This window comes from Ruegeria sp. HKCCA5763 (assembly GCF_013034545.1).
Lineage (GTDB): Bacteria > Pseudomonadota > Alphaproteobacteria > Rhodobacterales > Rhodobacteraceae > Ruegeria.
This window is the reverse complement of record NZ_WQGF01000011.1, coordinates 57,672-115,342: the sequence shown is the minus strand read 5'-3', so window position 1 is coordinate 115,342 and position 57,671 is coordinate 57,672. Positions and strand designations below refer to the sequence as shown.

Here is a 57,671-nt window from a genome sequence, read left to right as displayed (position 1 = left end):
ACAGACAGGTAATCCTCCGAACCCTGACTACCGCCTTCCTTGCCCATACCGCTTTCCTTGAGTCCTCCGAACGGAGCTTCGACGGTCGTGATCAGGCCGGAGTTGATCCCGATCAACCCATACTGAAGCCCATCATTTAGCCGAAAAGTGCGCCCGAGCGATTTGGTGTAGGCGTAAGCTGCAAGGCCGAACTCGGTGGCGTTAGCGGCTTCAAAAGCTTCTTGTTCGGTCTCGAACTTGAAGACAACGGAAAGCGGGCCAAAGATCTCTTCGGTTGCGCATTTCATGTCGGCGTTTGCAGCGGTGATCACTGTTGGTTCAAAAAAGGTGCCGCCTATCTCGTGCCTTTTGCCACCAGAGACGATTTTGCCACCCTTGGAAGTCGCATCCGCGATCATATCTTCCACTTTCTCGACGCCTGCCATGTCGATCATCGGCCCTTGTGCGACACCATCATGCGCGCCATCCCCGACAACCAATTCCTCGGACGCCTGCTTTAGCCGCGCGACAAAGGCGTCGTGAATACAAGCCTGTACGTAGAAGCGGTTCGTGCACACGCAGGTCTGGCCCATGTTGCGATACTTCGCGATCATTGCCCCTTCGATAGCCGCATCAATATCTGCATCGTTAAACACGATGAACGGTGCATTGCCCCCTAGCTCCATCGACACTTTCTTGAACGTGTCTGCAGATTGGCGGATCAACACTTTGCCAACGTCTGTTGACCCGGTAAAGGTGACCTTGCGCACATCAGGGCTGGCCATCATGGCTCCGGCGATTTCTCGGGCGGAGCCGGTCAGGATGCTGACGACACCGTCAGGAAAACCGACATCCTGGCACAGCTTGACCCAGGCAAGACCAGAATAGGGCGTAGCCGTCGCTGGTTTTGCAACTATCGTGCATCCTGCGGCAAGCGCGGGTGAGGGCTTTCGCGCCAACATGGAGGACGGAAAATTCCACGGTGTGATTGCCCCCACAACTCCCACAGGATGGCGTGTCACCATGAGTTTGCGATCGGCGGTCGGAGACGGCACAATCTCGCCTTTGGCGCGCCGCACCTCTTCAGCAAACCAGCGCACATAGGCCGCGCCGATGGCAATTTCGCCACGCGCCTCGGCAAGCGGCTTGCCTTGCTCTGCTGTCAGCAGCTGCGCCAGGATTTCCTGGTTGTCCATCAATGCGTCGTGCAACTTATGCAGCAGACCAACACGGAAAGACAGATTGCTGGTTGACCAGCCGTCGAACGCTTCCGTCGCTGCCGCAATCGCGCGATTGGTCTCGCTTATACCGCAACTAGGCACATGTTCGATGACTGTACCAGTTGCCGGGTTCGTCACCGAAATGGTCTCACCGCTTTCCGATCCGCTCCAAGCGCCGCCGATCAAGTTGGCCTGTTGCAACATGTCACCATAGTCACTCACGGAATTTCCCTCTAAACAAGCGATGAGAAGCGCACCGGACACAGCCGAAAAGCCACGATAGTGACTCTGATTAACAGTAAGACAATCTGTAAATAAGCGAAAAAATATTTATATTAAATTTAGTAAAGCTTTCAAAATACCATTTGGTCGTTATAGAGACAGTCATTAGCTCGTGCGGCCCCAAGGCCCCAAGCGGCCCGACATTGGCTGAAAAATCGACCCAATGGGTGAAAGGATTGGACATGACGATCCGGCAACTCCGAACCCTAGTTGCTATTGCAGACACCAAAACATTTGGTGAAGCCGCGAATGTCATTCACGTGACCCATGCCGCGATCAGTCAGCAAATGCAGGCACTTGAGGCCCAGCTGGACATTGAACTGTTTGATCGGAGCACGCGCACGCCAAAGCTTACCCCAGCGGCGCATCTGATCGTTGCAAAGGCCCGAACGCTAGTCGATGCTTATGACAATCTGGTACCGTCCGCCTTAGAAGACGGCGGCCTCAAAGGCATTATCACTCTTGGAACTCTGCGTACGACACTGACAGGGCTAACGCCAAAGGCGATGGCAGCCTTGAAATCCAAGTGGCCCGAAATTGGGCTTCACATTCGCCCTGGGCTGACAGGCGCCTTGCTAACAGAGATTGAACGTGGAGGCCTGGACGCTGCAATTGTTGTCAAACCAAACTTGATGCCTGCCGGTCTCACCTTTCGAGAACTGGCGCAAGAGCCAATGCAACTGATCGCATCCATCGACGAAACAGAAGTGGACCCGGTGGTTCTTTTGAAATCCAAGCCATTTATTCGATTCGATAGGAACGCTGTTGCAGGGACTCTAATAGACAATTGGCTTCTCTCGAAACGTATTCAGGTGGCTGAGACAATGGAATTGGATAGCCCAGAAGCGATTGTATCGATGGTACACGCCCGCCTTGGTGTATCCATCGTCCCTGATCTTGCGGTCAAGCCGTTTGATGCCGTCCCAGTAATGCGCATTGGCCTCGGCCCGGATGCGCCAATAAGAACGCTCGGCCTAGTTTACAGAGACAACCAAGTCAAAAAACGGGTTCTCGACGAGTTATTCGAGGCGCTCATGCATGCCATTGAGATATCGCAAAAGTGACAATCGCGAAATAAGGAAAGTATCTTGTTTCAAGAGCCGTCTCACTTTGACCTGATGAAAGAATATCACGGTAGTGAATCCGAGAAGGTATTTGCTTCAGTCCATTAGCGACGTGACAAATTTTCTGATTTCTGCCTTCGCATACCTGTTGCGAAGGGAAATAGGAGCTGCAACATAAATGATTGCGGCGACCATTATGGCACCCAAGCACCACTCCGGCAGAATGAAGACCAGAACGCAGCAGAGCAGGATCAGTCCTACGTCAACCCACCAAGATCCTTTATTGGGCAACGGAGAAAAAATGGTTTCCGCCGACAGTACTTCAGTTTCGTGTTCTGACCTTGCAAGTGTTGTGATAGCTCGGTACCCGTAAGCGTCAAAGCAAACCTTGTTGCGACTCCTGGGAATCAATTGCCAACCGTGCTGCACCGCAGTCCGCGAAATGTATTCCTCCAAAGCCCACTGTGAAGAAATTTGTTCGCCCATTCTGAATTGTTGGCAAAGGACGTTCTCTGGCTCGTGTGTTACGACTTCTGACATCAACCCTCCGCGTCCTGAAGTGCTTAGCATCCTAGCGTACAAATCAATTAAGCTCGAAGCCGCATGACCGAACGTAGTTACCAAAGTCAGCACGTTCGGGCTCGCTATACTGCCGAACTTTGTCTTCAGACCAGGAATACCTTTCGCTGTCCGCAAATTTCTTTGGAAATCTCTGTTTTTCATAGGGCTGCGACGTCGCGCGCTCTTCATCGTATTGCACAATTGTCTCCTTCAAATTGACCTCCCTATAATGGTCGACGTGACATGTGACCTGTAGTGGCAGCCGCTTAGAGATCTTCGGCGTTTGCGCGGGAAAACCAAATGCGAGGCCCGCAAATGGAAAAACATGGTCCGGCAGATCAAGCAGGTCAGAGACCGCCGCAGCCTTGTTTCGCACAGCGCTGATCGGGCAGCAGCCGAGTCCAAGCACTTCCGCCGCTGTCACGAAAGCGCCCAGCGTAATCGCTGCATCCCCCGTTGCATTGAAAAACGCGTCAAGATGGTCGTTTGCGAAGGGGACACCATGCCATTCGTGCAACAACCTTTGGCGACGGTTGTTGCCGCAAATGACGGCAATCATCGGCGCATCCGCGACCCAAGACTGACCCGACACAAGTGTTGCAAGACGTCTTTGGATATCTTCGGATTCCAGCAAGATGATATCACACTGCTGCAGATCGCTCTTTGTGGGCGCGGATAGGGCGATCGCGGAGATGGTGCGGACCCAATCGGATGGGATTGGCTTGTCCGTGAATGCACGACAAGAACCACGGGCCGCCATGGAATACAAAAGGTCCGATTGTGCGGTGCTTTCAACTTGTGAAGGTGCATCGCTGAAACGCGCCGCGAGGGCGCGTTGCAAGTCCGATTGGGGTGCCTTCGACATGCTGGTCCTTCTCTTTAGCTGCTTGTTTCTTAAAGTACACATAGAAGCTGAACGGTTTTTTGCTTGCTTAGCAACTGCAAGATGTTCCACCGGCACACGCGCCGCGTAGTTTCTTTTCCGTCATGAACGGCAATTGCCTGTTCGCACATAAACCCGCAAGCATTGCCGAAAATGTATCACCGCGCTAAGATACGCCGAAACCTGCGGCTCTCAAGCTTTGCCGCGAAAGCCGCGACAGGCAGATAAAGTAAATCGAAGCAGCAATGCATGACATTTCCCTGATCGCGTTTGCCAGCGCCGTCCTGCTGCTGGCAGGCGCAGTGAAAGGTTTCATTGGGCTGGGAATGCCGACCGTCGCGCTGGTTCTGTTAACGTTTAAGCTCGACGCAAGATCCGCCGTCACATTGATCCTGATCCCAATGTTGCTGAGCAACGTCTGGCAATTCTGGCGTGGACCTGACATGGTTGGATGCGCGAAACGGCATTGGCGCTACGCGGCCATTTTGATCCTATGCGTCGCTGGAACCGTCTGGTTCAGTCAATCCACTCCAGATCGGTTTTTGCGCGCTGTGCTAGGTGCGTTTGTACTGGCGTTTTGCTTTTTCAGCTGGCGTGACATGGTGCCTCCGATCCCGTCAAGCACAGTGCGCTTGTTCGAAATAATCAGCGCTTTGGTTGCCGGGCTGGTTGGTGGGTTGACTGCCGCATGGGCGCCACCATTGGCTATGTACCTGACCGGTCTCCGACTGGAGCGTGACGCATTTGTTCAGGCACTCGGGTTCTTAATCACGGCTGGTAGTGTGTCCGTTTTGGCGATGTTCATAGCTGTCGGGCACAGTTCGCAAGCGGATCTGGCAGTCTCGGTCTTCTTGCTGGTTCCGACCCTGATTGGGTTTTCCGCAGGTGAGCGGTTGCGGCATAGGGCAAATTCCGAAGCCTTCAAAGGCTTTTTCTTAGGCGCATTTTCGCTGCTGGGGGCGAATTTGTTGTTGGGCACTCTCTGGGGGTAGTGCGCAGCGGAATCATCGCACGCAGCACTGCGTCTGGATCTGTTGCAAACTTTTGACTGTTGACGCTCATAAGTTCTTCGAGTGATTGGATATCGAAATATTGAAGTTGAAAGTTTGTTATTATGATCTCTTTCAAAGGCGGGCAGTATCCGAAAGATGTGATCCTCTTCGCAGTGTTTTTCTATGTCCGATACGGTTTGTCATATCGCGATCTGGAAGAGATCATGCATGAGCGAGGCGCTGCAGTAGATCACACGACGCTGAACCGCTGAGTGACGCGGTATGCAGGCGCAATTGCTGAAGCGGCGCGTCGTCGAAGGGGGCCGTGCGACCGCTCCTGGAGAATGGACGAAACTTACATCAAGGTGAAAGGAAACTGGGTCTATCTCTATCGAGCTGTCGACAAGCACGGCAAGACGCTTGATTTCATGCTTTCGCAACGTCGAAACAAACCCGCGGCCACCAAGTTCTTTGCCCGAATGCTGGAGGTCAACGGCCTTCCGAGAAAGATTGTCATCAACAAAAGTGGAGCTAACACCGCTGGCCTCAAGGCCACCAACAAGATGCTGAAAGGTTTTGGTTGCCAGGTCCCAATTGAAATGGTCAGGCGAAAATACTTGAACAACATCGTGGAACAGGACCATCGTTTCATCAAAAGACGAACCCGCCTGATGTTCGGCTTCAAGTCTTTTGCTTCGGCATCAGCGACCCTGGCTGGCATCGAGGTCGCGCACATGATCCGTAAAGGCCATTTCACACCGGGACTCTGCCCGTTTCGTCAATTCTCCGAGTTGGCAATCTGACCCGGAAGCGATCGCAGATCTATTTGGCCGACCTAAAACTTTGCAACGAAACCGTGTCAACTCTTCGGTCAGTAAGAAACTTTGCAACAGATCCCCCTAGATAACACAATTTCTTGCTTAAGCTTATTTTAATGATCATTTTTTAAACTTATTGCACGTTACACGACACCTCACGTAAGCGCACCTTTTCTCACTCTTGGAGCATTAAGAGCCAAGTCGTAGCTGAGCGCTGGCAGAGAACGAGGCAAGGACGGTGTTGAGTACCCTGCCCTAGACCAAGGTTCAACTTGACCAAAACGTAACTCAAACAAAAAACTCCGCTCTGCGGCTGCCAATATTTGCCAAAACCTTTTGTCTAGCACATGACAAACCTTGCTGCGTGGCTGGACCCCCCAAAAGAGTTGCACAAGTTGGATGGTCTCTAACTGAAATCAATATCGTAAACCGCCAGACTCCACGCCCCGAGCTAAAGGCAAGAAGCATAGGAAAATCAGTGGAGCATCACATGAGTGTTTCAAAAAAATTGCTGCGAGCGGTGGTAACGTTATCCTTATAAGGGCTGCATTCCAGAGGATTGGTTTAATCGCCAGCTTCAAACTTTGGCTTAGTTCCACGTTTGTGCGCTGCTTTGCGAAAAATAGCTTCTGCCTCAGCATAGGCCCTCAATGCCCGCTCTATCATACTCAAAACGAACTAGCTTGGCCCGATCCTGGATGCCGATACTGGCCCCGGCTTAATACGTCTCCAACAAAAAAGGCGCGAACTGCAGTCCGCGCCTTTGATAGATTACTGCCCTAATTCTTACCCGTGGGTAAGGTCATCTTCTTCAGGCAAAGCTTCAATAAAAGCGGCGATCGCCTCTTCCAGTTTGTTGCGATCCACCCGCGTGAAGTCCAAGTTGTATTTCAACTCAATACGCCCGCTGGAAGCAGAGCATTTCGCAACCCCTGCCCGGCCGGTTACTTGAAACGTAGTTTTCGCACGCCGAGGCTTACTGGAGCTTTCACCCTTAGGCTTCTTGTCTTCGCTGGCCTCTGACGCCCCTAAAAAAGACCTGAGAATCGCGACCTCGCGAACGCCGTCACGATCCGGTTCGCTCATCAACGTCTCGCTCACCTGCCGCACAAGATTTGGCGTTGCATCGAACTTGCGTTTAAGTTCCACGCCGACATTTCGCGGAATGTCATTTGGATGCATCAGCACTTTGTCCAACATCCTCAACAAACTGGCAAACGACCTGATATAGCTGCGCTTGGTGTAGCTTGCCGACTTGAACAACGTGGAAACGGCCTTGTCCACGTCCGGGCAATCATTTGACGGGTTTTCTGCATACGCTCGTGCGAGTGCGCCCATTTCCGCAAATGAGATATCCTTACGGATCAAGTTTTCATCCACCATGCGACGGTAGCTGTTGTCGAGGTCACTAGCCTCTGAAATGCCCGCCGGAATTCGGGCGTACACGTCCTTACCCGTTTCATCGAGCAATGCTCGATAAGCAGATAGGCGACGCATCCCTTGGATGAGTTCGAACCGCCCATCCGAACGACGTTCAAGTCGGATTGGATTGGACAGCCCAATGTCCCGAATAGAATCCTTGAGCTCGTCCAACTCTGGATCCGGTCCAGGCTTGCGATCTCGTGTCAGCTTTTCGGTCAAGACATTGGCCAGAGGTACATGTTCAGTGACCAAACCTTCGTTCCGAAGGCGGACCAACTCATGTGCCAGGCGATCGTTTTCTGCTCGAATGGTTTCTTCTGTCGATTGCTGATCCCGCAATGCATCGGCATTTTCAGAAATCGCCGCTGCCATCGGACCTCGGCGCTTCTCAAGAACTTTGTCCGGCACTTTCCCGACAGGAATGTCGTCCATTGCCGGTATGTCGATATCGAACATTCTGCGCTTGCGGCTCATGCCTCATCCTCCAGCTTGTCCCAGGCCGACAACATGACGCCCCGGAATTCTTCATATACGTTGTCAAATGTCGAACGCGCTCGACGCCAGGTTTCCCGTGTCATCTCGCGATAATCCATTTCATAAACCGAGCTAAGAAAGCGGCCCGACTGCTCAACTGCGCGAGTCATTTCCACCGGGTGCTCGGCGACGTGCTCACCAAAGACCTTTTTGAAAGCCTCGAACATCGCATGGTGAAGAGCGTTACCCGGCTCATATCGTGTGAGTAGGAACCGCAACTCACAAAATGTTTTCGGCAAGCCGATCTTACCCGTGGGTAAGGTTTTGTCGAAGCCGTAAGCCAGATCCTCCAGCGCCTCGGCAAGCTGACCTATGAAAGACGTGGTGGAATCGTACTCCCAGTATCCCGGGCCCGATGGAATATAAAGCATGTCAGCAGCAAAGACGGCATTCATGGATTGATAACCAATGGCCGGAGGACAATCGAAGATGATCAGGTCATAGGCATCATCGGGGATTTGATCCAGATATCGCGACACAGCCGCAAAGAATGACCACTCAGGGTTAAGATGCCGATACTGCGCCGAAGCAAATTCAACGAAGGCAGCATTGGCACAGGACGGGATCGCGTCGATCGTGGACCAGGAAGTCTTTCTGATGAAGTCCGAGATTCTGAGGTCACCAAGACCCATATCTGTAATTGACGGCGGCAGTTCACGGCGGGGTAGGGCAGTCCCTGATTGCGCGGCAACGGGGCGATTGTTCATACGTTCCGTTTCACGGATTAGATCCCGGGCCATGATGCCCCAGACAGTATAATCCTCGGCCACATCCGTAAGACCCATCGAATGGCTCAGCGTCGCCTGTGGGTCAAAGTCCACCACAAGCACACGATACCCATCCAGTGCAGAGGCGTGCGCAAGATGTAACGCCACGGTCGATTTTCCAGCTCCGCCCTTGAAGTTGGCAACAGCAGCGCGAATGGCGCGCTTGCCTTCGGGGCGCGGGGGCATCAGGGACTTCCGGTTCACCTTGAGACGTCGTCGCAACTCGTTCACCTCTTCCAGGCTGAACCACCTCTGGCGCCCATCCGGCTCGACCTCGCCACTGGGCAGGGACGGATCCGCCGCCAATTTGCCGCGAAAGGTCGACTGGTTGACTCGGAAGATCAGCTCGGAAACCTCCCAGCTTGAAAACCGGCGGAGTGTCTTCTCCATTTCGGGGCTAAAAGTCTGCTGGCGAATCCAGCCCTGCAGCTTGAGGGATTGGTTGCGCAATGCGCTCAGGTCTTCGTGCGTGTACATGCCTCTGATCTCTATATTTGGAACGTAAATTTCTGTTCGTTTCCTATTTACGACCGATTTGCACTTTACGCAAAAGAAAATATCATGAAACTGCAACCTTACCCACGGGTAAGAAAACAAGGCGTCTAAGCGCAAAAGCGATTCGGGAGATTCGGCCGCGCCGCTCAGCGAGTCATGTACCAGGAACCTCGTTATTTAGGGGGACAGGGAACTGTCAAATCCTATATATAGGGGGACATTAGAACTCTTTAAGGGGACGTACTGCATGTCCCCCTTCACCAGTGATTCACCAAATTCTTTTCTTTTTTGAAGGATGACCGACCTAAAGGTTGCCTCGACTTCAGACTCTTCTTGACAGAATCGAAGGTTTGGACGCTAATTAGGCCAAGATGGCGAAAAGCGTTGGAAAACAGCGCGGACATGGCGGGATAAACCCGTCTGAGGCAGAAGAAGCGGTGAGAACGGGTATGCAACTGGCTAAACCGGTCGGGCGTAATGCGGCGGCCTTAAAATACGATATACTCTCTGCGCTGACCATTCACGCCTTGTCAGGAGACAAACATCGACAGCGTAGTGTTCTGCGTATCATCGCCTTGATTACGACCAGATATAACTGGCGCAGCAATGAATTGTCGATTGGACGCGAAGAAATTTCGCGCCTTTGGGCAGTGAACGAAAGGACAGTAAAGCGCGAAATGTCCAAATTTCGCGCATTAGGGTGGGTATCCGTCAAAAGGCCTGCGGCGCGTGGCAGAGTCGCCGTATACGAGATTGACCTCAAACAGATCATGATCGACACGCAAGAGGTGTGGCCGATCATAGGTTCGGACTTCCATGCGCGTATGATGCATGAACCGGAGCCGGAAACAAATATTGTGCCGTTCACGATGAAACCCGCGCCCACCGAAGATGGCGAGAGCGATGTCTGGTCACAGGTCCAGTCGAATCTTCATGAACGAGATCCAGAACTGTGGGCAAGCTGGTTTCAACATTTATCCGAAGCTGAGCGGGCAGGGGGGACTGTGACCCTCGTTGCTCCTTCGCGGTTTATGGCTGATTACATTTCTCAAAAGTGGAACCAACGTTTGCTCGCAGCCTATAGCCGGGTCGATCCCAGCATTAGAGTTGTGCGGGTGGAGTCGGCGGAGTGAGGGGCATCCGCCCATACTGGCGCAAGCCATCTGACCAACAGGAGAGCTCGTCCATGTTTCTGAAAAACTGCTGGTATGTCGCCGCTTGGAGCAAGGATATCGGGCGCGAACTGAAGGCCGAGACCTTTCTAGGCGAAAACATTGTGTTCTACCGCCAGCAGGACGGCACCCCCGTCGCGCTTGAGGATGCCTGCCCGCATCGCAAGCTGCCGCTGTCTAATGGCAACCTGATTGGCGATGTTGTGGAATGCGGCTATCACGGTCTGAAATTCGACTGCTCGGGTAAATGCACCGATAGCCCGACCCAGCGCGGTATGACCCCGCGTAGAGCGGTTGTAAAATCCTACCCGGTGGTGGATCGCTATCGCTTTCTGTGGATCTGGATGGGCGACCCGGATCTGGCCGATCCTGACAAGATTTTCCCGATTGATAACTTCGATGACCCAAGCTGGGGCAAAACCGATGGCGGGGTGATGGATATTGACTGTCACTACCTGTGGGTCTGCGACAACCTGTTGGACCCAAGCCATGTAGCCTGGGTTCATGTGTCGTCCTTTGCAGGTGCAGGCACGGATGAAGAGCCGTTGGATGTGAATAGAACAGATCGAGGCGTAATCGTTTCGCGCTGGATCGAGAACAAGCCGCCGTCGCCTTATTACGCGAAACTGGTGGCCTTTGACGGTGATTGTGACCGACTGCAGCACTATGAGATGTGTATGCCTGCGATCGGGCTGAACAAATCCATCTACACGCCCGTCGGGACCGGAGGCTATGATAAGCAACCGGTTGCTGAGACATTCATCAACATCTCTTACAACTTCATGACCCCGATTGATGAGGATCGAACCCGGTATTTTTGGTTCCAGCACCGCAATTCCGATCCCGACAATGCCGAGGTGTCCAAATTCATGAATGATGGCGCGCGGATGGCGTTTCTTGAGGACAAAGAAGTGTTGGAAAAGGTTCATCTGGGCATGAAATACGCCAAGACGCCCCATATTGATCTGGGACTGGACGCGGGGGCCAAACTGTTCCGGAAAGCTTTGAACCGCGCGATTGAGGCTGAGGCTGGACCGATCGACATGGTTGAGCGGTTGTAAGGCTTGCTGGTCGGTTCTGAAACCCACTAGGCATCGAGAGGAAAGTGAAACCGGGGATGCACCGCATCCCGCCGCTCGAATCCGCAAGCCAGGTAGGCGGCTTGGGCTTTTGAATTGTCGGGGTGGGTGCCGACCATCATGTAGGAGCAGGACAGCGCGCGCGCCTTGTATATTGCGCCTTCGATCAGCCGCCGCCCGACGCCCATGCCGCGATGGGGCCGTTCGACAAAGGGGTGGTGCATGTCGATACCACGACGACCCAGCTGCAATTGGCTGAGCGGGCTCAGGACGGTGTAAGCTTCGCGACAGTAGCACAGCCATTACTTTCTCGAAGTAGGAAGAGTTGGAAGCTTGTCTTCTAACAAACTTCGATCATACGAAAGTGGCTGACTGCACACTTAGCAGACAGGTTCTGAAGTCAATATCAGCGTCGGCAGGTAGATCGAGTTCCAAAACTGTCAGCGCCCAAAGCCGCCCATCGCGGCAAGCCCCAACCGCAGTTTATCGCTCAGAAAAGGTGAAATCCAACCCAATTAGCGGAAGCAGAGACAGTTCAATCTTTGGCGTAGATGATTGTTCAGTCTGACAGCAATTGAACAACTTGGCCCGTTTCAGGTCTGCGTCTCGATTGTTCTGGCATTTCGATCACAAGAGAACGACCTGTATGGCAGGATTGACTATGCACGGGCGTCAAAGCACCAGAAGCTAAAGCTTCTTCGATCAGACACATATGTCCGATCAACATGCCTGCGCCGGCCTTGGCCTCTTCGACGGCAAGGCTGTAGAGCGAAAACTGAGGTCCACTTTGATCATCGCGCAGTTTATACCCAGTATTTTGGGCCCAAGTGGACCAATCGTCTTTCCAAGCCTGATCATGCAGTAGTGGAATGTCTTCAAATCCGTTTCCGCCTCGGGCGCGATCCAGAAGCGTAGGCGCGCAAACCGGAGCGATAATGTCCTTGCAAACAGCGATCTGCCTTGGCGATCCATCCGGCACGGCGAAGAAGATCGACAAATCGAACAGCTCACGCCCAAGAGTGGGCGGAGTTTCCATGGCTGTTACAGAAAAAGTGATGTCTGGCAATTGAGCTCTGATCTGACGCAGACGCTTGGGCAGCCAAAGTTGGGCAACACTGGGCAGGGATGCGATGTGAAAATCGGCCTTGGGCGTTAAGTTGCGCAACGCTCGGGCCGCATCGGCCACTTGGTCAAAGGCCGAGGTGAAATCCGCGACAAGTGACTGCCCTTCAGGGGTGAGCTCAACGCCCTGGGCATTGCGGCGAAACAGCGGGGACCCTGCCCAACCTTCCAGTGTTTTTATGTGTTGAGATATCGCGCCCGGTGAGACGCTCAACTCTTCGGCTGCCGCGGCAAAGCTTACGTGGCGCGCAGCAGCCTCAAAGGCGCGCATGGCGTTCAGAGGTGGTCCATTCGGGCGATTAGGAACAACGCTCATTTCAGAAGCCTTAGTTTTTCTACGCCAAGAAATATCAATTCTGCTTTGCGATGTCACGCGGCAGTCGTCACATTGAGAAAAACAGGAGATCGTCAGATGACACTTGCGCAAAGAGATTGGGTGCCCGCCGTAAGCGAAACCTTGGTTCAGGACATCGCAACAAAGGCCGCTGCGACACCGTCGGGTGATCTATTGGCCCGGATTGAGCATTTGGCAGAGGAAAACCGTCGCATCCACGAGAAAGAGTGCTTCAACCTAAACCCGGCAACCAATGTGATGAACCCCAAAGCCGAACTGCTTTTGTCTTCAGGCATTGGGTCGCGACCTTCCTTGGGTTACCCCGGCGACAAATATGAAATGGGGCTGGAAGCAATCGAAGAGATCGAAGTTATCGCCGCAGAACTGTGCGCCGAGGTTTTTGATGCCCAGTTTGCCGAAGTTCGCGTGCCTTCAGGCGCCATTGCCAACCTCTATGGGTTTATGGCGACTTGCAAACCAGGCGACACAATAATCGCTCCTCCCGCCTCAATTGGCGGGCACGTTACCCATCATGTAGCTGGTTGCGCCGGACTTTTTGGTCTGCGAACAATCGAAGCACCTGTGAACGCTAATGGCTACACCGTCGATCTGGATGGGTTGCGCGAACTGGCGAAGTCTGAGAGGCCCAAGCTGATCACGATTGGCGGCAGCCTTAATCTGTTTGAACATCCTGTGGCCGAGGTCCGCGCCATTGCGGACGAAGTAGGAGCATGGGTTATGTTCGACGCCGCCCATCAGTGTGGCATCATTGCCGGACGCGCGTGGTCCAACCCGTTGAAAGAAGGTGCGCATTTCATGACTATGAGCACCTATAAGAGCCTTGGTGGTCCGGCTGGGGGTCTGATCGTTTCAAATGAAGCCGAAATTGCGAAAGCGCTGGACGCGATAGCCTTTCCCGGCATGACTGCCAATTTCGATGCAGCCAAGACTGCTGCTCTCGCCGTCACGATGTTGGATTGGAAGGAATTTGGTTCGGCCTATGCGCGCGAGATGATCGCCATGTCACAAGCGTTGTCCCAAGCGTTGCACGAGCAGGGTGTTCCGATCTTCACTTGCCGGGATGGTTTTACAAATTCCCACCAATTCGCGGTTCTTGCGAAGGCTTTCGGCGGAGGTCAAACAGCATCCAAAAAGCTGCGGGCAAGCGGGTTCCTCGCATGTGGCATCGGCTTGCCGGTCGAACCCGTAGAGGCGGACATGAACGGCCTGAGGATCGGCACCCCAGAGTTGGTGCGGTGGGGTATGAGGTCCGACGACGCTGAGCGTTTGGCCGATCTGATCATGCGCGGCCTGAGTGGTGAAACTGTTCTAGCAGAGGTTTCCGACTGGCGCAGAGAGTTCGACCAGCTGCATTTCGTGAATTGAGATCAAAGCGGCCGTTTGAGTTGACCTCTCGAATTCCGGTCGCTTTGACAACATCCTTGGAGACGGCAAAGGGACGATTTGCCGCCGATCGTACTTGTTGGGTCGAGCGGGCTGTACAATCTCTGTCATCACCGTTAAGGGCGTGATCTTTCTTCTGCAAGGTGATCTATGCACAACCCCTTCGACCTGCCCAAGACGCTTTCGCAGGCGTTGACCCAAAAGGGTTACAGCGAACTAACACCCGTTCAAGTCGCGGTGACACAGCCTGAACTGGGCCAGCTTGATTTGTTGGTGTCAGCGCAAACCGGATCGGGAAAAACGGTGGGTTTTGGCTTGGCGATTGCGCCAGATTTGTTGGACGGCGATGGCCGATTTGATCGCCCCGCGTCCCCTTTGGCTTTGGTCATTGCGCCCACACGTGAATTGGCCATGCAGGTGCAACGGGAATTTGACTGGCTGTTTTCTGAGGCCGGGATCGTTACCGCATCCGCCGTTGGTGGCATGGATGCGCGTGCTGAACGCAGAGCGATCGAGCGCGGCGCGCATGTCATTGTCGCCACGCCCGGTCGACTTAGGGACCATGTCTCTCGGGGTGTGATCGATCTGAGCGATCTCAGGGCTGTCGTCCTGGATGAAGCGGACGAAATGCTGGACATGGGGTTCTCGGAAGATCTGGAGTTCATTCTGGACCACACGCCTGAAAACCGTCGCACATTGCTATTCTCGGCAACGGTGCCGCGCGGTATCGCCAAGCTTGCCCAGACCTATCAAAAAGATAACGCTCGCCGCATTGAGGTCGGCAACAAAGACGCCCAGCACGCGGACATTTCCTATCTTGCGCTGTCTGTGGCCCCGTCTGATATCGAAAAGGCAATCATCAACCTTTTGCGTTTTCATGATGCGCAAACGGCGATCATCTTTGCCAATACCCGGTCTATGGTGGCCCGCCTTACGGCGAAGTTTTCCAACAGAGGGTTTTCCGTGGTTTCGCTTTCGGGTGAACTGAGCCAAACGGAACGCACCCATGCCTTGCAGGCGCTTCGTGATGGCCGCGCGCGTGTTTGTATCGCAACAGATGTGGCTGCGCGTGGCATTGACCTTCCCCGGCTTGAGCTTGTGATCCACGCAGATCTACCATCCAATGCGGAATCTTTGTTGCACCGGTCCGGGCGGACGGGCCGTGCCGGACGAAAGGGTACATCCGTACTGATTGTGCCGGGGCGTCAAAGGTCAAAGGCACAGCGCCTATTGAAATCCGCCAAACTGGAGGCCGAATGGGGTACGCCACCCTCCGCCGAGGAGGTGCTTGCGCGCGATGAAGAAAGGCTGATGTCCGATCCGGGATGGGGTCAATCTCCAAGCGCCGAAGAACAGGCCTTTGCCCAACGCCTTTTGCAAGAACACTCTGCCGAGAAAATTGCTGCGGCGTTTCTGCGTCTCTACCGCGAGCGCAATTCCGCGCCCGAGATTTTGGGTGATGTGCCCGAACCGGGTGCCCGCAAAAAACGGGACGCTTCGGATTTCGGGCCCAGCACTTGGTTTTCGCTGTCTTTGGGCCGCAAACAACGCGCCGAGCCGCGATGGCTGCTGCCCATGCTGTGTCGTAATGCGGGGATTTCCAAAGATGCAATTGGGGCCATTCGTGTTCAATATCAGGAGACATTCGTTGAAATCCTGACCGATGCCGTGCCTGCGATGAAGAACGAGCTTGGCCCAGAGCTTGACCTTGAGCAGGGCGCGCGTTTGACCGAATTGCCCGGCGTCCCGGATTTCGACGCCTCACCAAAAGGCCCCCCTGCGGCACCAAAGACGCCGCGTGCAGATCGCAAAAAGGACGTATCGCGTCGCGACTCTAAGCCCGCTGTGGATCCAAACGCCGCTGAATCCGAACAGAGCGCGAAAAAGCCCTCAAAGCGCCAGGATAACGTTGACAAACCACAGTCTGGCAAGCCGAAGCGGAACCATGGCAAGAGCCAGGGCAATCCTGAGAAGAAAACAACCGTCAAAAGCAACGGTATCGAGACCAAGCGGCGCAAGAACGCGGCTGATCCGTCAAAACCCATGGGTTCTCGGAAAGAACGCGCCAAGGGCCGGCAGGATGGCGACAAACCCAAACGCTTTAAGGTGCGCGCAGGAAAAGGCCCGGATGCGCGGCCGATGCGCAAAGGGTCACGGAAAAAGTGAACCCCATTGTTGCTTTCTGGTGGCATTGCAAAAGGTGCATCAGCCGAGCCATATGATGGATGCGATAAGCCGGGTTGGGATCCAACTGATCTTAAAACCCAACCCGGCGCGTCTTTGTGATCTATTCGCCTATTCGTACGGTTTCGCCGCTTTCTATCGCTTTTTGTGCCGCGTGTCCCATCCGTACGGCCCAAAGACCGTCCTTCAGGCTGACGTCCGGTTTGGCCTTTTCACCGCGCAGCACGGCCAGAAACCCTTCGTGCTGATAAAAGGTTGACCCATTGTGGTCTCCGGCCGCCAATATTCTGGCGTCTACGGGTACATCTATTGTCGTGGGCCCCTTGGGGCTGCGGGGGCTTACAATAACTTTGGGCACTGGTGGTTCCCCCAGATGATCCGGCCAGAAGCGCCCTGGGCCGGGAACCAGCGCCTCGACCTTGGCCTTGGCTCCAACAGCCGAAATTTCTTCCTGATACCGGGAGCCTTCTGCAAACATGCACAGCTCTAACATGGCCCGTGCGCCCGAGGCGAAATCGACAATGACGTACCCGTGGTCCAGAATATCGGGTGTTTCGCCTTCGTAGCTTTCGTCCAGATGGTTGACGGCTTGTCCGCCGCTTGCGGTCACACGCACCGGGTCGGATTGCAGGATCAAGCGCATGAGGTCGAAGAAATGGCAGCATTTTTCGACAAATGTGCCCCCGGTATTGCGATTGAACCGGTTCCAGTGGCCGACCTTTTCCAGAAATGGGAAACGATGCTCGCGGATAGACAGCATCTTCACGCCACCTGTTGCTTCCGCCTTGTCGATCAATGCAGCAATAGGGGGCATGTATCGGTATTCCATCGCAACCCAGATGGGGCAGGGATAGCTACGCTCAACCTCTTCTAACCGGGCCGCATCCTGTGGGTCGGTGAACAACGGCTTTTCCACCAACAACGGCAGGGGTCGCGTTTCGGCCACTTCGCAGATCTGGTCTACATGCAAGTGATTGGGGCTTGCGATGACAAGGCAATCCAACTCCGCGACTGCCAGAAGCTCTTTGACCGAGCTCACCATCGCGGCATCCGGTGCGATGGCTTTGGCAGCCTTTGCCATCACCGGATCCGGCTCAAAAATCGCCGCCACGCGCGTCCGTTCCAACAGGCCGATATTGTGCAAGTGCTCTTGCCCCATCATGCCGCATCCAATCAGCCCGTAGTTGATGGTTCGGGTCATGCGTGTTTCCTTTTACTTCAAACGTTGGACGTAGTTGGCCCGATCTGGGTCGAACCATGTTTTTGAGAATTCAACGGGTTCAGCGGTCTCTGACCAGCTGAAACGCTCGATATACCCCACTGTTTGGCCTGCTGGTTTGGTGAAGCTTTCGGGCGTCCAATCGGGAAGCGATTGGACCGAGACCCTGTCTTCGGCCCGAATGATCCAAAATCCCAATTGGCGTTGATAGTAGCGGTAAAGAGAGTCGGACAAGAGGGTCCGGTCGATCAAACCTGCTGATTCGTCCAGCCAGATTTCTTCGACGGCTATGATTGTGTCATTCAAGTAGCGCATCCGACGCACGCGTGATCCGCGGGTTGACTGTCCGAACGGGGGCAGATCGGAAGGTTTTTCCAAGTGATCCACCGACAGGATATCCGCGCGCGGCAAGCCGCCACCTTTAGGCAATTCAAGCCGGAACATCGCATAGACGCTGTTCTGTGTTCCTGTTTCCCGAATGTAATTGCCCGAGCCTTGGATGCGCTCGAGCATCCCCTTTTTTTCTAACTCGGCGAGCGATTTTCGCAGCGTCCCGACCGAGACATTTAGTTCTGCGGCCAGCTCGCGCTCGGGTGGCAGGCGCTCGCCGTCTATCAGCCGACCCGCCGCGATGTCGCGGATCAGAAGCTCCGCAATCTGGATGTAAACCGGAAGGGCATTTGGGTTTCGATTAGCAGAGGGCACAGTCAGTCGCTTCACTTAGTCGCGGAAAAAATTGATACACTATTGATCTACATCAAAGCGATTGCTACGCAAGAGAAAAAGCAAACGCTGCGCGGAGACCGACTCAGATGACTATCGTCCCCATCACTTCCCCTGATCTGGATGCGGCAGAGGTCTCGTGGTTTGCTGCGCTCTGCTCGGACGACTACCAGTTCCTTGGAGTGCCCGATGGCGATCTGCGGTCCAGTTGGGCGCATTGTTCCGGCATCGTAAAAGAGGCCGAAGCGCAAGGGTTCCGCAATATCCTGTGCCCATCCTCTTATCAGGTTGGCCAGGACACGCTGAGCTTTGTCGCGGGCTGCGCCCCGATCACTGAAAAGATTAATATGTTGGCTGCCGTGCGGTGTGGTGAGATGCAGCCCATCATGCTGGCCCGCACCATCGCTACGCTGGATCACATGCTGAAGGGGCGGTTGACGGTCAACATCATCTCATCGGACTTCCCCGGTGAGAAAGCCGATAGTGCGTTCCGTTATCAGCGATCGCGCGAAGTGGTTGAGATTTTGAAACAGGCCTGGACACAGGATGAGATCAATCACGCCGGCGAAGTGTATAACTTCTCGGGTCTGACAACGGATCCTGCGAAACCCTATCAGACTGGCGGGCCACTGTTGTATTTTGGTGGATATTCACCTTCGGCTTTGGATTTGTGTGGTGAACATTGCGACGTCTACCTGATGTGGCCCGAAACCAAGGATCAACTTGCCGAACGGATGAAGGCCGTTCACGCTGTGGCCGAGAACTACAACCGCACGCTGGACTACGGCCTGCGTGTCCACATGATCGTCCGCGATACCGAGGCTGAGGCACAGGAATATGCGGATTACATCGTCTCGAAGCTGGATGACGAATACGGTCGCGCCATTCGTGAACGGGCGTTGGACGCGACGTCGCTGGGTGTGGCGCATCAGGCCAAGAACCGCGATCTGGCAGATGAGTATGGCTATGTCGAACCCGGTCTCTGGACTGGTGTTGGCCGGGCGCGGTCTGGCTGCGGTGCTGCTCTGGTCGGATCGACCGATCAGGTTATGTCGAAGATCGAGGAATATCAGAAGATGGGCATCCGCGCTTTCATATTCTCGGGCTACCCGCACATGGATGAGGCCAAGCACTTTGGTGCTCGGGTGTTGCCCAACTTGAAGACCTGCTCGCTGCCCGAAGCTTACGGGCGCGTGCCAGCAACGACCCCAGCGACCCCACTGGGCAACGGAGAACGCCGCTGATGCAACGTGTGAAATTATCTGACTCGCTTGAGATGAGCCGTCTTGTCTATGGCATGTGGCGGCTGGGCGATGACAGCGACACGTCCACAGGGCATGTGGTAGCCAAGATTCAGGCTTGCTTGGATCAGGGCATCACCACCTTTGATCAGGCCGACATTTATGGTGGTTACGCAGCCGAAGCTGTTCTGGGCAATGCCTTGCGCGCCAACCCGAGCTTGCGCCAGAAGATGGAGATCGTCACCAAATGTGACATCATCGCCCCGGTGGGCCGTTACGCGGATGCGAAGGTGAAATACTACGACACGTCGCGCGCCCATATTCTGAAGTCGGTCGATACCTCGCTGACAGAAATGGCCATTGACCATATCGACCTGCTGTTGATTCACCGCCCTGACCCGCTGATGGACCACAATGAAACTGGTGCCGCTCTGGACGAGGTTGTCGCCAGCGGTAAGGTGGGCGCTGTGGGTGTATCGAACTTCCGCCCGTGGGACTGGTCGCTGCTGCAATCGGCGATGAAGACCAAACTGGTCACCAACCAGATCGAGATCTCGCTGGGCGAGATCAGCCCTTTCACCAATGGCGATCTGGCGTTTCACCAGCAACACGGCCATCCGCTGATGGCGTGGTCGCCGCTTGGTGGCGGCCTGTTGATGGCCGGAAACCCTCCGGTCGGCGTTGTGGCCGATGAAATCGCAGCCGAGTTCGGTGTGGATCGCGCCGCCGTCGCTGTGGCTTTCCTGCTGGCACATCCGGCCAACATCCTGCCGGTTCTGGGAACCAACAATCTGGATCGGATCAAACGCGCCTCGGACGCGTTGAAAGTCAAACTGGATCGCGAAACCTGGTATCGCCTCTATGAGGCGGCACTGGGGCATGAGGTACCATGATGAACGCAATCTCAAAGGACATGAACCACACCTTCGTTCCACATAAGGACGACACCCGTACCCTGCGCGACGCCTTTGGTCGCTTTGCCACTGGGGTGACCATCGTCACCTGCGACAGCGCGGATGGTCCGGTCTGTATTACGGCCAATAGTTTCTCATCCCTGTCATTAGACCCGCCGCTGATCATGTGGGCGGGTGACCGCAATTCGCGGCGCTTCCCCTATTTCCAAGAGGCCCGTCATTTCAGCGTTCACGTACTGTCATCCGAACAGGCCGAGCTGTGCTTTGGCTGCTCCAAGGATGCCTTCGCCCTGCGCGACATCGCGCATGAGCGCTGCGAGAACGGAACGCCGTTGTTGTCGGATTGCCTGGCGCGGTTTGAATGCGAACAACATGCATATCACGATGCGGGCGATCACGTTATTGTTGTGGGAAAAGTTCTTAGGGCCAGCATGGCGGACGGAGACGCGCTGACCTTTTATGCCGGGAAACTCGGCCAATTCGCGCAGCACTAAGCGCGATCTGACGGCCGTGGGACATACCCGCGGCTGAACAAGGGAGGATCCGCATGGGCGGACTGGCATCGGTGCTTGTGCCGATTGCATTCGTGAACGAAACCGTGCTGCGTCTGGGCCGCGCGGTTGGTGTCGTTGCGATTGCACTCATGGTCATTGCAATCCTGATTCAGGTGTTCTTCCGATATGTTCTGGGCAATGCGCTGCCCTGGCCGGATGAGGCCGCGCGGTTCTGCATGTTGTGGATGACCGGTCTGATGGCCCCCACGGCGTTTCGGCGCGGGGGTTTTGTGGCCATTGATATGCTAGAGCGCTTTTTACCGCGTTTTATTGGCCAAACGCTGAACCTCTTCCTGTTGGTAATCTCGCTCGCCGTGCTTTTGGTCGCCGTCAATATCGGCTGGTCCGAAGTGACTGGCTTTGGCGGTAGGTTCGCCACCGCAGCGCTATACCTGCCCACATCTTTCGGGTTCGACGAATGGTACCGCATCCCGCGTAGCTGGATGATGGCCTCGCTGTTGGTGGGGATCATCTTGCTGATCTCGGTGAATATCGAGTTGATCCTGCGATCTTTCATCACTCTGCTGGGCGGAGGTCACCTGTTGCCCGAAATTCCTGATGCGGCAGTGGGGGCCGAATAAATGCTGATCTGGTTCCTGCCCACCTTTCTGATTTTTCTGCTGATCGGTCTGCCGGTCTTTTTCGCCCTTCTGGCCGCGCCCGGTATCCTGCTGTGGCTGAATGGCCAAACCAACGACATCACGCTGCTCTACCGCAACGTCTATAACGGCATGGACAGTTTCCCGCTGATGGCGATCCCCTTCTTCATGCTGGCCGGAGAGCTGATGAACCGAGGCGGCATCACCATCCGTCTTGTCGAGTTTTCACAGGCGCTTATGGGACATCTGCGTGGCGGTCTGGCACATGTGAACGTGCTGAGTTCGATCCTGTTTGCGGGCTTGTCCGGCTCGGCAGTCGCAGACACCTCCGCCCTAGGGTCCATGCTGATCCCGGCGATGGAGAAACAGGGTTATACCCGTAAATTCGCTGCGGCGATCACAGCGGCAAGTTCGGTGATCGGACCGATTATTCCGCCCTCGGGCATCATGATCATCTATGCCTACGTCATGGGCGAAAGCGTGGCTGCCCTGTTCCTCGCGGGTATCGTCCCCGGTGTGATGGTTGGTGTCGGCCTTATGCTGATGATCAAACTGATGGCTGACAAATATGACTTCCCGGTCGCCAGCCGGAAATACACCTGGCCCGAGCGTCGTCAGGCCAGCCTTAAAGCCTTCTTCCCGCTGATGACCCCGGTCATCATTCTGGGCGGTATTCTCGGCGGTATTTTCACCCCGACCGAGGCTGCAGCCGTCGCCGTAGGCTATGCTTTCATCATCGGCTTCTTCGTTCTGCGCACTTTGACATGGAAAGAGGTGCCCGAGGTTCTCAGCAACGCAGGCATGACCTCGGCCGTCGTGCTGCTGCTGGTTGGTGCGGCGATGGCGTTCAAAACTGTGGTCAGCCTCAGCCATGCGCCCGAGCAATTGGCTTCACTGATACTCAGCCTTTCGGAAAACCCGCTGATCCTACTATTTCTGATCAATCTGCTGCTTTTCATCGTCGGTATGTTCTTGGACGCCGGTCCCGCGATCATCATTCTCGGGCCCATCCTTGGCCCGATCTTCACCAGCCTCGGTGTTGACCCAATTCACTTCGCCATCATCATGAGCGTCAACCTGACCGTTGGTCTGGCCACCCCACCGATGGGCTTGGTCCTGTTCGTGGCCGCCGCCGTGTCACGCGAACGGGTTGAGACCATCGCCAAAGCGATCCTGCCATTCCTGGCGGTCGAAATCATAGTGATCTTCCTGATCACCTACATCCCCGCACTATCCATGACCATCCCGCGCATAACGGGGTTTGCCAACTAACTGAGTTCCACAGGGAGGAAACGCATGCTCAGAAACTTTATCAAAACCGCAGCGGTGGCCACATCGTTGGTGGCCGCGTCTGCCGTGGCCGCCACAGCCGCAGACTACACGCTGCGCGCCACTGCCAATTCGAACGAAAATGACGAGGACTACGACGGCCTGATCGTCTTCAAGAACTATGTCGAGGCCGCCTCGAACGGTGCGATCGAGGTCGAGCTGTTTATCGGCACGCAGCTATGTTCGAACGGGGCCGAGTGCTTGCAAGGTGTGGCAGACGGAACCATAGACATCTACATCTCCACCTCCGGCGGTGCGTCGGGCATTTTCCCATACGTGCAGGTTCTGGATTTGCCATATCTGATGGCCGATGACCGCATTGCAGAACATGTTCTGTCCGGTGACTTCACCCGTACCATGCGCAACATGGCGCTTGAGGACTCGGGCGGCGCGATCCGTTTGATGACCATTGGCAACACCGGTGGCTGGCGCAACTTCGCCAACACGCAGCGCCGCATTGCCGAGCCTGCGGATATGGAAGGGTTGAAAATCCGCACCGTGGTTGCTGACCTGCCGCAGGAATTGGTCAAAGCGCTGGGCGCCTCGCCCACCCCAATCCCGTGGCCCGAACTGTTCACCAGCTTCCAGACCGGCGTTGTTGAAGGGTCCAAGAACGGCATCACCGACATCATGGGCATGAAATTCCCGGATGCGGGTCTGCAGTACGTCACGCTGGACGGGCATGCATACATGGGTGCGCTGTGGTGGATGAACAACGCCAAGTTTCAGGAGATGCCCGAGGACATGCGCCGCGTCGTCGTTGACGGCTTCTATGCGCTTCAACAGGCTACCTTTGCCTCACCCAAGCGCAAGTCGATCCAAGCCTATGAGGATTTTGTCGCCGGTGGCGGCGATCTCTATGTGCTGACACCTGACCAGAAGGCTGCGTTCAAAGAGGCCGCAACGCCGGTCTATGACTGGTTCCAGTCCAATGTTGCCCGTGGGGATGAGATCTTTGTTGCGTTGACAGATGCGGTGGCGGCGGCTGAGGCCGATGTGAACGCGTCGCGCGATGCGGATCTGAACTAAGCTTCCGGGTCGGGCCCCTTAAGGCCCGGCCCTTACCGAAACGGGTACATCCACCCTTTGTAGTCGTTCACCAGAACATGCGCCCTTTCGATCTGCTCCGGCGACATTTTCTTGATTACTTCCTCAAGGCTGATCGCTGCGTCGGGATCGCCGCCAATCGCGCTGAGCGTGTACCACATGTAAGCCCTGACCAGATCAGGCGCGGGCATCCCAAGACCCAGCTCATAATACCAGCCAACCCCCGACTGGGCCCCCGGATGCCCCTTCATCGAGGCGCGCAGATACCATTCGAACGCGCGCTCATAGTCCCGTTCGACGCCCAGGCCCAGCCCGTACATCACGCCGATCAATTCCTCGGCCTCGGCATTGCCCGAGCGGGCGGCGGGCAGCAGTTCTTTGCGCGCGGCCTCAAACTCGCCGGCCTCCATCAAATCGCGCGCCTGTTCCAGTTCGGCGAGCGCCGGGCTGGCAAGCAGACAAAGGGCAAGTACAAACTGGCGCATGGGGTTGCTTTCCTCTTGGCCGGGAGCGCGGCGGCACAGGATGTGCCGCGCCCTCTGACAGATGATGATTTCCTGCCTTTTGATATGGAACAGGCCGCCATCGGTCATCAACTGTTTTACGACCCGATCCTGTCGGGCAATCAGAATATATCCTGCGCGCATTGCCATCATCCGGACTTCGGGACTTCAGATGGGCTGTCGCTTGGCATCGGGGAAGGCGGTGAAGGTCTGGGACCGGACCGTACTCCGGGCACCGGCGCAGACAGAATCCGAAAGCGTATCCCGCGTAACTCACTGGGGCTATGGAATCTCGGGGCGAAAGGTATCCACACGGTGTTTCACGATGGCCGCCTGAGCATCTCGGATGTTTATGAAAACGGGTTCAACTCACCCGCGCAGGAATGGTTGCCTGAAGGGTTGAACTCTTTGCTAGCCGCACAAGCGCTTTTTCCATTGACCGCACAGTTCGAAATGGCGGGAAATGTAGCCGAAAACCAAGTGACCGGGGCCGTCCACGATCGGATCGACAAAGGTTGGCCGATCCTTGCCAAACGCGTAAGAACCGATCCGTTTTACGGACCGGCGATGGTCGCGGCGTTCGGAGAAATCGAAACAACCGAGGACATTACAATCACGCAGGTCGCCAATGCCTTGGCAGCGTTCATGGCCATCGAATGGCGCAGCACGGACAGCCCATTCGACCAGTATCTGGCAGGGGACATGAATGCGTTATCAACCGTTCAAAAAGACGGGATGGATCTGTTCTATGGTAAGGCAAACTGTTCCGTGTGCCACGCGGGCCCGTTGATGTCCGATCAGGAATTCCACGCTTTGGCCATTCCGCCTTTTGGTCCGGGCCGAACCCGTCAATGGGATCCGTATGCGCGCGACGTTGGTCTTATGGGTGAAAGCAACCGGTTGGAAGATGCCTACAGGTTTCGCACCCCCATGTTGCGCAACGTTGCTTTGACGGCCCCTTACGGTCACAACGGGGCTTTCCCCGACCTTGAAAGCGTCATCCGCCATCATCTGAACCCTCAGGCAAGCTTTGATGCCTGGACGCCCGATATGGCCGGGTTGCCTCAGGTTCCGTGGTTGCACGACGCTGACTTTCTGGTTTGGGATGATCGACTGGAAATGGAACGCCAACGCAGCAAAACTGACATTGATCCGATTGAACTCTCGGAAGTGGAAATCCAGAATCTGATCGCTTTTATGGACGCTTTGACAGGTTCCAGTGTGGATGCACCGATTTTTGGCGTGCCCAGTGGATTTGTTCCTTAGCTGTCCTTGTTTTCAGCAGGGGTCGACAAAGCCACGCCTTCAACCGTGACCCGGTGCATCAGGCGTCGAAAACCGTGATAGTCGTTGATTGCCTTGTGCCATGTGGCTCTGTTGTCCCACATCGTTATGTCGCCCGCGCGCCAGCGCACGCGGCATTGGAACTCGGGTTGTTTGCAGTGTTCGTACAGCATCGCAAGAATTGCATCAGACTCGTCTTTGCTGAGCCCTTCGATATGCGTTGTGAAGACAGGGTTCACAAAAAGACCACGACGCCCGCTGAGTGGATGTGTGATGACAATGGGATGGTGCGCATCTTGTGTTGCGGCGTCTGCGTTGCCTAATCGACCGCTCTTGGCGGCTTCGCTGTCTTGTATGGCGGCACCAAAGACGTGACGTGAAGAATGCACAGCAGTCAGCCCGTCTAGAAACTGAAGCATTGGGGCCGAGAGTGCCTCATACGCGGCTGCCATAGACACAAACAGCGTGTCTCCTCCATAGGGCGGCATCTCAATCGCATGCAGGATTGATCCCATGGCTGGCGCTTCGTCATAGGAATGATCGGTGTGCCACCCTTCACCCACCGCTTCTTTCTGGCCCTTTTCTTTTAAGACCGTCGCAATCTCGGGATAGCCATTAACCGGTTTGAAGAAACGGTTGACGTTGATCGCGCCAAAGCTGCGAGCAAAGTTCAGATGGTCTTCAGGGGTGGCTGTTTGACCCCTTAGGACGATAACGGAATACTTGGCAAAGGCTTGGTGAATATCAGGAAATTGCCCGCTGTCTCGAATATCGGCGCCGTAGATTTCAGCGCCTAAGCCGCCGGTGAGTGGTGTGATGTCCATCGGGGTGCTCCTGCTTTTTCAAGATCAGGATAAAGGACGATTGGGCTTTGGAGAAACGGAATTAGCTAGTACTACGCCGTCGCGCATTCTGGACGGCAGCCCCCTGACCATAGCCCTAATCCAATGCGGATCTGGACGAATAGTAAAACGCAATGGCCTGAGTTCTGTTTTTCACGGCCAGCTTGTCATAGATATTGGACAGGTGAAATTTGACCGTGTTTGTCGAAATCTGCAGTTCTTTTGAAAGGTCCCGATTGGACATGCCTTGGGCCAAGGCTTCAAGAATGGCGCGTTCTTTGCGGGACAAGCTTTGGATAGGGTCCTGTTGCATTTTTCGAACGTCGATGAATGGAAAGACCATTTTGCCAGCCGCCACATCGGCGCAGGTTTCAAGCAAGCCTTCAACCTCGCCGGATCGCGCCGCAAAACCAGCGGCCCCGGCTTGCATGGCCAGCCGCGGCGTTTCGCTGGTCACATCCCCATACACCACAAACCGGGGTGCATTGGCCTGTTCTCGAAGAACCTCGATCAGCTTTGCCGCTCCGAGCACCGGGAGGTTCCAGTCGACCACCCCGACCTGAACCGGAACTCGCATGACGGTTCCCAGGAACCCTTCGGCGGTGGCTGACGTCGCCACCAACGAGAATCGCGGGTCGCGTTCAAAGATTTCAGACATGGCAGACAGAACCAGCGGATTGCCGTCTGCCAGCATGACATCAATAGGGGTACCTGGCGCGCCAATCATCTGTTTTTACCCAACTTTCGCAATTTACTACCCAAACGGGTAGGTGAAAACTCAGTATACCTTGGTATTTTTACCAATTCGGGTGGGAAATTCCCCATCCTTTTGGCCATCCTAAAGCAGTAGTAAGTTACGTTGCGTCATTGCGCAAGGCGGCGTTTTCTGTCCGGCAACGAAACACGACGGGTCCAAGAGCCCGACCAACGCCGAGGATGACAGACAATGACGTTTCAGATTTTCCCTCCTCTTGAGATCCCCGAGACTTTGGCCGCTGGCCCGGGACCGGGCAACACCGACGCCCGTGTCCTGCGCGCCTTCAGCAGCGCAGGCGTAGCGGATCACATGCAAGGTGACGTTCTGCGGGGCATGATCGAGTGCAAACACATGCTGCGGAAAATCTGGGGCACGTCCAACACGTATACTTTTGCGGTCGCAGGCACCGGTTGGAGCGCTCTGGACGCTATGTTCTCTGCCGTCATGCCTGGCGACAAGGTCGTGGCGTTTGCCAACGGGACATTCTCGGGTATCGACGCTCTGACCCTTCGGATCAAGGCAGCTACACCTCAAGAACACGCATCCAACCCGCTTGACCCACAAGCCGCCAGTGTCACCGTGATCGAGGTTCCGCACGGTCAGCCGGTGACAGGTGAACTGGTTGACGCTGCTTTGTCTGAGCACCAGCCCAAATGGGCTTTCATGGCGCATTGGGAAACCGGATCCGGGCGTGTCAATGATCTGCGCGGCTTTTCGGACGCCTGTGAACGCAATGGTGTCATGGGTCTGATCGACGCGGTGTCGTCGTTGGGTGCCGATGACTTTTCGATTGATGATTACCCCGGTGTCGCCGGGTGGGCGTCTTGCCCGCAAAAAGGTTTGTGCTGCCTGCCGCTGACTTATGCGCCAGTCAGCTTTACGGATGCTTATGTCGAAAGTTTGAAGGCGTCTGGCGCTTATTCTTATGTTCACAATCCGATCTTTGAAGCGCGCCATTGGGGCATTGTCGATGGGCAAGACGTAGAAAAAGGCACATACCACCGGACGCATTCGGGATACGCCGTTGCGGCGTTCCACGAAGCCCTGCGACTGACCCTGCAAGAAAGCCTGGCAAAGCGGGCCATGGCCTACCGCACCCATGAGAAGGTTCTGCGCGATGCGGTGATCGAAATGGGCTGCGAAGTGACATCGGACATGCCCAGCCTTGTTGTTCTGAACCTGCCACCGGAACTGGCGGGGCGAGAGATGGAGCTGGTCCAGAACTGCCGTGCACGGGGATTTGGCATCTGGCCGACTCTCAGCGCTCCGGTACAGGTGCGGATCGGAATCCTCAATCAGCTGAACCGGGACGCGGTCAGCCGGATCATACGCCTGTTTGCCGAAGCCCTTCGCGAGCTGGGCGGGGAGGTCGATCAGGATGCGATCGAGGCTTTACTTGAAAGCCGTTACGGCACTTCAATCGCGGCTTAACCACACTGCATGAACGGGAGGATTGCAGATGGATATTCATGAATACCAAGCGAAAGAACTTCTTTCCAATTTCGGGGTGGACGTCCCTGCTGGCGCGCTTGCCTACAGCCCGGAACAGGCGGCCTATCGGGCGCGCGAGCTGGGCGGTGACAAATGGATCGTCAAAGCGCAGGTCCACGCCGGTGGGCGCGGCAAGGCCGGAGGGGTCAAGCTGTGCAATACAGAGAACGAGATTTATCAGGCCTGCGATGACCTGTTTGGTCGTAAGCTGGTCACACATCAGACTGGTCCCGAAGGCAAAGGCATCTATCGTGTCTATGTCGAAGCGGCCGTGCCTATTGACCGCGAGATTTATCTGGGATTTGTTCTGGACCGATCCAGCCAGCGGGTGATGATTGTCGCCTCGTCAGAGGGTGGGATGGAAATCGAGGATATCTCGGCCGACCGTCCGGACAGCATCGTGCGATCCATTGTGGAGCCAGCGGTCGGGCTTCAGGAATTCCAAGCGCGTGAAATTGCGTTCAAGCTTGGTCTTGAACCCAAGCTGATCCAGCAGATGGTGCGCACACTGCAGGGGTGCTACGCCGCGTTCAGCGACTTGGACGCCACCATGGTTGAGATCAATCCGTTGGTCATCACCGGTGACGACCGGGTGCTGGCGCTGGATGCAAAGATGAGCTTTGACGACAACGCTCTGTTCCGCCACCCGCAGATTGCCGAGCTGCGCGACAAAAGCCAGGAAGACCCGCGCGAAAGTCGCGCGGCGGACCGGGGGCTGTCTTACGTGGGTTTGGAGGGAAACATCGGTTGCATCGTCAACGGTGCCGGTCTGGCAATGGCAACTATGGACACGATCAAGCTGGCCGGTGGTGAGCCCGCAAACTTCCTTGATATCGGTGGCGGTGCTTCGCCAGAACGGGTCGCCAAGGCGTTTCGGCTGGTTCTGTCGGACACCAATGTCCAGGCCATCCTCGTCAACATTTTCGCAGGCATCAACCGCTGCGATTGGGTGGCCGAGGGCGTCGTTCAGGCGCTGAAAGAATTGGATATCGACCTTCCGGTCGTTGTCCGGCTCGCTGGTACCAATGTCGAAGAGGGCCAGAAGATCCTTGCCAAGTCCGGGCTGCCGATCATCCGCGCCACAACACTGATGGAAGCAGCAGAACGCGCTGTAGGCGCATGGAAAAACGACCTTACCCAAGGCACCAAGATGAGGGCTGTGTAATGAGCATTCTTCTCGATCGCGACTCGCGTGTCATAGTACAGGGCATCACCGGCCGGATGGCGCGGTTTCACACCAAAGACATGCTGAAATATGGCACGAATGTCGTAGGCGGCGTCGTTCCCGGCAAGGGCGGCGAAACCGTCGAAGGCGTTCCGGTTTTTGACACCGTCAAACAAGCCGTTGAGGCGACCGGCGCGGATGCCAGCCTTGTATTTGTTCCTCCTCCGTTTGCCGCAGATTCGATCATGGAAGCAGCGGATGCCGGTATCCGGTACTGCGTTTGCATCACCGACGGTATCCCAGCGCAAGACATGATCCGGGTGAAACGCTACATGTACCGCTACCCCAAAGACAAACGTATGGTTCTGACCGGTCCGAACTGCGCGGGCACGATTTCGCCCGGTAAAGCTTTGCTGGGGATCATGCCGGGTCACATCTACCTTCCGGGGCATGTGGGGATTATCGGACGCTCGGGCACGCTGGGCTATGAGGCCGCAGCGCAGCTGAAAGAACGCGGAATTGGTGTATCGACCAGCGTCGGGATCGGGGGCGATCCCATCAACGGGTCTTCGTTCAAGGACATCCTTCAACGGTTCGAAGAAGACGAAGACACCCATGTCATCGCCATGATTGGTGAGATTGGCGGCCCGCAGGAAGCCGAGGCGGCAGAGTACATCCGTGACCACATCACCAAACCTGTGATCGCCTACGTTGCAGGTCTGACCGCTCCGAAAGGGCGGACCATGGGCCACGCGGGTGCGATCATCTCGGCCTTTGGCGAAAGCGCTAGCGAGAAGGTTGAAATCCTGTCTGCCGCTGGTGTGACCGTGGCGGAAAACCCTGCCGTAATTGGTGAAACAATTGCGCGTGTGATGGAGGCTGCGTGATGGTCAAACCTTCGGTTCTTGTGACCCGTCGCTGGCCTGCTGCCGTTGAGGCGCAGTTGGCCGAGAACTATAACACCGTGCTGAACACCGGGGACAAACCTTTGTCCCCGTCCGAAATCCGGCAGGCGTTGAAATCCTATGACGCGGTCTTGCCAACGGTAACCGACACGCTCAGCGCCGAGGCGCTGGACGTATCTGGTGCGCAGACAAAAATCCTTGCCAATTATGGAGTGGGCTACAGCCACATCTGTGAGCCGTCCGCCCGCGAGCTGGGTATGACCGTGACGAACACGCCTGATATTCTGTCAGAATGCACCGCAGATATCGCCATGACCCTGCTGCTGATGGTGGCGCGTCGGGCGGGCGAGGGTGAACGCGAGCTGCGTTCCGGCAACTGGACCGGTTGGCGGCCCACGCATCTGGTGGGGACCAAGGTCAGCGGTAAGACGCTTGGCATCATCGGCTACGGGCGCATCGGTCAGGAAATGGCCCGCCGTGCGCATCACGGCTTTGGCATGGACGTGCTGGTCTATAATCGTAGCCCGGTGGACCCGGCTGTATTGGCGCGGTGCAAAGCTACTCAGGTTGGGTCGATTGATGAGTTGTTGCCGCAATGCGATTTCGTCTCACTTCATTGCCCCGGCGGGGCTGCGAACCGCCACCTGATAAATGCGCGCAGGCTGGACCTTATGAAACCCGACGCGTTCCTGATCAATACGGCGCGTGGTGAAGTCATCGACGAACGGGCGCTGGTTCAATCGCTGGCTTTCGACATGATCGGCGGTGCAGCACTGGATGTGTTCGATGGTGAACCCCGTATCTGTGCGGATCTTCTGCAATGCGACAACCTTGTGATGCTGCCGCATCTGGGCAGCGCCACGCGCGAGGCACGCGAGGCGATGGGGTTCCGTGTACTCGATAACCTGCGCGATTTCTTCGAAGGCCGAGAGCCACGCGATCGGGTGATCTGACCTGCCAGCGCGCCTGAGGCTAATTGCCGATGCGGCCCACGGTGGCCGCGTCGCCGCCATCCACCGGAGGATTTACTTTTGAATGCACCGCAACGTGCCGATGGATTTTTCACCCAATCCCTGTCTGACCGCAACCCTGAGCTTTTTGGCTCGATCACATCTGAACTGGGCCGTCAGCGCGACGAGATCGAGCTGATTGCCTCTGAGAACATCGTCTCTGCCGCCGTGATGGAGGCGCAGGGCTCGGTCATGACCAACAAATACGCCGAAGGCTATTCCGGTCGGCGCTATTATGGCGGTAGCCAGTTCGTCTTCATCGCCGATTGGTTCATCGAAATGGTCGACGGTCTGGCCGCGAATGGTGAAGACGGCAACGGCGCTGTCGAAGCCAAGGTCAAAGCCGAAGTCGCAGAGCTTTGCGCACGATTCCCGATCCATGCGAACTAGTAAGAAGAAGGACCAAAACATGAGCTTTCACCCCATTGAACAAGCCCCAGCGCGTCTGAACCGCAGCGAGCTTGCCGTTCCCGGTAGCCAGCCCGAAATGTTTGAAAAGGCGGCAAAATCGGATGTGGATGTCATCTTCCTTGATCTGGAAGATGCTGTCGCGCCTGACGAAAAGGAACAGGCGCGCAAGAATATCATTCAGGCGCTGAATGACATCGATTGGGGCAACAAGACCATGTCGGTGCGCATCAACGGGCTGGACACCCATTACATGTATCGCGACGTGGTGGATGTTGTTGAACAGGCTGGCACGCGGCTGGATCTGATCATGATCCCCAAGGTCGGAACAGCTGCTGACGTCTATGCCGTGGATATGCTGGTCACGCAAATCGAGGACGCCAAGGGCTATGGCAAGCGCATCGGGTTCGAGCACATTATCGAAACTGCGCTGGGCATGCAAAATGTCAGCGAGATCGCCGCTGCCTCGCAGCGCAACGAAAGTCTTCACTTTGGTGTCGCCGATTATGCGGCGTCGACACGTGCGCGGACAACCATCATCGGTGGTGTGAACCCCGATTATTCAGTTCTGACGGATGCGGATCCCGATGGAGGCCGTATGACACATTGGGGCGACATGTGGCACTACGCGCTTGCGCGCATGGTCGTGGCCGCACGCGCCAACGGGCTGCGGCCCATCGACGGTCCATTCGGGGATTTCCAGGACCCTGACGGCTATAAAGCTGCCGCCAAGCGCGCCGCTGTTTTGGGCTGCGAAGGGAAATGGGCAATCCACCCCAGCCAGATTGCTTTGGCAAACGAAGTTATGTCGCCGTCCGACGCCGAAGTGACCAAGGCGCAGCGCATTCTTGTCGCCATGGCCGAGGCGGAAGCGGATGGGAAAGGTGCTGTTTCTCTGGATGGTCGGTTGATCGACTATGCCTCGATCCGCCAAGCGGAAGTGCTGGTTGAGAAAGCAAGCCAGATTGCCGCAGCTTAAGAGCGATTAGGCAAAGGCCAGAACAGTTGCCCAAACGAAAAATCTGGTCTTTGCCACTTCGATGAAGCGAGAATGGGGCGCTTCATCAGTCCATGCCATTGTCTTTGACAGGAATGCCCAAGCCAACTTTCTTGCGTCCCATCACAACTGACGTTCGAAACCGGCGAACGTTTGAATTGTCGAAAAACAACTTTTTGGTCAGCTCTTCAAAATCATCCATATCACGCGCCGCACAGATCAGGCAGAAGTCCGCATCACCTGTGATGTAATAGCACTGTTGCACCCTTGGCTCTGCCTGCGCCTGCCGCGAAAAAGCGTCGATCTGATCCTGGCGTTCGCGTTCTAATTCGACCATGACAACGAAGCTCATTGCAACGCCCAGTTTTTTCGGGTCGACAATTGCCACTTCCGAGTGAATAGCACCAGAAGCTCTGAGCGCCTTCAGACGCCTTTGAACGGATGCGACCGATAAGCCTGTTTCGGATGCAAGCGCCTCCAGCCCCATTTTGGCATCACGTTGCATCAGGTGCAGCAGGCTGCGGTCAAATTGGTCGAGTTTCACAAAGATTTCCTTGATGTGAAAAAGTTTCCCGGAAAATCGGCAAATGTGACCATAATAGATCGCAGCTTGTGCGTAAAACTCTGATCATGGAACACAGTAAGAAACTTGATGTGGCAAAGCCGCTGGCGTTGCTGGCGGAATGTCCAGCTTATAAACCAAGCCCGTTAGAAACCCGCAGTTTCCAATGGCGAACGATCCTGATCAAAGATGAAACCAACAGGATGGGCCTGGGCGCGTTCAAAGCTCTGGGCGGTGTTTACGCTGTTGCCAAGCTGATCGAAGCGCGTGTTGGTCGTTCTTTGACACCCAGCGCCTTTCTGAGCGATCCCGTAAAGGATGTGGCGCGATCGATGACTTTTGTGTGCGCCAGCGCAGGCAATCACGGCATGGCCGTGGCCGCTGGCGCGCAGCTCTTTGGTGCAACGGCGCGCATTTATCTTGCCGAAACAGTCCCCGAAGAGTTTGCTGTTCGTCTTCGGGCGAAAGGCGCAGATGTTGTTCGATCCGGCAGTGACTATGAGGCAAGCGTGGCCGCAGCCGTCGCTGACGCCGAAGCAACCGGTGCCATTCACCTCGCCGATGGGTCGTGGCCGGGATATACCGAGCCTCCGCGATTGGTGATGGAGGGTTATACTGTCATTGCTGAAGAAATGCGCAACGATTTAGAAGTGTCCGCAAATTGGCCGAGCCACGTGTACCTGCAGGCGGGCGTTGGTGGGCTGGCCGCGGGCATTGCCTATATGATCCGGTCGAACTGGCCGGTGCAGCCAAAGATCACAGTGGTTGAACCAGATGCTGCACCCTGTCTGAAGGAAAGCGCCCGAGCCGGAGAAATCCTTACGGTTGAAGGGCCCGTTTCAAATATGGGGCGTTTGGATTGCAAAACGCCATCCATGTTGGCTTTGGATATCTTAAAGCGCTGTGCAGACGATTGGGTTACAATCAGTGACCAACAGGCTCAGAACGCAGTAAACAGCGCCTTTGATTTGGGTTTCTCGACCACGCCATCCGGAGCGGCTGGGCTTGCCGCCTGCCTTGAGGGCGACGATGATTTGCCATTGGTCATCTTGTCCGAAGGGGGCGTTTCTGATGCTTGATCTTGTTGCGTTTCGTCGTGATCTTCATGCCCATCCAGAAACCGGGTTCGACCTTGACCGGACCCCCAATTTGATCGCGGCCGAGTTGGAGCGCGCTGGGCTTGAGGTCACCCGAGGCGTGGGTCGGACCGGGGTTGTTGCCACTTTGCGCCGTGGTCCTGATGAGACCGCAATCGGGTTTCGCGCCGATATGGACGCGCTGCCGATTCACGAGATGACCAATTTGCCCTACCGGTCAAAAACAGAGGGCAAGTTTCACGGCTGCGGTCATGACGGGCATAGCACGATGCTGCTTGGTGCTGCCTTGGCCCTTGCTGCGGACACATCGTTGGACAGGACCGTTCACTTTGTTTTCCAGCCGGATGAAGAGAACGGAAATGGGGCCGCTGCGATGATTGCTGACGGTTTGTTCGAACGCTTTCCTATGACCGCAGTTTTTGGGCTTCACAATATGCCGGGAATGGAGCTGGGCCACTTCGCCACTCAGGCAGGACCTTTCTGTGCATTCGAGGATAATTTTGAAATCCGCCTTAAGGGGCAGGGGGGTCACGCGTCCATGCCAGAGAAGGGCGTTGATCCGATCGTGACGGGATCTGCGATTGTATTGCACTTGCAGTCGATTGTATCGCGCTCGCTTCCTCCCGGCGAACATGGTGTGGTTTCAGTTACTGAGTTCCTGACAGACGGCGCGCGCAATATCCTGCCGAGTAATGTGACCTTGCGTGGGGATTGCCGGGGGTTTTCCAAAGACGTCTCAGACAACATTCAGCGCAGAATGCGCGCCATCGTTGATGGTGTGTGTGCTGCGCAAGAGGTGGCGGCGGAGGTCGATTATTCAACGTCGTTCCAGCCTTTGGTAAATGATACCCGGGCCACCGAGGTAATCTTGGGCGCAGCTCGCGATGTTGGTTCTGTTGACGCTGAATACGGTCGGGTGGGTTTCTCGGAGGATTTTGCCGAGTTTCTGGCGCACCGACCGGGCGCGTTCATTCTGATGGGAAACGGGTTGGACGGGAACAACGCCATGCCGCTTCACAACCCGTCATATGATTTCAACGATGACGCGATCCGACATGGAATTGCGTTCTGGACCAACCTTGCGCAACGCGGTTTTTGAGCCTGACGCAGTGGCCCTTCTGGTGATCCTTTGTCGGTTTTGTTTTGAAGTTCAGAGAATGACATATCAGGTCAGACACGTTTGGAAACTCGCTCATTGACCTTTGGACAGCAGAAGGCATCAATACGTCGACTGTTCGCCAGGTCTCGGATGCGCACATTGGTGCTTACTTTGTAACGCATGGCACGAATGATCGTGAGTTCACCTATTTCCGTGCAGTTTCCTCCAGCAGCCGTATGGGTCCAGACGATCTGCCGGTGACGGCGCTGCGGTCGGTGAAGGTTTTACATGTGTCTGGAATCAGCCAAGCTATTTCAAACACCGCTGCTGATGCCGTTTCCGGTAGTGTGTCGGTCAGAGGATGTTCAGACAAAGCACCTGGCGCACCAATAGCCAAAACCCGTGTTTCAGGTTGGCGATCTCCCCACGTACCGTGCCGTGCGATAGAATTGGTGGCATGAGCACTTGCGTCTTATCGCGAACTGTCGCTTTCACAAAGTTCCTTTACTTCCGGTTTTGAAGTCCGAAAAGCCCGATCCACGGTTGTGATGCCGGCGAAAACTAATGCGTATGCCCGGGTTAAGAGAGGCCAGATTGCTGCATAGTTGCGCGTTGGATCATTGATCGCGATGCCATGTCGCCGCCACGCAAGGTGTCGGCGGTTTGAAACGCATGGATTGCCTCGGTGAAACGTTTGGCCCTGAAATGGGACAAGCCGTCTTCGTACGCTTCGATCCAGTCGTGTGATCCTTCGAAATTGTCGGCCATCGCGATCAACTCAAACACAACAAGAGCTTCAGACCGGCCTTGTATCTCAACCGTCTCCAGCTCACGCACGACGATGGCATCGCCCGCCTCGCGCCGTGTTTCCGGGCCGATAATGATTGCAGTGCCGTAAGTTTTGTTGACCCCTTCCAGACGGCTGGCGACATTCACAACATCACCGATTGCGGTATAGTTCAACCGTTGCTCGGACCCGATATTTCCGACCAGAGCCTCGCCGCTGTTTAGCCCGATGCGAACATGAAGCGCGCTGTCGGTCTGGCTCTGCAGGCTGGAATTCTCGACCACGTCCACCAGCTCCAGCGCGGCACGGCAGGCGTGTTCGGCGTGTTTTGGGTTCTGCTTTGGTGCGCCCCAGAAGGCCATCACCGCGTCGCCAATAAATTTGTCGATCGTCCCGTCGTGGCGTTCTATTGTCGATGAGGCGGCGCTGAAAAAGGGCGCCATCAGTTCAACGATTTTGGGGCCGTGTTTTTCGGTCAGTCCCGTGAACCCGGACACATCGCAAAATAAAACGGAGATCTGTTTTGGCTCACCGCCCGGCTGGGTCTTGATGCCTTCCGCCACAAGCATCCTGACCAGATCGGTCGGTACGTATTTGCGGAAGGCCGACAAACCCACAGCCATGCTGGCGGTCGCGGCGGACAGGTTTTCAAGCTCTTTCAGGCGCGAGGGCCTGCGCGAGACCTGTTCAACGTCAAATTGTTCGATTCGGCTGAGGTCTTCGGCTACACGTGAAAGTGGGTTCGCGACGACGTGGCGCACAAACCAGATCGCCAGACCAATCGCGACAACAACGACGCCAAGCAAGATGTAAACCAGATTGATCAGAGTTTTGTCGATCCCCGACAGGAACGCGGATTCCGGAATCACTGTGGCTACCCGCCAGCCGTAGAATCCAAGAGGTGTCAGCGCCACCGCATAGGGCACATCCTCATAGATGATCCGTTTCGTCACAGGGCCTGGTGTTTTGTTGTCCGCGTCGGCCATCAGCCTTTCACCCGAGATTTTGGCAACCTCGTATAGTTCCCCCTCTCCCATTCGGGCTGGCGTGATTTCGTCGGCTTCGGGATCCGGTACCGCAATGACTTTGCCGTCGGCGTTGATGATAAAGGCCGCACCAAACTCACCAGGACGTAGTGAGCCCAGAAAGCGTGACAGGCGATCCGTATCAATCGCAACAGTCAACACGCCCTGTCGTTGTCGGCGTACGTCGATGGGCCCGGAAAAGGCATATAATGTTTTGTCGCTGCCGGGCAGATCCCGAACCTCGATCCAATCCGGTTTGCTGCGGCTTATGAAGTTGCTGTACCAAGCGTGTTCACGTGGGTCGTATTCGGTTTCTGTAAAGCTCCGTTCTTCGAACTGAATGTCACCGGGAATGAAAATATACCGATCCTTCCGCAGCATTCGGTTACGGATATTCTTGTCGATTTCCATCATCTCCAGCCCGCTGTCACCCAGCCGGTGGGCAGCAAAAAAGTTGCCATCGGGCCAGCCAAAGGTAAGCCACGAGATATTGGGCTGCGCTTGCAGCTGCGAAAGGAACACGAACTCGCGTTTGTCGGCCTGACGTGTCTGGATGACATCCTGGATGAAAATCGTGCGGACAGCGGCCCATGCGGCCTCGGCAGATCTGAGAGTTAGCCCAAGCTCGATGCGCACGGTGTTGGCAATCTGGCTGTTGATTTCAGCCGACAGCATGCGGCTGTTTTCGCGGGCTGTTGTCCACCACAGGGAATGCACCACAAAAGTTGACACGCCAATCGACAGGGCAACAAGTATAGATACGGCGATCCCTACGCTGACACGCATTCTAGCTCCACAACAGCCCATGGCGGCAGACGGTTCAATTGCTATGCCAAAGGGTCAAATTCAGCTTAGTGTCTGCCCCCTTCGGTTTCCAGACGGTTGAGCAGGATATGCCAACTTGTTTACTTGCCGTTGAATAGTTTGAGTGGTTTTCGACCTCTTTGGTTTTTAAGGGGGGGCAGGCAGGCACTTGCCGCAGGCTTTCCACGGTTTCAGGGGTTTGCTGGGCTTGCACCTCAGCCGGAACAGGACCTGCTATGGCAAGAAAGAAGACGCGAAGAAGGCTTTAAACATCCTCAACTGCGCATGAGCGAGAAATCCGGATCATAGGGTGAAAAAGGTATAACTTCTGCCGCGACCATATCTCCGCACATGTCCAAGTTCATTGTGGTGCCTGGACTGGTCAACTCGGGGGTTACGAAGGCGTAAGCCAGGTTCATCCCGACGCGATGACCCCAATCTCCGGATGTGATGGTGCCAACAACTGTGTCGCCCTCCATCAGCGATGCGCCGCCGTGGGCCGGGGCGTGTATGGCGTCGATCTTCAGCGTCACCAACGATCTTTTTGGGCCGCTGGCCTTGCGTTTCAGCAGCGCGTCTTTGCCAACAAACTGGCCTTTGTCCAAATTGACAAAGCGATCCAGCGCTGTCTCAAACGGGTCGAACTCGGTCAGCAGATCGGCTTTCCAGTGCAAAAAACCTTTCTCCATACGCATAGATTCAACCGCACGCGCGCCGAACAGTTTCAAACCATGCCTCTCACCGGCTGAACGTAGTGTAAGATAAGCGGCATAAAGCGAGGCATTTGGGACGTGGATTTCATAAGCGTGCTCGCCCGAAAAGCTGATGCCCATGACGGTGGCCGGGGCAAAGCCAATGAAGGTTTCGCGAACCGAGAGCCACGGGAAGGCCTCTTTCGACCAATCTCCACGCGCGCAGGCGGACAGGACGTTACGCGCGTTGGGGCCTGCCAGAACAAGGATCGTCTGGTCATTGGTCATCGACCGGATTTGCACATCCTCGTCCGCGCGCAGATGCTGGGACAGCCAATCCATATCGTGGTATTCACTTGCAGCTGCCGATCCATACCAGACGCGGTCTGGCCCACGATCGCTGGCTGGAATGTTGGCGATTGTGGCCTCGCCCTTGATCATGCCCTGATGGTTCAAAAGATAGCCCAGACCGACACGGCCTGAACGCCTGGTGACGTTGCCACAGAACAACCGGTCAAGAAATGAATGGCGATCAGGCCCGGTGATTTCCAGCCGGTTAAATCCATTCACTTCGCACAGACCGACATTCTCCTGCACGTTCTTAACTTCGCTTGCAACGACGTTGAAGGCTTCGTCAAAATTGAAGGTGAGGCTGGGATGAAAATCGGGCGACGGTTTGATGTAATCCACCCGTTCCCATCCGTTCACCACAGTAAACTCGGCGCCTTCCGCTGCCAGAATTGGCGTCAGCGGCGTCGTTTTGGCGGGGCGACCTGCGGGTCGGTGTTCGTGTGGGAAATGGAAACGGAATTCATTCTGATAGTCCTCGATGGCCTTAAGCGAGGTCAGTTCTACATTGGCATGTCCGGTGAAGCGGCGCGGATCGAGACACCAGGTGTCGTAACACGCCTCGCCATGCACGATTTGTTGCGCCAGCAGCCAACCGTGCCCGCCGCCTTCGCCAAGACCGGCACGCAAGCCGATAATGCAGAAAGCATTGCGCTTGCTCGGTATCGGCCCAACCAACGGTGCACCGTCGATTGTATAGGTGATCGGGCCGTTCACGACCGATCGAATGCCTGTTTCACGCAAGGCGGGCATCCGCTCGAACGCGCCTTCCAGCACATCCATGACCCGATCCAGATCATCCGGGCAGAGCGCATTAACAAAGTTTGGATCGATACCGTCCATGCCCCAGGGCTTGCAGTCCTGTTCATAAAATCCCACCAGCAGTCCGCCTTTTTCCTGACGGCTGTAGTAGTCGCTGATTGGGCATCGTAGCAGCGGCATCCGGTGTCCGGCCTCTACAATGCCGGGGATGTCTTCGGTCAGGAAGTACTGATGCTCCATCGAGGCGACGGGGTGATGGACACCCATCATCGCACCCACTTCGTTGACACGGTAACCACAAGCATTGACGACGATGTCGCAGTCGATGTCGCCTTGTTCAGTGTGAACGGTCCAAGTGTCGTCTTTGTGCTGAGACAGGGCGGTTACAGGTGTATTGCGATAGACTTCAGCCCCCGCTTTGCGCGCGTGATAGGCCAGAGCCTGACATAGTTGCGCAGGATCAATATCGCCGTCCAGCGGATCCCATAGTCCACCAAGCAGGTTGGTGGTTGAGATCAGAGGATGACGGCGGGCGCATTCTTCGGCGTCGATAACCTCGAATTCCACCCCCATGCCCCGCGCCATTGACGCAAAATGGCGATAGCCCTGCATTTGCGCTTCGGTATTAGCCAACCGGATACCGCCATCGGCGTGGTGATAGTTGATTGGGTATTCCGGGTTTTCAGACAGATTCTTGTACAGATTAATCGAATGCGTTTTCAGGCCGACCATGGTTTGGTTCATACCAAAGTTGGTCACCTGCGCCGCTGAATGCCAGGTTGTGCCACTAGTCAGCTCGTTGCGCTCGACCAGAACGACGTCGCTCCAGCCTTCCTGGGTCAGATGGTAAAGCGTGGAACAGCCCGCAATGCCACCCCCAATGACAACAACCTTGGTACGGGATTTCATGTGACGCGTGCCTCCGACAAATCGTTTGCGGAGATAGGCCCGTATATTGGTGCAAGTCGCAATATGGCGCAGTTTTTTTCATAACATATCGAACTTTAACTTCGATTGTTTCGCATTAAGTGCAAGGTTGTTGAATTGTCGAAGTTTAAGCCTCTTCTTTCCCGCTTAAAACACGGTCGAAGGAGCAAGCATGGCAGGGCATCGCGTAAAGCGAGGGGGTCGACGCGAGCGGATGGCTCAACGTGCGTCAAAGCCCGCGATTGATCCTTGTCCGCCGGGACAAATCGGCGGCGTCTACAAGCCGCTGAGTGACACAGACCTTCACCGGATTTTCGACACAGCTTTGGATCTTCTGGAAAAGCTCGGTTTGGGCGAGGTGCCTGAGCGCCTGCACGCTGATCTTCTGGCGGTGGGTGCGATCGACAATGGCGAAGGGCGCGTGTTGTTTCCACCGGCTTTGGTGAATGAAGCCATCGACCAAGCGGCCAAGACTTTTACGCTTCATGGCAGGGATCCTGCGCGGTCAATTGAGGTCGGCGGTAACAAGGTCTATTTCGGTACAGGTGGAGCCGCTGTGCAGACACTGGACTTGGACAGCGGTACTTATCGGCCTTCAACTCTGAACGACTTGCACAACTTTACCCGGCTTCAGGACACGCTTGCCAATGTCAGTTGGTACACGCGATGTTGTGTTGCCACTGATGTGCCCGAAAATTTCGATCTGGACGTCAACACCGCATTTGCGTTGATCAAGAACACAACCAAACCAACGGCAACATCGTTCACGCTGGCCGAGTATGTGGCCCCAATTGTCGAGATGCTGGACATTGCAGCTGGCGGCCCGGGCGAGTTTTCCAAGCGACCATTTATGAAGGCACATATCAGCCCGATGATCTCACCCATGCGCTACGGTGAGGATGCGGTGGATGTGGTTTATGAATGCATTCGACACAATATCCCGATTTCTTGTATTACCGCGGCACAGGCGGGGGCGACTGCACCGGCCACGCTGGCCGGGTTCCTGGCGCAATCGCTTGCAGAGACGCTGGCCAGCCTGCTTATGGTGCATGCAATCCGGCCAGGATTTCCAATGGTATTCTCCAACTGGCCGCTGGTCATCGACCTGCGCACTGGCGCATTCTCAGGCGGCAGTGGCGAAACGGCGGTGCTGAATGCCGCATCAGCTCAGTTGTCGAATTGGCTGGGCCTGCCCTCGGGCATTGCGTGTTCGATGACCGATGCTAAGGCCATTGATGCCCAGTATGGTATGGAGAAAGGCCTGACCTCGATGGCGGCTGCCTTGGCCGGAGGCAATCTGATTTATGAAAGCTCAGGCATGACCGCCTCATTATTGGGGGCCAGTTTCGAAGCGTTTGTTCTGGATGACGAAATGCACTCGAACACGTACCGCGCATTGCGGGGGATCGAGGTGAGTGATGAAAACCTTGGGTTCGATGCGATCTGCGATGCGGTTCTGGGCGATGGCCATTTTCTAGGCGGTCAACACACCTATGCTGCGATGGAGCGGGACTATTTCTATCCGTCACTTGCCGACCGTGATGAGCCGCGCACATGGGCAGAAAACGGGGCTCAGGATGCATGGGCACGTGCCCGGATCCGAGCGCGGGAAATCCTGACGGTACACAACCCACACTATCTGACACCCGAGCAAGAGCGTGAAATTCGCGATCGGTTCAATATTTTGCACCCGTAGCACTTGGGCATTATCTGACAATGAGCAATTCAGTCAGCTGAGAAGTCGGAAGCTTTCGGCCAGCCAGGGCTTGCTCTGGGTTTGATGAGAGATAGCGTGCTCGGTGATCAGATTGCGCATCTTCTGGTCGACCAGTTCAAGCAGCGATCTGGAACAATCCGGTGTTGCGACGATGGCCAATGTGCGCGCGAAACTCTTACCGGGAAAACGATGCATGCTTAGGCTATTTTGAAACCGTTTGGCGCGGGAAAACAACAAAGGCGTCGTAATGGTCCATCCGGCACCCGCCGCGACCATTGCCATCAGTGTTTGATTGTTGCTGCATTCGAAGTTCGAAACAGAAGACAGACCGAGGCGGCGCATCTGCGACTCAATTTGCCGGGCAATGATCAGGTTGCTTGAGAATTTCAGAAAAGGCAGGGTACTGCGGCCGTCCACGATGTCTTCCACTGGGTCCTCGCACGTTCGTGGTAAGACCACAACAAACGGATCGCGCAGCAGAGGCCGCTCCTGCAGGTCACGCGCACGTTCAGTCGGAGATGTCGTGATCCCCAGATCAAGGTGCCTGTTGCGCAGCATTTCTATGATCGTGTGACTCGAGTCCGTTTGATACATGAAATTGCAACTTGGCATGTACTGCGACAGGAAAACGGCCAGTTCGGGCATGATGTCGCTGTCGAAATCTTCAATTGACCCAACCCGCAGCAAACTTGCCTCGGCTATGCTTCCGGCAGACGCCTCGGCCTTGGCCTTGCGAATGGCGAACAGGGCTTCGTCAATATTGCGCAGAAACACCTCTCCTTTAGGTGTCAGAACCATGGGCCTGCGAGAGTGGTTGAAGAGCTCGACCCCCAGATGATCTTCGAGATTGCGCAGGTGATGCGAGACCGTGCTGATGGTCAATCCCGTTTGTTTTGCGGTTGCCTGAAGCGATCCCTGGTGTGCGCAAATCTGGAAAAGTTCCAACCATTTGAGACTGAGATCTTTGGCGGCTGATTGGCGGGGCATATCGGTCTTTCCGGCATGTTTGAAAAAAGTGGCCTATTGTTTCGAAAGTATACAAGTTTTGTTACCATTTTTCGCAGCAATTCGATGATCTTTGGCCAACGGAAAACTCAGCAACCCATTTCACGACAGCCGACTTGGTTTTTCTCATGGCCGTGTGCAAAAACAAGAAGTTGGATCGCCTTGCGGTTTCGCCTCTGGTGCCCCTGACTTGGTCTATTGCTGATTGCGGTTCGCAGATCCGGCGGTAACCGCCCTCTGGCGGGCCTGGTGGGGCCAAAGCATCAACATTCGTTGAAATTTGATCTACTAACGGAGTCCTCGACCAACCAGTTGAAAACCAAGGCGGCGCGATCCGATGAGGTGTTGTGTAGCACCACGTAGAAATCAAGCGGGGCTGACAGTGTCTGCGGTAAAAGCTTGGTCAACTTGCCGGATGTGATCAAGCCTGCGGTCAGGCCTTCCCACCCCAGCACGGCACCCATGTCATCCTGTGCAGCTTGCAGGGCAATGGTGTAGTTGTTCACCCTGTGCCCCGATTTAAGCGACCCTGAATACCCAAGGCCGGCAGCCCATTCCTGCCAACCTGTCCAATCGGTGCCAGGTGCGTCCAGATGTATAAGCGGGACTTTGGACAGGTCCTGCAACTGGTCGATTTTGTGCTGCCGGACGAACTGAGGGCTCGCCAAAGCCATGATCCGGTCCCGAAACAGCACCTGACTTGTACCGCGTTCCCGAGAGGCATCGCCGTAACGGATACTGATGTCGCACTTTTGTGTGTCATACCCCAGATCGGTGACAACCTGAGTAACCGAGATATGCCCGTAGCTTTTCCAGAATTGCGCCAGTCGCGGTGTCAGCCATAGCGAACTGACGGCCGTGCTGGATCGGATCGTGACACCGGAGCGATCGTATTGTGAGCGCAGCTGCTTGAGCGCCTCGCTGATGCCTTCGAAACCGCGTTGCAGCGCTACCAGCAGATAGGCTCCGCTTTCGGTCAACTCGACCCCTCGATGGTGGCGGTGAAACAAAGCGCAATTGAGTTCGACCTCCAGCGCTTTGACCTGATGGCTGATGGCGGCGGGCGTTACGTTCAACTCAGTCGCGGCCTGTTTAAAGCTGACATGGCGTGCCGCGGCCTCAAAACTGATCAGTGAGCTGAGCGGCGGCAGTTCGTATGGGCCAATGGGCAAGGTGATCTGACCTGTATCTTGCAGTTTTAAGTTATTTTCCTCGTCATAGGATTATTCGCATTAGCTGAATTTGCCCAGAGTGAAAATTTTTACAATTGCCATCCTCGCCCATGAACGCGATGATTTGGCCAAAGAAGCACGTGTTGCACAGTGTCCCGGTCAAACCGAGTACCCGCCCGGCGGGACAACGTTGGCCGGGATTTGGCGCGTAACGGAAGAGGAGAATTCAAATGCAGTCACATGCAGAAGTGGTTGTTGTCGGGGGCGGGTGTGTCGGAGCCTCGATCCTGTACGGCCTGACCGAACATGGGTGCACCGATGCCGTAATGCTGGAACGGACGACATTGACCTCGGGCTCGACCTGGCACGCGGCCGGTCTGCTAGTGACTTTCGTGCGCTCGCACAATGTGTCGAAGATGACGATGGAAACCATCCGCATCTATACCGAGGTCGAGGAAAAGATGGGCAGCTCGGTCGGGTTGCGGAAAGTCGGTCAGCTGCGCGTTGCAAACACCGAAAAGCGCTGGGACGAGTTCCAGTCTTATATCTCGATCGCCGAGGCCGCTGGTGTGCCGTGTAAGCTGTTGACTCCGGAAGAGGTGGCCGAGGTTCATCCGTTGCTGAATCAGTCTGAACACATCCGGGGCGGTATCCTGCATACCGAAGACGGCTATGTGAACCCCGCTGACATCACCATGGCGATGGCAAAACTGGCGCGTGATGCAGGGGCGAAAGTTTATCAGAACACCGAAGCGCAGTCTTACGAAAAGTTGGAGAACGGGCTTTGGAAAGTGACCACCGACAAGGGTGAGATCACCTGTAAGCATCTGATCTTTGCCACTGGCAACTACGCGCGCGAAAACGCGCGGCGGGTGGGGCTGGATCTGCCATGTATTCCAATCGTACACCAATACTGGACCACCGAGACCGTGCCGCTGCTGAAGGAGCGTCGTGCACAGGGGCTGCCGGAATTCCCGATCCTGCGCGACGAGGATTATGGTGCATATCTGCGCGAGGATGTGGGGGGCATTCAGTTTGGACCCTACGAATTCACCAAAGACCTCAAGCTGTTTGCCGAAGACCGTGTGCCGCCCGACTTCGGCGCCGATCTGCTGCCTGAGGATTTCGACGCGGTGGAAACCCAATGGGAGCGTGCCATCGAGCGTGTGCCGACTTTGGGCGAGGTTGGTATCAAGGCCAACACACGCGGCCCGTTCCAGATGACACCGGACGAATTGCCTTTGGCGGGCCCTGCCCCCGGGCATGAAAACCTGTGGCTGGCCGAAGGGATGCCGGGAGGTATTTTGTGGGGCGGGACAGTCGGCAGTCGCCTGGCGCAATGGATTGTAAATGGCGATCCGGGTATGGACATGTCCGAACTCGACCCACGCCGTTTTTCCGACTACGCTTCGAAACGCTGGACCATGGACAAGGTGCGCGAGACCTGGGGCACCCATATGGACGCGCATGTTCCAGGAGAGGACTTCCCGGACGCGCGCCCGATGAAAACCATGGGGTCTTATGATCTGCTAACCGCGCACGGCGCGGTGTGGACCAGCTTCAACGGATACGAGTTCCCCCGGTGGTTTGCCAAATCCCCCGAGGAGGCGATCCCCGAGCACTCTTTCCGGCGCACCAACCATATGGAACTGGTACAGGCCGAGGTGCGTACGACCCGCGAAGAGGCCGGGTTCATCGAAATGTCGCCGATGACCAAGTTCACCGTGCGCGGCCCCGGTGCCGCAAAATGGCTGGACAGTCTGATGGCCAACAAATTGCCGAAGATTGGCCGCATGACCCTGTCGCTGATGTTGAACGACAAGGGCGGTATGGATGCGGAATACACCATCGTTCGATATGCCGAGGATGATTTCTATCTGATCTCGACCCCTAACTGGCGAGCGTACAACTGGGATCAGTTGCAGCGCCTGCTGCCCAAGGATGGCTCGGTCATGATGGAGGATATCTCGGAACAGCTGGGCGTTATTGCTTTGGCCGGTCCGAAAGCTCGTGAGATCCTGCAACCGCTGACGGACAACGACCTGTCGAACGAAGCTTTCCCGTGGCTGTCTGCGCAGATGGGTGAGGTGGGCTATGCCAAAGGTGTTAATCTGCTGCGCGTCTCGTATACCGGCGAGCTGGGATGGGAGCTGCACCACCCGGTCGGATATAACCGCCATTTGGTCGATCTGCTTCTCAAGGCTGGGGTGAAGCCCTTTGGCCTGGAAGCCTTGGAGTCGATGCGGCTTGAGAAATCCTATCGGGCGATCAACCGCGAGATTTGCAAGGATATGACACCCTACGAAGCTGATCTGGGCCGCTTTGTCGCCATGACCGAGAAAGTCAATGGCGAGGTGGTCGAGCGGGAATTCATCGGCAAGGCTGCGTTGCAAAAGCAAAAGGCAGAGGGTGGTTACAACACGCTGGTGACTCTGAAACTGCCGTTCTGCGATACCTCAGTCATGTTTGACGAAGGCGTCTATGCCGATGGCAAGCTGATCGGGCGCGTCACGTCGGGTGGATTTTCCTACTACTGCAACCACGACATCGCAATGGCCCTGGTGCCACAGGGCATGACCGCACCGGGTACGACAATGCAGGTGCTGATCCACAATGAAATGCGTGATGCCGAGGTGATCGACATCTGCGCTGTTGACCCGACCAGCGCACGCGCCCGGGCCTGAGAAGGAGAGCTGAAATGGCACAAGCAAGAGGACGGTCCAGCCGTGGCGGTGGGCGCGCGGCACGCGTTCAGGCCCGCACCAACCCACCCCCGGTCTATTTACCGACCCTGAACCGCAAGATTGGGCCGATCGATCTGCTTGGCCCCGAGGGGGTCGAGCGTATTCACAATGCCGCAATGACCATTCTGGAAACCACCGGCATTGAATTTCGCGATCCGGTGGCTTTGGCGGACTGGAAAAAATACGGCGCAGATGTGCAGGGCGAGCGCGTCCGGATCGGGCGCGACATGCTGATGGACCTGATCTCGTCAGTACCTTCAGAATGGGCTTATGCGGCACGCAACCCAGAGCGGTCTTTGCGTGTGGGTAACGAACACTCGGTCTTCGCGAACGCCTATGGCGCACCTTTTGTCTATGATCTTGACGGCGTGCGCCGCCCCTCGCAGTTGGAGGATGCGCAAAACTTCTTCAAGTTGAGCCAGATGAGCCAGTCGATGATGGTTCCGGGTATTCTGCCGGTGGAACCGCAGGATGTTCCGGTTCCGCAGCGCCATCTTGAGCTTGTGCATGCGGCGTTGACGCTGACGGACAAGCCGATCAAAGGTTCGGTATTGTCAGAGCAGGCAGCACGTGACTCGGTGGACATGACCCGGATCGTGTTTGGCGCAGAGTTTGTAGACAATAACGTAGTGATGGCTGCGCTGCTGAACTGCAACACGCCGCTGGTCTGGGATGAGACCATGCTGGAAAGCTTGCGCGTTTATGCTGCGGCCAACCAGCCTTGCCTGCTGTCGCCTTTCGTTTTGGCGGGGGCTTCAACGCCGGCCAGCCCGCAGGGTGGTGTGGCATTGCTGATTGCGGAATCCTTGGCGGGCATGGCCTATAGCCAGATCATCCGACGCGGCGCGCCGATGGTTCTGGGCGTGGCAATCATGGGTGTGTCGATGAAAACCGGCGCGCCGATGATGGGGTCGCCGGAGCCGGGTCTGATGAACCTGTTGGTGGGTCAGATGGCGCGGTTCTATCAGGTGCCCTGGCGGACTTGCACCATGTGGACCGGGTCAAAGTCACCCGACATGCAGGCCGGCTTTGACACGGCCAACACGATGTGGCCCGTGCTGCTTGGCGGGGCGAATTACATTGTGCACTCTGCCGGTTTTCTGGAAGGGGCGTTGGGGGTCAGCTACTCGAAATGGGTGCAGGACACCATGCAGCTTGAGAATTTCCATCGCTTTTTCAGTGGGCTTCAAGAGGAAAACCTGGATCTGTTGCTAGACGACATCGCCCGGATCGGCCCCGGAGGGCATTTCCTGGGTACGGACCACACGCGTGAAAACCCGATGCATATGAATCACTTGCAAAACAACGACAGTTTTGAACAGTGGGAAGCCGAAGGTTCGAAGACGGCAGAGGTTGTTGGCAATGAAGCCGCGCGGCGTATGCTGGACAACTATGTGCAGCCTCCGATGCCTGACGATCAACGCGGTGCGCTGGACGAGTTTGTTGCCAAAAAGCGCCGGGAATACAGCAGTTAACCCTGACGTGGGCGCTGACGCGCCCCGTTGAACCACACAAGGACAGGATCACCCCAATGACGGAAATCTCGACGAAGACGCTCTCACTCGAAGAGGTCAGGGAATTGGCCAGATCGATCCTTGTGGCAGCGGGTATGGATGCGCAAGGCAGCACCGTTCTGGCGGATATCGTCACCCGATCCGAACGGGACGGTCCCCGCAGTCATGGGTTGCGCATGCTACCGGTTTATGTTCAAAGTTTTACTTCTGGCTATGCCAATCCGGCGGCGTCGCCCAAGGTTGAGCGTATTGCGCCCGGTGTTTTGCGCGGGGATGGCGACAACGGGTACTATCAACTCGCAGCGGGGATGGCGCGGGACGAGTTGATTGCCATGGCCCGAGAAAACGGCATTGCCGCTTTCACTTGTGCCAATTGCCATCACCTGGCTGCGCTGCGTTTTGACACCGAACCTCTGGCCGAAGCGGGTCTGGTGGCGCTGGGCGTTGTGAACTCATTGTCAACGGTGGTGCCACAAGGCGGAGTGCGCCCGGTTTTCGGGACCAATCCGATGTCATTTGCGTGCCCGCGTGAAGGGGCTGAGCCGATTGTTTGGGATCAGGCGTCTTCGATGGTTGCGCTTATGGATATTCGCATGGCGGCGGCCGAAGGGCACGATCTGCCCCGCCCGGCGGGTTTGGCGCCGGATGGCCAACCTACGGCCGATCCGAATGCCATTCTCGAGACCCGCAGCCTGTTGCCCTTTGGCGAGCATAAAGGGGCCGCGATTGCCTTTCTGATCGAAGTTTTAGGCGCGGCGCTGGCCGGTGGCACCCTGTCAGTAGACAATGCCAAACGTGTGGAGCACGGCGCTTTGAACATCAAAGGCGGCTCCACTCTGATCGCGATTGATCCCACGCGCTTTGGGAACCCGGGTTTTGACGACTACGTCAAACGCATATGTGCCGAAATCGACGGCAACGGCACGGCTCGCGTTCCAGGTGACGGACGGTTGAAAAATCGCGCCGCTGCGCAGGAAAAAGGCGTGGTTGTCAGCGTAGAGTTGCTGTCACAGCTGCATGAAATTCAGCAGGAAAGCCTTTAAATGTCAGAAGTTGCGGTTGTCGGCGGCGGTATCGTCGGCATTTCCTGTGCTCTGGCGCTTCAGTCAGAGGGGCACCAGGTCACGGTTATGGAACCCAACACCGTTGGTGAGGGGGCCAGTTGGGCGTCGTGCGGCTGTATTGCGGTGGGGGAAATTGTTCCTCTATCGCAACCCGGAATGATGCTGAAAGTACCTGGGTGGTTGCTGGACAGCGAAGCGCCCTTGTCGTTGCGTCCAAGTTCAGCGTTGAAGTTATTGCCGTGGTTCTCACGGTTCACCGCCAACGCCCGCCCATCAAAAATGCGTGCCATTGCCTCTGATCTCGCGCGGCTGACATTCTCGGCCACCGCGGATTTCAAGGCGCAATTGCAGGACATCGGCGAACCTGAAATGCTGATAGAGCGACCCGTCATCAAGCTGTTCGACGATGATGCCGACAAGGCGACCATGGGGGCGGCTTTTGATCTGGCGCGCGAACTTGGCTGCACCATTGATGAAATCTCGGGCCATGATGCACACGAGCTTGACCCAGCGATAGCGCCCGATTTCAAATATGCGGCGGTGTTGCGGGACTGGAGTTATGTGACGGACCCTAAACGCCTGGTCGAAGCCTTGCACCAGACATTTTTGAAACGAGGCGGAACTGTAAAACGGGTAGGGGCCGTAGGGTTCGACCGCGAAGGCCGAAAGGTGCAATCGGTTAAACTGACCGACGGAACTGAGTTTTTTGCAGATCAATTTGTCTTGGCTGCGGGTGCACGATCCAAAGGCTTGGCGAAAGATCTTGGAGTACCAATTCGACTGGAGGGTGTGGCAGGGTATTCAACGGCATTGTCAGATCCGGGTGTGGAGCTGAAACACACGATTTTCTACCCTAAAGGCGGGTTCGGCGTTACGCCGTATGACGGAGCTCTGGCTGTCGCGGGTACAATCGAGTTCGCCAGTTTGGACGCAGCACCAAACTGGAACCGGGCGGATGTGCTTGTGCGACGGGCGCATCGGGTCTTGCCCGGCCTGAAGACGGACGTTGCCGAGCGTCGCGTCGGCTATCGCCCCTTCACTCCGGACACGCGACCGATCATCGGGCGCAGTCATCGTCTGGACAACGTCCAATTCGCCACCGGGCATGGTCAGCTTGGGCTGACTTTGGCTGCCACCACCGCCCGGTTGGTGGCAGATAACACGGCTGGGCGGAGACTTCATGTCGATGTAAAGGCTTTTTCACCTGATCGTTTTTCCTGAACCAGGCGCGAAGCTTGATAAGCTGTTGCGGTGAGCGGAATTCAGTAGCGGCTCAGGCCAGCCGCGCGCCATGTGTGTCGAAGCGATAGCTGCGATCTGGCGTATAGCCAATCTGTATCTCTTGGCCCGTGTCCACGTGATGCTGGCCAAAAAGGCGGGCTGTGACCTGATGGCCTTGCATCATCGCGATCACATTCGTGTCTCCGCCCAGATGCTCGACATGGGTCACTTTTGCGGCAAGCGGACCGTCATCGGCCAGAAAGAGATCCTCGGGGCGGACGCCCATTGTGATGTCCGCGCTGTCGCCAACCACGCTGGCGGGGAAGAAATTCATTGACGGTGCGCCAAGGAAACCGGCGACAAACTGATTGGCAGGATTGTTGTACAGCTCCATCGGGCTGCCGACCTGCTCAACGCGCCCATCGCGTAGCACGACGATCTTGTCTGCCAAAGTCATCGCTTCGGTCTGATCATGGGTTACATAAATCATCGAAGCGTCCAGCTGCTGGTGCAAATTCGCGATCTCAAGCCGCGTGTTCATACGCAAAGCCGCGTCCAGATTTGATAGAGGTTCGTCAAACAGGAACAGTTTGGGTTCGCGAACAATCGCGCGACCGATGGCAACACGCTGACGCTGACCGCCGGACAGCTCGGACGGGTAGCGGTCGATGTAAGGTTCAAGGTTCAACATCTTGCTCGCCTTGGCGACACGTTCATCAATGACCTGCTTAGTTTGGCCTTCCTGTTTCAGCGCCAGTGACATGTTCTTTCGCACATTCAGATGCGGGTAGAGCGCATAGCTCTGGAACACCATCGCGATACCGCGCTTGGAGGGCGGTGTGAGGTTCATCAGCTCGCCGCCAATGCGCACTTCGCCCGATGTAACATCTTCCAGACCTGCGATCACGCGCAATAGGGTGGACTTGCCGCAGCCCGAGGGGCCGACGAAGACGACGAACTCGCCGTCTTCCACTTCGATATTGATGTCCTTGAGAACCTCGACATTGCCAAAGGACTTGTTCACGTTCGTAAGCGTCAGGGCGGTCATTGGTGTGCCTCTTTCAGCGAAATGGGTTGGCCAGTACGGATGCTTTCGTCTGCTGCCAGACAGATGGCCAGCGATTGCACGGCGTCGTTCATGTGGCGGGTCAGATCGATATCCTCGACAATGGCGCGCAGCATATAGGCCTGCTCTGCGTCGCAAAGCTCCTGATGGCCGGGTTCATCGGGCATGTCGATCTGACTGTCCCCCTCGGGGCGGTGGACCAGAATGCCGCCGACCTTGGTGTGGCCGTCGATATCTGAGGATGCGCCCTCGTTGCCATCGGTGATCGAAACCGACCCGTTGGGCGAGACGATGTCTTTCACGAAAAACGCGGTCTCAGACATCATCGGGCCCCAACCGGCCTCGTACCAACCGACCGAGCCGTCCTCAAAGACCACCTGAAACTGTCCGTAATTGTACATGTCTTTAGCGATCTCATCGCTCAGGCGCAGCCCCATGCCATGTACGCGCACCGGGTCTGAGTCCGTGATCTGGCACATCACGTCGACGTAGTGCACGCCGCAATCGACGATAGGAGAGGTGGTCTGCATCAGCGCCTTATGCGTTTCCCACTCGGCCCCGCTGCTTTGCTGGTTGAGGTTCAGGCGAAACACATATGGCCCGCCAAGGTCACGCGCCTCGGAAATCAGGCGCATCCACGACGGGTGATGGCGCAGAATGTAGCCGATCACCAGTTTGCGGTTGGTTTGGGTGGCCTTTTCGACAACGCGTTTGGCATCGGCCACTGTGGTGGCCAGTGGTTTTTCAACGAAGACATGCGCGCCGGCTTCCATTGCGGCGCAGGCATAATAGGCATGGCTGTCGGAATAGGTGGCGACAACCACCAAATCCGGATTTGTTTCGGTCAACGCAGAGTGGAAATCCGAATAGGCGGGATAATGACCCAACTCGGGATGCTCCACATGACCGGACCTGTTCACCAGCCCCACGATTTGCGCGTCCGGATGCTGGTGATGGGCCAGCGCGTGGCTTAGGCCCATATTGCCAAGGCCTGCAATCAGAACTCGGGTCATTTGACAGCTCCTGAAGTGATGCCGCGGATCAGTTGGCGTGAGAAGATGACGTAGAGCACCAGCACCGGCAGGATCGCCATCGACAGGGCAGAAAGAACCGCATTCCAATCGGTGACGAATTGACCGATGAAGACCTGACTGCCCAGCGTCAGGGTCTTGGTCTCTTCAGCGGGGGCGAGGATCAGCGGGAACCACAGATCATTCCAGATCGGTATCATGTTGAACACAGCCACTGTCGCCATTGCCGGGCGCACTAGCGGAAGGACAAGACGGAAAAAGATTGTGTATTCAGACAATCCGTCGACACGGCCCGCATCTTTCAGGTCGTCCGAGACCTGTCGCATGAACTCGGACAGGATAAACACCGCCAACGGCAATCCTTGTGCCGTGTAGACAAGGATCAAGGCCCAAAGCGTGTTGACAAGCCCGGTGGCCACCATCATCTCGAGGATCGCGACGGTACCGATACGGATCGGAATCATGATCCCAAGCGCCAGATAGAGACCCATTAGCAGGTTGCCCTTGAACCGGTATTCACTGAGGGCAAAGGCCGCCATGGCACCAAAAAGCAGGATGAATGTCAGCGATACCACCGTAACGATCATCGAATTCTGGAAATAGAGGAAGAAATCCCCTTGTTTCATCACCGTCTGGTACCCGATCAGCGAAAAGCTTTCGGAATCGGGTAGGGCAAGCGGTTCACGGAAGATGGCGCGGCGGGTTTTAAAGCTGTTGATGATGATGACGAAGACCGGGAACAGGGCGATCAGCGTGTAAAGGATCAGCGCCCCATGCATGGCGGCTGTGTTCAGCGGGTTTTGGCGTGCTTTGTTCATGGCCATGCCCTCACAACTGGTACCTGCGCATCCGGGTCTGGATGCCGAATAGGTAGATGCAGACCCCCACGAGGATGATCGCGAACATGGCCCCTGCGATAGCGGATCCCATATGCGGATCACCCAGTTGCAATTGGAAGCCAAAGAAAGTGCGGTACATGAATGTACCAAGGATGTCGGTTGAGAAATCCGGCCCTGCCAGTGCCCCCTGAGAGACATAAATCAGGTCGAACGCGTTGAAGTTACCTACAAATGTCAGGATTGAAATGATTCCGATAGACGGCAGGATCAGCGGCAATTTGATTTTCCAGAACGCGGAAGCTCCGGTAATCCCGTCAATCTCTCCGGCCTCTAGGATTTCTTCCGGGATCGACAGCAAGGCGGCATAGATCAACATCATCGGGATGCCGACGAACTGCCAGACCGACACCAGCGCCAGCGTTGTCAGTGCGTATTCTTCTTTACCCAGCCACGGTGCAAACAGTGATTTCAAACCAATGGCGTCCAGCATCGACGGAGCAATGCCCCAGAGTGGTGACAAGATCAGTTTCCAGGCAAACCCAACGATCACAAAGCTTAGGATCGTGGGGATGAAAATGGCCGAACGGTAAAGCGCGGCGAACCTCAGACGCGGATGTGACAAGATTGCTGCCAAGGCGATGCCGATGGGGTTCTGCACGAGCATGTGGATCAGGAAAAACCAGAAGTTATTTCCCAACGCGTTCCAAAACTGTTCGGACCAGATAGGGTCGAAAAACAGCGTGCGGAAATTCTGTATGCCCACATAAACGCGCGTCTGATCGACCTCGGTGAACAGTGCGAGGCGGAGCGTGTTGAACAAAGGGAAGATCATCACCCCCGTGTAGACCAGAACCGCAGGGGCAAGGAAAACGACGATATGCCAGCGTATGCGGCGGGTCTGCATGTTGGTCTCCGGGAAAAGGACCGGACGCGAAATCCCGCGTCCGGTGATGGTTAGCTGTCAGGTTTTACTGATGCGGCGCGTACCAACTGGCCAGACCGTCCTGCAGTTGCTGGCCCAGAGCCTCGGGGGTTTCGGTGCCTTTTATAGCAGCAACAGATGCGCCCCAGGTTTCATTTTCTAGATTCGGTGTGCCGCGCGACAGGATCTGGTAGGTCGAACGGATCGTGCTTTCGCACTCATCTCGCCAGCCCACGATTTCTTTTGCCAACGGGTCTTCCAGTTCGACCGGAGTGTTGGATAAGGGGAAGAACCCAGGAACCGCGTTGCCAAAGATGCTGGCGAATTCCGGGCTGGCGACCCAGGACAGGAATGTCCGCGCGGCCTCTTGGTTTTCACTGGCGGCATTCAGGCCGATGCCAATATCGGTGTGGTCCGAGATATAGCAGGTGTCACCTGCATTCTGGACCGGAGGCTTGAAGGCACCCATTTCGAAATCGGCCTGCGTGTTAAAGCCAGCGATTTCCCAACTGCCTGCCGGATAAATCGCGGCGCGACCGAGGGTGAACAGGTTCTGACTGTCAGGATAGGTCTGTGCCTCATAACCGTCCCCCAGATAGTCCGCCCATTTAGCAAGTGTTGCATAGGGTGCAACCCATTGCGGGTCGGTCAGTTTCTGCTCGCCTTTGATCAGCGCCTGACGGCCTTCCTCACCTTTCCAATAGTTCGGGCCGATGTTGTTGTAGCCCATCGTCGCGGCTTCCCACTGGTCGTTGGTGCCCATCGCCATCGGGATATAGGTGCCGTCTTCCTTGATCTTGTCCAAAGCAGCAAAGAACTCGGCCTCTGTGGTGGGGACTTCAAGGCCCAACTCGTTGAAGGCGTCTTTGTTGTAAATGAAGCCGTGGATCACCGACGCCATCGGCACGCAGAAGCTGGCGGATGCGTCATCGGTCTGCCATGCGGATTTCGCAACATCTGAGAAATTGCCCATGGCCTCGAGGTCGGACAGGTCGGTGAGATGCCCGCTTTCGTACAGCGCCAGCGAAGCATCAAACGGGCGGCAGGTGATCAGGTCGCCGGCCGATCCGGCCTCAAGTTTCGAGTTCAGAACCGCGTTGTACTCGGCAGGCGCGGAGGGTGAGAAGATAACCTTGATCCCCGGGTGCTCTGCTTCGAACGCTGGAATGATCTTTTCCTGCCAAAGGGCCAGGTCGTCGTTGCGCCAGCTTTCGATTGTCAGCGTAGCCTCTTGCGCATAGGCGCTTGTGACCAGCGCTGTGGTCATTAGTGCCAAGCTTAAAACTTTGCGTTTCATTTGGTTTCTCCCAGGTTGATGTTATCGTTTTTGTGTTTCAGTCGATTCATTGCGCGACGCAGATGGCCGTTTTCTTCATTCAGCAACGCGTGTGCAGCCTCGGCAGACCTGGCTCCAGCTGCAACAAGCGCGCCGATTTTGAGGTTGCCGTCAGCGGCGGTCAGCGCCGATGCGGCTTGTTCCGCGGTAACACCTGTCAGCTGACGCACGATTCCATTGGCGCGGGCGCGCAGTTTGTCATTGTCGGCACGCAGGTTGATCATCATGCCGTCCTGAATATGCCCCAACTCCATGGCCATCAGAGTCGATAACATGTTCAACGCTATTTTTTGCGCCGTTCCCGCGCCCATTCGGGTTGAGCCGGAAACCAGTTCGGGTGGTGTAGGCAGAAGGATCGCGTGATGTGCCAATTGCAACAGCTCGGTGCCTGCGTTGTTGGCGATACCTATAACTTTGGCGCCCTTATCGCGTGCGATACGCGCTGCCGCGACCGTGTATGGTGTTGTTCCGCTTGCCGATACAGCGATCAGAGTATCCCGGACGGTCAGGTCGGCAAGTTCATCTGTGAGAGTGGTCGAGATATCTTCGACGTCGCCAGGCATTTCCGCGTTGGAAGGTAAGCCACCCGCCATGTGGATGCGAACCTGATGTGCCGGGATTGAAAAAGTGCCCCCAA

Annotated in this window: 49 protein-coding genes and 2 pseudogenes (2 of these 51 cut by a window edge); 28 read left to right on the top strand and 23 right to left on the bottom strand. The window is 56.0% G+C overall.

Annotated features, from left to right (window positions below; genetic code table 11):
* Positions 1 to 1,403, bottom strand: the 5' portion of a protein-coding gene (locus GOV89_RS17800; protein ID WP_171238770.1) for an NAD-dependent succinate-semialdehyde dehydrogenase. The gene continues 34 nt to the left of window position 1, outside the view; only the first 1,403 of its 1,437 coding nucleotides appear in the window; its start codon is at positions 1,401 to 1,403; its stop codon lies beyond the left edge, outside the window.
* A gap of 260 nt (positions 1,404 to 1,663) precedes the next feature.
* Between GOV89_RS17800 and GOV89_RS17795 the strand changes: the two genes are divergently transcribed.
* The gene (locus tag GOV89_RS17795) at positions 1,664 to 2,545 is read left to right on the top strand and encodes a LysR family transcriptional regulator (protein ID WP_171180705.1); all 882 of its coding nucleotides are present in this window, start codon (positions 1,664 to 1,666) and stop codon (positions 2,543 to 2,545) included.
* 96 nt (positions 2,546 to 2,641) lie between these two features.
* Here the strand turns inward: GOV89_RS17795 and GOV89_RS17790 are convergent, their stop codons facing one another.
* Positions 2,642 to 3,085 (bottom strand): hypothetical protein, encoded by a 444-nt coding sequence (locus GOV89_RS17790; RefSeq protein WP_171238745.1) that lies wholly within the window; start codon positions 3,083 to 3,085, stop codon positions 2,642 to 2,644.
* 43 nt (positions 3,086 to 3,128) lie between these two features.
* Positions 3,129 to 4,061: a nitroreductase family protein gene (locus tag GOV89_RS17785; RefSeq protein ID WP_348540121.1), complete on the bottom strand. Its 933-nt coding sequence runs from the start codon at positions 4,059 to 4,061 to the stop codon at positions 3,129 to 3,131.
* Positions 4,062 to 4,234: 173 nt separating this feature from the next.
* Between GOV89_RS17785 and GOV89_RS17780 the strand changes: the two genes are divergently transcribed.
* Both GOV89_RS17780 and GOV89_RS17775 read left to right on the top strand, forming a co-directional pair.
* Positions 4,235 to 4,981 (top strand): sulfite exporter TauE/SafE family protein, encoded by a 747-nt coding sequence (locus GOV89_RS17780; protein ID WP_171180545.1) that lies wholly within the window; start codon positions 4,235 to 4,237, stop codon positions 4,979 to 4,981.
* A gap of 122 nt (positions 4,982 to 5,103) precedes the next feature.
* A pseudogene (locus GOV89_RS17775) lies at positions 5,104 to 5,784 on the top strand (IS6 family transposase).
* Positions 5,785 to 6,585: 801 nt separating this feature from the next.
* Here the strand turns inward: GOV89_RS17775 and GOV89_RS17770 are convergent.
* Positions 6,586 to 7,695, bottom strand: a complete 1,110-nt coding sequence (locus tag GOV89_RS17770) for a ParB N-terminal domain-containing protein (protein WP_171180547.1) — start codon at positions 7,693 to 7,695, stop codon at positions 6,586 to 6,588.
* On the bottom strand, positions 7,692 to 8,999 hold the full coding sequence (locus tag GOV89_RS17765; protein ID WP_171180549.1) for an AAA family ATPase: 1,308 nt from the start codon (positions 8,997 to 8,999) through the stop codon (positions 7,692 to 7,694). The genes GOV89_RS17770 and GOV89_RS17765 overlap by 4 nt, the downstream gene beginning before the upstream one ends.
* A gap of 389 nt (positions 9,000 to 9,388) precedes the next feature.
* Between GOV89_RS17765 and GOV89_RS17760 the strand changes: the two genes are divergently transcribed.
* Positions 9,389 to 10,150 (top strand): DnaA N-terminal domain-containing protein, encoded by a 762-nt coding sequence (locus GOV89_RS17760; protein ID WP_245224505.1) that lies wholly within the window; start codon positions 9,389 to 9,391, stop codon positions 10,148 to 10,150.
* Between the two features lie 53 nt (positions 10,151 to 10,203).
* Positions 10,204 to 11,250: an aromatic ring-hydroxylating dioxygenase subunit alpha gene (locus tag GOV89_RS17755; RefSeq protein ID WP_171180550.1), complete on the top strand. Its 1,047-nt coding sequence runs from the start codon at positions 10,204 to 10,206 to the stop codon at positions 11,248 to 11,250.
* Positions 11,251 to 11,276: 26 nt separating this feature from the next.
* On the opposite strand, the gene GOV89_RS17750 is transcribed toward GOV89_RS17755, so the two are convergent.
* Positions 11,277 to 11,492 (bottom strand): GNAT family N-acetyltransferase, encoded by a 216-nt coding sequence (locus tag GOV89_RS17750; protein ID WP_171238744.1) that lies wholly within the window; start codon positions 11,490 to 11,492, stop codon positions 11,277 to 11,279.
* A 335-nt stretch (positions 11,493 to 11,827) separates the two neighbouring features.
* Positions 11,828 to 12,706 (bottom strand): LysR family transcriptional regulator, encoded by an 879-nt coding sequence (locus tag GOV89_RS17745; protein ID WP_171180554.1) that lies wholly within the window; start codon positions 12,704 to 12,706, stop codon positions 11,828 to 11,830.
* Between the two features lie 96 nt (positions 12,707 to 12,802).
* Between GOV89_RS17745 and glyA (GOV89_RS17740) the strand changes: the two genes are divergently transcribed.
* The gene (glyA, locus tag GOV89_RS17740; RefSeq protein ID WP_171180556.1) at positions 12,803 to 14,110 is read left to right on the top strand and encodes a serine hydroxymethyltransferase; all 1,308 of its coding nucleotides are present in this window, start codon (positions 12,803 to 12,805) and stop codon (positions 14,108 to 14,110) included.
* Positions 14,111 to 14,278: 168 nt separating this feature from the next.
* Entirely contained in the window at positions 14,279 to 16,294 is a 2,016-nt protein-coding gene (locus GOV89_RS17735) for a DEAD/DEAH box helicase (protein ID WP_171180558.1), read from the top strand.
* Between the two features lie 121 nt (positions 16,295 to 16,415).
* Here the strand turns inward: GOV89_RS17735 and GOV89_RS17730 are convergent, their stop codons facing one another.
* Positions 16,416 to 17,513: a Gfo/Idh/MocA family protein gene (locus GOV89_RS17730; protein ID WP_171238743.1), complete on the bottom strand. Its 1,098-nt coding sequence runs from the start codon at positions 17,511 to 17,513 to the stop codon at positions 16,416 to 16,418.
* A gap of 12 nt (positions 17,514 to 17,525) precedes the next feature.
* Positions 17,526 to 18,236, bottom strand: a complete 711-nt coding sequence (locus GOV89_RS17725; RefSeq protein WP_171180711.1) for a GntR family transcriptional regulator — start codon at positions 18,234 to 18,236, stop codon at positions 17,526 to 17,528.
* A gap of 107 nt (positions 18,237 to 18,343) precedes the next feature.
* Here GOV89_RS17725 and GOV89_RS17720 point away from each other — a divergent pair, with 107 nt between their 5' ends.
* Genes GOV89_RS17720 through dctP form a run of 6 tightly spaced genes read left to right on the top strand, consistent with a single transcriptional unit; the run spans position 18,344 to position 23,920 of the window.
* A complete protein-coding gene (locus GOV89_RS17720; protein WP_171180562.1) occupies positions 18,344 to 19,498 on the top strand; it encodes an LLM class flavin-dependent oxidoreductase in 1,155 nt (384 codons plus the stop codon).
* A complete protein-coding gene (locus tag GOV89_RS17715) occupies positions 19,498 to 20,388 on the top strand; it encodes an aldo/keto reductase family oxidoreductase (RefSeq protein WP_171180564.1) in 891 nt (296 codons plus the stop codon). Before GOV89_RS17720 ends, GOV89_RS17715 begins: the two co-directional genes overlap by 1 nt.
* Positions 20,388 to 20,903: a flavin reductase family protein gene (locus tag GOV89_RS17710; RefSeq protein WP_171180566.1), complete on the top strand. Its 516-nt coding sequence runs from the start codon at positions 20,388 to 20,390 to the stop codon at positions 20,901 to 20,903. The genes GOV89_RS17715 and GOV89_RS17710 overlap by 1 nt, the downstream gene beginning before the upstream one ends.
* A gap of 53 nt (positions 20,904 to 20,956) precedes the next feature.
* A complete protein-coding gene (locus GOV89_RS17705; RefSeq protein ID WP_171180567.1) occupies positions 20,957 to 21,544 on the top strand; it encodes a TRAP transporter small permease in 588 nt (195 codons plus the stop codon).
* Positions 21,545 to 22,834 (top strand): TRAP transporter large permease, encoded by a 1,290-nt coding sequence (locus GOV89_RS17700; protein ID WP_170337175.1) that lies wholly within the window; start codon positions 21,545 to 21,547, stop codon positions 22,832 to 22,834. It begins immediately after the preceding gene.
* A 24-nt stretch (positions 22,835 to 22,858) separates the two neighbouring features.
* Complete coding sequence (dctP, locus tag GOV89_RS17695; protein ID WP_171180569.1) at positions 22,859 to 23,920, top strand: TRAP transporter substrate-binding protein DctP; 1,062 nt, start codon at positions 22,859 to 22,861, stop codon at positions 23,918 to 23,920.
* Between the two features lie 32 nt (positions 23,921 to 23,952).
* Here the strand turns inward: dctP and GOV89_RS17690 are convergent, their stop codons facing one another.
* Positions 23,953 to 24,423, bottom strand: coding sequence for a tetratricopeptide repeat protein (locus GOV89_RS17690; RefSeq protein WP_171095376.1), 471 nt, complete (start codon positions 24,421 to 24,423; stop codon positions 23,953 to 23,955).
* A 15-nt stretch (positions 24,424 to 24,438) separates the two neighbouring features.
* Between GOV89_RS17690 and GOV89_RS17685 the strand changes: the two genes are divergently transcribed.
* Positions 24,439 to 25,707: a cytochrome-c peroxidase gene (locus tag GOV89_RS17685; protein ID WP_171238742.1), complete on the top strand. Its 1,269-nt coding sequence runs from the start codon at positions 24,439 to 24,441 to the stop codon at positions 25,705 to 25,707.
* Here the strand turns inward: GOV89_RS17685 and GOV89_RS17680 are convergent.
* Both GOV89_RS17680 and GOV89_RS17675 read right to left on the bottom strand, forming a co-directional pair.
* The gene (locus tag GOV89_RS17680; protein WP_171180580.1) at positions 25,704 to 26,549 is read right to left on the bottom strand and encodes a TauD/TfdA family dioxygenase; all 846 of its coding nucleotides are present in this window, start codon (positions 26,547 to 26,549) and stop codon (positions 25,704 to 25,706) included. The two genes, GOV89_RS17685 and GOV89_RS17680, sit on opposite strands and share 4 nt — an antisense overlap.
* Positions 26,550 to 26,664: 115 nt before the next feature.
* A complete protein-coding gene (locus tag GOV89_RS17675) occupies positions 26,665 to 27,294 on the bottom strand; it encodes a response regulator transcription factor (protein WP_245223249.1) in 630 nt (209 codons plus the stop codon).
* Between the two features lie 219 nt (positions 27,295 to 27,513).
* Here GOV89_RS17675 and GOV89_RS17670 point away from each other — a divergent pair, with 219 nt between their 5' ends.
* The 6 genes and pseudogenes from GOV89_RS17670 to GOV89_RS17645 all read left to right on the top strand — a co-directional run bounded on the left by GOV89_RS17670 (position 27,514) and on the right by GOV89_RS17645 (position 33,282).
* Positions 27,514 to 28,755: an aminotransferase class V-fold PLP-dependent enzyme gene (locus tag GOV89_RS17670; RefSeq protein ID WP_171238741.1), complete on the top strand. Its 1,242-nt coding sequence runs from the start codon at positions 27,514 to 27,516 to the stop codon at positions 28,753 to 28,755.
* A gap of 28 nt (positions 28,756 to 28,783) precedes the next feature.
* Complete coding sequence (locus GOV89_RS17665; protein WP_171180584.1) at positions 28,784 to 29,980, top strand: malate--CoA ligase subunit beta; 1,197 nt, start codon at positions 28,784 to 28,786, stop codon at positions 29,978 to 29,980.
* Positions 29,980 to 30,867, top strand: coding sequence for a succinate--CoA ligase subunit alpha (gene sucD, locus GOV89_RS17660; protein ID WP_171180586.1), 888 nt, complete (start codon positions 29,980 to 29,982; stop codon positions 30,865 to 30,867). Before GOV89_RS17665 ends, sucD begins: the two co-directional genes overlap by 1 nt.
* Positions 30,867 to 31,838 carry a D-glycerate dehydrogenase gene (locus GOV89_RS17655; RefSeq protein ID WP_171180588.1) on the top strand — a complete coding sequence of 324 codons (972 nt, stop codon included), beginning with the start codon at positions 30,867 to 30,869 and terminating at the stop codon, positions 31,836 to 31,838. Before sucD ends, GOV89_RS17655 begins: the two co-directional genes overlap by 1 nt.
* Before the next feature lie 78 nt (positions 31,839 to 31,916).
* Positions 31,917 to 32,162, top strand: a pseudogene (glyA, locus tag GOV89_RS17650) (serine hydroxymethyltransferase); the annotation flags it as partial.
* 142 nt (positions 32,163 to 32,304) lie between these two features.
* A complete protein-coding gene (locus tag GOV89_RS17645) occupies positions 32,305 to 33,282 on the top strand; it encodes a CoA ester lyase (protein WP_171238740.1) in 978 nt (325 codons plus the stop codon).
* Between the two features lie 85 nt (positions 33,283 to 33,367).
* On the opposite strand, the gene GOV89_RS17640 is transcribed toward GOV89_RS17645, so the two are convergent.
* Complete coding sequence (locus tag GOV89_RS17640) at positions 33,368 to 33,844, bottom strand: Lrp/AsnC family transcriptional regulator (protein WP_371809149.1); 477 nt, start codon at positions 33,842 to 33,844, stop codon at positions 33,368 to 33,370.
* 110 nt (positions 33,845 to 33,954) lie between these two features.
* Between GOV89_RS17640 and GOV89_RS17635 the strand changes: the two genes are divergently transcribed.
* The 3 genes from GOV89_RS17635 to GOV89_RS23110 all read left to right on the top strand — a co-directional run bounded on the left by GOV89_RS17635 (position 33,955) and on the right by GOV89_RS23110 (position 36,519).
* On the top strand, positions 33,955 to 34,941 hold the full coding sequence (locus GOV89_RS17635) for a pyridoxal-phosphate dependent enzyme (RefSeq protein WP_348540117.1): 987 nt from the start codon (positions 33,955 to 33,957) through the stop codon (positions 34,939 to 34,941).
* Complete coding sequence (locus GOV89_RS17630) at positions 34,934 to 36,058, top strand: amidohydrolase (RefSeq protein WP_171621402.1); 1,125 nt, start codon at positions 34,934 to 34,936, stop codon at positions 36,056 to 36,058. The genes GOV89_RS17635 and GOV89_RS17630 overlap by 8 nt, the downstream gene beginning before the upstream one ends.
* 65 nt (positions 36,059 to 36,123) lie before the next feature.
* Positions 36,124 to 36,519 carry a PfkB family carbohydrate kinase gene (locus GOV89_RS23110; RefSeq protein ID WP_371810115.1) on the top strand — a complete coding sequence of 132 codons (396 nt, stop codon included), beginning with the start codon at positions 36,124 to 36,126 and terminating at the stop codon, positions 36,517 to 36,519.
* 118 nt (positions 36,520 to 36,637) lie between these two features.
* Here the strand turns inward: GOV89_RS23110 and GOV89_RS17620 are convergent, their stop codons facing one another.
* Together GOV89_RS17620 and GOV89_RS17615 are read right to left on the bottom strand one after the other, a co-directional pair.
* A complete protein-coding gene (locus GOV89_RS17620; RefSeq protein ID WP_171180596.1) occupies positions 36,638 to 38,656 on the bottom strand; it encodes an adenylate/guanylate cyclase domain-containing protein in 2,019 nt (672 codons plus the stop codon).
* A gap of 293 nt (positions 38,657 to 38,949) precedes the next feature.
* Positions 38,950 to 41,385, bottom strand: a complete 2,436-nt coding sequence (locus GOV89_RS17615) for an FAD-dependent oxidoreductase (protein WP_171238739.1) — start codon at positions 41,383 to 41,385, stop codon at positions 38,950 to 38,952.
* Positions 41,386 to 41,575: 190 nt separating this feature from the next.
* On the opposite strand from GOV89_RS17615, the gene GOV89_RS17610 reads away from it, so the two are divergent.
* Positions 41,576 to 43,099 (top strand): trimethylamine methyltransferase family protein, encoded by a 1,524-nt coding sequence (locus GOV89_RS17610; protein WP_171180601.1) that lies wholly within the window; start codon positions 41,576 to 41,578, stop codon positions 43,097 to 43,099.
* 33 nt (positions 43,100 to 43,132) lie between these two features.
* Here GOV89_RS17610 and GOV89_RS17605 read toward each other — a convergent pair whose 3' ends face one another.
* Together GOV89_RS17605 and GOV89_RS17600 are read right to left on the bottom strand one after the other, a co-directional pair.
* On the bottom strand, positions 43,133 to 44,107 hold the full coding sequence (locus GOV89_RS17605) for a LysR family transcriptional regulator (protein WP_171180603.1): 975 nt from the start codon (positions 44,105 to 44,107) through the stop codon (positions 43,133 to 43,135).
* Positions 44,108 to 44,388: 281 nt separating this feature from the next.
* On the bottom strand, positions 44,389 to 45,297 hold the full coding sequence (locus GOV89_RS17600) for a LysR family transcriptional regulator (RefSeq protein ID WP_171180605.1): 909 nt from the start codon (positions 45,295 to 45,297) through the stop codon (positions 44,389 to 44,391).
* A 230-nt stretch (positions 45,298 to 45,527) separates the two neighbouring features.
* Here GOV89_RS17600 and GOV89_RS17595 point away from each other — a divergent pair, with 230 nt between their 5' ends.
* From GOV89_RS17595 to GOV89_RS17580, 4 genes are read left to right on the top strand one after another with little or no spacing between them, the layout of a single operon-like run.
* On the top strand, positions 45,528 to 47,981 hold the full coding sequence (locus GOV89_RS17595) for an FAD-dependent oxidoreductase (RefSeq protein ID WP_171238738.1): 2,454 nt from the start codon (positions 45,528 to 45,530) through the stop codon (positions 47,979 to 47,981).
* A 14-nt stretch (positions 47,982 to 47,995) separates the two neighbouring features.
* A complete protein-coding gene (locus GOV89_RS17590) occupies positions 47,996 to 49,516 on the top strand; it encodes a trimethylamine methyltransferase family protein (RefSeq protein WP_171180609.1) in 1,521 nt (506 codons plus the stop codon).
* A gap of 56 nt (positions 49,517 to 49,572) precedes the next feature.
* Complete coding sequence (locus GOV89_RS17585; protein ID WP_171180612.1) at positions 49,573 to 50,598, top strand: Ldh family oxidoreductase; 1,026 nt, start codon at positions 49,573 to 49,575, stop codon at positions 50,596 to 50,598.
* Positions 50,599 to 51,840 carry an FAD-binding oxidoreductase gene (locus tag GOV89_RS17580; protein ID WP_171180614.1) on the top strand — a complete coding sequence of 414 codons (1,242 nt, stop codon included), beginning with the start codon at positions 50,599 to 50,601 and terminating at the stop codon, positions 51,838 to 51,840.
* A 52-nt stretch (positions 51,841 to 51,892) separates the two neighbouring features.
* On the opposite strand, the gene GOV89_RS17575 is transcribed toward GOV89_RS17580, so the two are convergent.
* From GOV89_RS17575 to GOV89_RS17550, 6 genes are all read right to left on the bottom strand, one after another.
* Positions 51,893 to 52,888, bottom strand: a complete 996-nt coding sequence (locus GOV89_RS17575) for an ABC transporter ATP-binding protein (protein ID WP_171180617.1) — start codon at positions 52,886 to 52,888, stop codon at positions 51,893 to 51,895.
* Positions 52,885 to 53,919 carry a Gfo/Idh/MocA family protein gene (locus GOV89_RS17570; RefSeq protein WP_171180619.1) on the bottom strand — a complete coding sequence of 345 codons (1,035 nt, stop codon included), beginning with the start codon at positions 53,917 to 53,919 and terminating at the stop codon, positions 52,885 to 52,887. Before GOV89_RS17570 ends, GOV89_RS17575 begins: the two co-directional genes overlap by 4 nt.
* Positions 53,916 to 54,755, bottom strand: a complete 840-nt coding sequence (locus tag GOV89_RS17565; RefSeq protein WP_171180621.1) for a carbohydrate ABC transporter permease — start codon at positions 54,753 to 54,755, stop codon at positions 53,916 to 53,918. The genes GOV89_RS17570 and GOV89_RS17565 overlap by 4 nt, the downstream gene beginning before the upstream one ends.
* 10 nt (positions 54,756 to 54,765) lie before the next feature.
* Positions 54,766 to 55,680, bottom strand: coding sequence for a carbohydrate ABC transporter permease (locus GOV89_RS17560; protein ID WP_171180623.1), 915 nt, complete (start codon positions 55,678 to 55,680; stop codon positions 54,766 to 54,768).
* 64 nt (positions 55,681 to 55,744) lie between these two features.
* Positions 55,745 to 56,995, bottom strand: coding sequence for an ABC transporter substrate-binding protein (locus GOV89_RS17555; protein ID WP_171238737.1), 1,251 nt, complete (start codon positions 56,993 to 56,995; stop codon positions 55,745 to 55,747).
* Positions 56,992 to 57,671, bottom strand: partial view of an N-acetylmuramic acid 6-phosphate etherase gene (locus GOV89_RS17550; protein ID WP_254451545.1) — the 3' portion only. 244 nt of this gene lie beyond the right edge of the window; the window shows 680 of its 924 coding nt (coding positions 245–924); its start codon lies off the right edge, out of view; it ends in the stop codon at positions 56,992 to 56,994. Before GOV89_RS17550 ends, GOV89_RS17555 begins: the two co-directional genes overlap by 4 nt.

What these genes read in the sequence shown, in the direction of transcription:
- GOV89_RS17610 (WP_171180601.1), top strand. Translation starts at nt 41,576, where the DNA reads ATGGCAGGGCATCGCGTAAAGCGAGGGGGTCGACGCGAGCGGATGGCT.
- GOV89_RS17710 (WP_171180566.1), top strand. Translation starts at nt 20,388, where the DNA reads ATGAACGCAATCTCAAAGGACATGAACCACACCTTCGTTCCACATAAG.
- GOV89_RS17585 (WP_171180612.1), top strand. Translation starts at nt 49,573, where the DNA reads ATGACGGAAATCTCGACGAAGACGCTCTCACTCGAAGAGGTCAGGGAA.
- GOV89_RS17655 (WP_171180588.1), top strand. Translation starts at nt 30,867, where the DNA reads ATGGTCAAACCTTCGGTTCTTGTGACCCGTCGCTGGCCTGCTGCCGTT.
- GOV89_RS17745 (WP_171180554.1), bottom strand. Translation starts at nt 12,706, where the DNA reads ATGAGCGTTGTTCCTAATCGCCCGAATGGACCACCTCTGAACGCCATG.
- GOV89_RS17760 (WP_245224505.1), top strand. Translation starts at nt 9,389, where the DNA reads ATGGCGAAAAGCGTTGGAAAACAGCGCGGACATGGCGGGATAAACCCG.
- GOV89_RS17715 (WP_171180564.1), top strand. Translation starts at nt 19,498, where the DNA reads ATGCAACGTGTGAAATTATCTGACTCGCTTGAGATGAGCCGTCTTGTC.
- GOV89_RS17570 (WP_171180619.1), bottom strand. Translation starts at nt 53,919, where the DNA reads ATGACCCGAGTTCTGATTGCAGGCCTTGGCAATATGGGCCTAAGCCAC.
- GOV89_RS17560 (WP_171180623.1), bottom strand. Translation starts at nt 55,680, where the DNA reads ATGCAGACCCGCCGCATACGCTGGCATATCGTCGTTTTCCTTGCCCCT.
- GOV89_RS17615 (WP_171238739.1), bottom strand. Translation starts at nt 41,385, where the DNA reads ATGAAATCCCGTACCAAGGTTGTTGTCATTGGGGGTGGCATTGCGGGC.
- GOV89_RS17690 (WP_171095376.1), bottom strand. Translation starts at nt 24,423, where the DNA reads ATGCGCCAGTTTGTACTTGCCCTTTGTCTGCTTGCCAGCCCGGCGCTC.
- GOV89_RS17555 (WP_171238737.1), bottom strand. Translation starts at nt 56,995, where the DNA reads ATGAAACGCAAAGTTTTAAGCTTGGCACTAATGACCACAGCGCTGGTC.
- GOV89_RS17670 (WP_171238741.1), top strand. Translation starts at nt 27,514, where the DNA reads ATGACGTTTCAGATTTTCCCTCCTCTTGAGATCCCCGAGACTTTGGCC.
- GOV89_RS17780 (WP_171180545.1), top strand. Translation starts at nt 4,235, where the DNA reads ATGCATGACATTTCCCTGATCGCGTTTGCCAGCGCCGTCCTGCTGCTG.
- GOV89_RS17675 (WP_245223249.1), bottom strand. Translation starts at nt 27,294, where the DNA reads ATGATTGGCGCGCCAGGTACCCCTATTGATGTCATGCTGGCAGACGGC.
- GOV89_RS17790 (WP_171238745.1), bottom strand. Translation starts at nt 3,085, where the DNA reads ATGTCAGAAGTCGTAACACACGAGCCAGAGAACGTCCTTTGCCAACAA.
- glyA (WP_171180556.1), top strand. Translation starts at nt 12,803, where the DNA reads ATGACACTTGCGCAAAGAGATTGGGTGCCCGCCGTAAGCGAAACCTTG.
- GOV89_RS17730 (WP_171238743.1), bottom strand. Translation starts at nt 17,513, where the DNA reads ATGACCCGAACCATCAACTACGGGCTGATTGGATGCGGCATGATGGGG.
- GOV89_RS17680 (WP_171180580.1), bottom strand. Translation starts at nt 26,549, where the DNA reads ATGGACATCACACCACTCACCGGCGGCTTAGGCGCTGAAATCTACGGC.
- GOV89_RS17750 (WP_171238744.1), bottom strand. Translation starts at nt 11,492, where the DNA reads ATGCACCACCCCTTTGTCGAACGGCCCCATCGCGGCATGGGCGTCGGG.
- GOV89_RS17720 (WP_171180562.1), top strand. Translation starts at nt 18,344, where the DNA reads ATGACTATCGTCCCCATCACTTCCCCTGATCTGGATGCGGCAGAGGTC.
- GOV89_RS17705 (WP_171180567.1), top strand. Translation starts at nt 20,957, where the DNA reads ATGGGCGGACTGGCATCGGTGCTTGTGCCGATTGCATTCGTGAACGAA.
- GOV89_RS17765 (WP_171180549.1), bottom strand. Translation starts at nt 8,999, where the DNA reads ATGTACACGCACGAAGACCTGAGCGCATTGCGCAACCAATCCCTCAAG.
- sucD (WP_171180586.1), top strand. Translation starts at nt 29,980, where the DNA reads ATGAGCATTCTTCTCGATCGCGACTCGCGTGTCATAGTACAGGGCATC.
- GOV89_RS17665 (WP_171180584.1), top strand. Translation starts at nt 28,784, where the DNA reads ATGGATATTCATGAATACCAAGCGAAAGAACTTCTTTCCAATTTCGGG.
- dctP (WP_171180569.1), top strand. Translation starts at nt 22,859, where the DNA reads ATGCTCAGAAACTTTATCAAAACCGCAGCGGTGGCCACATCGTTGGTG.
- GOV89_RS17735 (WP_171180558.1), top strand. Translation starts at nt 14,279, where the DNA reads ATGCACAACCCCTTCGACCTGCCCAAGACGCTTTCGCAGGCGTTGACC.
- GOV89_RS17795 (WP_171180705.1), top strand. Translation starts at nt 1,664, where the DNA reads ATGACGATCCGGCAACTCCGAACCCTAGTTGCTATTGCAGACACCAAA.
- GOV89_RS17700 (WP_170337175.1), top strand. Translation starts at nt 21,545, where the DNA reads ATGCTGATCTGGTTCCTGCCCACCTTTCTGATTTTTCTGCTGATCGGT.
- GOV89_RS17580 (WP_171180614.1), top strand. Translation starts at nt 50,599, where the DNA reads ATGTCAGAAGTTGCGGTTGTCGGCGGCGGTATCGTCGGCATTTCCTGT.
- GOV89_RS17755 (WP_171180550.1), top strand. Translation starts at nt 10,204, where the DNA reads ATGTTTCTGAAAAACTGCTGGTATGTCGCCGCTTGGAGCAAGGATATC.
- GOV89_RS17590 (WP_171180609.1), top strand. Translation starts at nt 47,996, where the DNA reads ATGGCACAAGCAAGAGGACGGTCCAGCCGTGGCGGTGGGCGCGCGGCA.
- GOV89_RS17645 (WP_171238740.1), top strand. Translation starts at nt 32,305, where the DNA reads ATGAGCTTTCACCCCATTGAACAAGCCCCAGCGCGTCTGAACCGCAGC.
- GOV89_RS17565 (WP_171180621.1), bottom strand. Translation starts at nt 54,755, where the DNA reads ATGAACAAAGCACGCCAAAACCCGCTGAACACAGCCGCCATGCATGGG.
- GOV89_RS17575 (WP_171180617.1), bottom strand. Translation starts at nt 52,888, where the DNA reads ATGACCGCCCTGACGCTTACGAACGTGAACAAGTCCTTTGGCAATGTC.
- GOV89_RS17595 (WP_171238738.1), top strand. Translation starts at nt 45,528, where the DNA reads ATGCAGTCACATGCAGAAGTGGTTGTTGTCGGGGGCGGGTGTGTCGGA.
- GOV89_RS17630 (WP_171621402.1), top strand. Translation starts at nt 34,934, where the DNA reads ATGCTTGATCTTGTTGCGTTTCGTCGTGATCTTCATGCCCATCCAGAA.
- GOV89_RS17605 (WP_171180603.1), bottom strand. Translation starts at nt 44,107, where the DNA reads ATGCCCCGCCAATCAGCCGCCAAAGATCTCAGTCTCAAATGGTTGGAA.
- GOV89_RS17770 (WP_171180547.1), bottom strand. Translation starts at nt 7,695, where the DNA reads ATGAGCCGCAAGCGCAGAATGTTCGATATCGACATACCGGCAATGGAC.
- GOV89_RS17620 (WP_171180596.1), bottom strand. Translation starts at nt 38,656, where the DNA reads ATGCGTGTCAGCGTAGGGATCGCCGTATCTATACTTGTTGCCCTGTCG.